This is a genomic window from Ruegeria arenilitoris (assembly GCF_013032445.1).
Taxonomy (GTDB): Bacteria; Pseudomonadota; Alphaproteobacteria; order Rhodobacterales; family Rhodobacteraceae; genus Ruegeria; species Ruegeria arenilitoris_F.
Map to the genome: position 1 here is coordinate 57,672 of NZ_WQCA01000003.1, position 56,464 is coordinate 114,135.

Here is a 56,464-nt window from a genome sequence, read left to right on the forward strand (position 1 = left end):
GATCAGGATACCTGTGAAACCGATCAGCGCAGACAAGACGCGAACTGGGGTCAGGCGTTCCTTCAGCAGCAGCGGAGACAGCAGAATGACCCAGATGGGCTGGGTAAACTCCAGCGCAAAAACCTGAGCTAGAGGGATCACCGAGACCGCGTAGAACCACAGGTTCTGGCCGGTGAAATGCATCAGGTTCCGAATACCATGCAGACCCAGCCTGTGTGTAGAGACCTGATGCCACTTTCCAGCCAGTGTCAGGACCAGCGCGACGACACAGATGCCGACAAGGCTGCGGTAGAACATGATCTCGAAGGTATCATGCGTTACGCTCAGCTCTCGTCCAGCGACGGCCATGGATGAGAATGAGGCAATTGCCCCGGTCATCCAAAGCGCGGCTTTGCCGATCTGCGGTTTACTGCTGTCCATTCACCTGCCTGTGGGAATCGTTGGTTTGTGGCTGAACTTAAACAAAAAAGCCGGGACATTGCCCGGCTTTTTGTCATTCCCATTTGTTATTCCCACTCGATCGTTCCCGGAGGTTTCGAGGTGATGTCGTAAGTGCATCGGTTGATGCCCTTGACCTCATTGATAATCCGCGTGGCGGTTTCGCCAAGGAACTCGTGAGTGAACGGGTAGTAATCGGCAGTCATGCCATCGACCGAGGTCACCGCCCGCATGGCGCAGGCGTAGTCATAGGTCCGGCCGTCGCCCATCACACCCACTGTGCGGACGGGCAGGATAGCGACAAAGGCCTGCCAAATCTCGTCGTACAGCCCGTGTTTGCGAATCTGGTCGATATAGACCGCATCGGCCTCGCGCAGGATTTCCAGCTTCTCGCGGGTGATCTCGCCGGGGCAGCGGATTGCCAGACCCGGGCCGGGGAAGGGGTGGCGGCCAATAAAGCTCTGCGGCAGGCCGAGTTCACGGCCAAGGGCGCGGACCTCGTCCTTGAATAGTTCACGCAGGGGTTCGACCAGCTTCAGGCCCATCTTTTCGGGCAGGCCACCCACATTGTGGTGCGATTTGATGGTGACCGACGGACCGCCCGAGAATGAGACCGATTCGATCACGTCGGGATAGAGCGTGCCTTGCGCCAGGAACTCGGCGCCTTCGATGGTGTCGGCGTGTTTCTGGAACACGTCGATGAAAAGCTTGCCGATGATCTTGCGCTTGGTTTCCGGGTCGGACTGGCCGTCCAGCTCACCCAAGAACAGTTCGCTTTCATCCGCATGGATCAACTGAATGTTGTAGTTGTCGCGGAACATGCCGACGACTTCCTGCGCCTCGTTCTTGCGCAGCAACCCGTGGTCAACGAACACACAGGTCAACTGATCGCCAATCGCCTCGTGAATCAGGATTGCCGCGACCGAGCTGTCGACACCGCCGGACAGGCCGCAAATGACCTTCTTGTCGCCGACCTGCTCGCGGATTTTGCGGATCATCTCGTCGCGGTAGGCGCCCATGGTCCAGTCGCCGCTGAACCCGGCCAGTTTTACGAAGTTCTCATACAGCTTCGCGCCTTTCGGGGTGTGGTGGACCTCGGGGTGGAACTGTACGGCGTAGAAGTGGCGGCTGGTGTCGGCCGTGATCGCGAATGGCGCGTTTGGGGAGGTGCCGAAGACCTCAAACCCCGGGGCGATTTCGCTGACGTGGTCGCCGTGGCTCATCCAGACCTGCTCGTCACCGTCGGCGAACCAGCCGTCCAGAATGTCCAGCTGACCTTTCGGCGTGACAAAGGCACGCCCGAACTCGGCGGTGCCATGGCCACTTTCGACCTTACCGCCCAACTGGTGCATCATTACTTGTTGGCCATAGCAGATGCCAAGGATCGGCACGCCATAGTCAAAAATCTCTTGCGGGGCGCGGGGAGAACCCTCGCGCGTCACGCTGTCCGGCCCGCCCGAGAAGATCACGGCCTTGGGCGCCATTTCGCGCACAAAGTCCATCGTGACATTCTGGTAGGGGTGGATTTCACAATAGACATTCAACTCGCGCAGGCGGCGTGCGATCAGCTGCGTCACCTGGCTGCCGAAGTCGATGATCAGAAGGCGGTCATGGGATGTCTGGCTCATGACTGGCTCTTAGGTCGCGCGGCGGCTATGTGCAAGCGTTATGAAGGTGTTTCCTGACAGATAGAGAGGGAGATCGGATCAATGACCGACATTCGCTTCGTGAACGCGACACAGGAAGATGCAGAGGCGATCACTGATTGTATAGCGGCGGCTTATTCTAGTGCGCGTAAAACTATAGCCGATCTACCAGATGTGACGGCAGGCATTGAGCAGGATATCTCGGATCATCGGGTGGTTTTGGCTATGACAGATGCCGGGTTGGCAGGGGTTGTCATCTTCGACATGCTGGATACCGAGATGAAGATTTTCAATCTGGCTGTTTCGCCAAAGGCACAAGGGCAGGGGATTGCCGGAAAACTGTTGGTAAGGGCCGAATCCGAAGCGCGTGAGGCTGGATGCATGCAAATTGTTTTGCGAACCCACCGTCAGATGCGGGATACACGCGCGATCTATGCGCATCTGGGTTGGTTTGAAACGGAAATCAGCGGCAATTCAGTCGAGATGAAAAAAGCGATCTGAACTTGCTCCTAGCCCATTGATTCAGACTTTTCTCTCCCGCGATGCGAGGCGCGGCTGACGTCCGCACGGTAGCTCCAGATTGCGATCACGGACCAGCACAGGATATAGAAAATACCGGTTACAATGAGAACCTCACCGGGAATTGGTCCTACATCCGCACGGTCGATAGCCTGAGGTAAATTTGCAACCGGAGTAGGGTGAACTGAGATTTTGACGCAGAAAGCAAGACTTTGGATCAGCAGAATCCAAAGATAGTTCCTGCGAATTCGGCGACCGATCGCGATCATCAGACTGACGTGGTAGCGCGGATGCAAATAGTCCTGTGCCAGAACTTTTTGCCAGTTCTCCTCCATGTGCAGGTCGCCATCATAAAGTAACGGTGCATAGAAATGGGTCTCAAGCCAACGGGCCCGCGCGCGCCACACGTTGAAATATCGATAGCGTCGCGCTTCGAGCATGAGGAACAGGATGATAAGAACGCCGACAAGCACCAGTGGCAGGGGGGAAGCTTCGGGTGAAGAAAAGGAAATAGACAGTGCAACACCCAGCGTAACAACTGCCCAGTTCGTCGTTGTATCCAAGCGCGTGCGCCAGATGGTGCTTCGGTAAACCTCGCCTCGGTAAAGGTGCGCAACGGCGCCAATTTCGGCCGCATCAAGGGTTTTTCGCTCAATTTCGGTGGACGGTAAATTTTGCGATTCCGATTTCATGTCTCTATCATGAGCATCAAGGGAGAAGGGTCAAAACAAAACTGAACGGACAATCATGTCGCTTTTACCCCTATTGCGCCGCAATCCACTTCTGATGTGAACTGCTGTTCCGGTAACACAATCTGCAACGTGAACATTACAACGGGGCTATCTCATGGCAGAGGCAAACCGACGCAGAGCCAGAGGCGGTGGCGGAGCCGCCCGGCGGGCCGAGCGCACCGCGGTTCGTATCGAAACCGCGAAATACATCGAACGGAACATTCCGAATTTCGAGGTTCTCAACGAAGAGGCGTTGGAGATCATCGAGGCCAATGCGGAAACCATTCTGGCCGAGGTCGGCGTCAACTTTGTTGACAACCCGGGTGCGCTGCAGCGTTGGAAAGACGCTGGCGCCGATGTCGACGGTGAGCGCGTGCGCATCCCGCGCGGCCTGGCGCGTGAGCTGATCAAGACGGCGCCCAGCCAGTTTACCCAGCACGCCCGCAACCCCGAGAAATCGGTTGTCATTGGCGGCCGCAACCTGGTTCTGGCGCCGGTCTACGGTCCTCCGTTTGTGCGCGATATCCATGGCGGTCGCCGTTATGCGACCATGGACGACTTCAACAAGTTCGTGAAACTGGCCTATATGTCCAAGTGGCTGCACCACTCGGGCGGGACTGTTTGCGAACCGACCGACGTTCCGGTGAATAAGCGTCACCTGGACATGCTGATGGCGCACATGACCCTGTCGGACAAGCCGTTCATGGGCTCGGTTACAGATCCCAGCCGCGCGCAGCATTCGGTTGATATGTGCGGGATCCTGTTCGGCAAAGAGTTCGTGCAGGAAAACACTGTCATGACCTCGCTGACCAACATCAACTCGCCGATGACCTTCGACGACGTGATGATGGGCTCGCTAGAGGTTTATGCGGCAAACAATCAGGCCTGCATCATCTCGCCCTTTATCGTCGGCGGTGCGATGGCACCGGTTTCGGTGGCAGGTACGTTGACACAGGTACTGGCCGAGGTTCTGGCCGGAGTGGCATACAGCCAGATCATCCGTCCGGGTGCGCCTGCGATCTTTGGTGCCTTCGTGTCGTCGATCGACATGAACTCGGGCGCGCCAACCTTTGGCACCCCCGAGGCGTCTCTGGTTACCTATGGCGCAGGTCAGCTGGCGCGGCGTCTGAACCTGCCGTTCCGTTCGGCCGGGTCGTTCTGCGGCTCGAAACTACCGGATGCGCAGGCGGCATATGAAACCGCGAATTCGCTGAACATGGGCCTGATGTCCGGTGTGAACTTCATGCTGCACTCATGCGGCTGGCTGGAAGGCGGTCTGGTTGCGGACTTTGAGAAGTTCGTCATGGATGCTGATCAATTGGGCGTTCTGCACGGTCTGGCCAAAGGCATTACCTATGACGAGAATGCGCAGGCCATGGATGCAATCCGCGAAGTTGGCCCCGGCGGCCACTATCTGGGTTGCGCGCATACTCAGGCCAACTTCAAAGAGGCGTTCTGGAAAAGCGAAGTGCTGGACTACAAGCCGTTCGAGACCTGGGAAGACGAAGGTGGGCGCGATACGCGGACTCTGGCCGCTGCTCGGGTCGAGCATCTGCTGGCCAACTACCAGCAGCCGCAACTCGACCCGGAAATCAACGCCGCGCTGAGCGAATACGTGGCGGAAAAGAAAGCATCCATGCCGGATGCTTTCACCTGATTACTGATATTGCGAGGCGCGGCTGGCCTGATACAGCTGCGCTTCGCCCAACAACGCGATCAACAGATCCAGATGGCGCACCAAGGAATAGGCCGCGTCTTCCTCTAATCTCTGCGCGTTAACCTCTCGTTCCATTTCCATCAGTCGAACCAGTGCTGCGCCGGTGCCTGGCAGCGAGCCGTATCCCAGAATACGTTGCAGATGACGGTCCCGATCATAGTCCTGCGCCCCAAATTTCGCGGCCCGAGCCAACAGGCGGGGACGGCGGAGGGTGCTAATCATCGTCATCAAGTCTTGCATCTCGGGGGGTCCTTATTCGAGTGGAAGTCGCTCCTTTTGTCACACAACCCAAACGGGTGTTGCCTTGATTGGGTTCGCGCCGAACTCTGACTTCATGAGTGTTTATGTTTTTGAATCAAATCTGGTTCTTGTCCCCGTGGGTTAACGAACGAGTAACGAAAGCAACTCTAGTTAGAATTGGTTAACAAACTCATCGGGGGCGATTGAGAACAGATTTTTGTTTCGACGAGGGCAAGGAACTATGGAAAATAACATGGCTTTCACCATTCCGGCTTGGGTACCTGAGGGGGCGCAGAGATATCTTGCCCACACAGAGACCGGCCAGTCGATCCGCGACATCGCGCGATCCGCGGGGTGCCATGCTTCAACCATTCTCAGACAGATCAGACGGATCGAAATGCGCCGGGACGATCCTTTGGTGGACGCTGCGCTGCAATCGTTGGCCGAGACGCATTTTACTGATCCGGATGCGGGTGGGGGTGACACCTTCACGACCACTCAAGAGGAAACCGCAGCTGCCAGGGACGAGGAATTCAACCGTGAAGCCCTGCGGATTCTACGCCGGTTGTGTGAAACGGGGTCGGTCCTTGCGGTGGCCGAGGAAATGGACAAGGCCGTTGTGGTCCGCGACACCGGCGACACCGGGGCCACCAGAACGGCCGTAGTGGAATGCAGGATCGCGCAGGCGCTGGCCTTGAAGGACTGGATTTCCTGTGACAATCCGGGTCGAATTTCACGCTATCGGATTTCGTCGGCGGGTCGGGCCGCGCTGAGCTGTTTGATTGCCGAGGCCGAGAACAAGGCGCGCGAGCGTAGTGAATTTGGCATGGCCGAGGCGCAGGCGACATTTCAGGCGCAATTGGCACCGGGGCAGCGCACGTCTGCAAAAGCGGTTCGGCCAAGACGTATTCGCTACAGTGCGGCTGAAAGCCCTCTGATTGCCTTGGCACGCCGACGGGACCAGGATGGCAAACCGTTTCTGGATGAATCGCTGGTGGCTGCGGGTGAACGTCTGCGTGAGGATTTTGAGTTGGCACAAATCGGCCCACAAGTCGCGCAGAACTGGGACCATTTCCTGACCGCCGGAGGGCGCGGCAGTTTCAAAAGCGAGGCGCATGGCGGGCGGGGCTCGTCCGATGCGCGGGATCGCGTGGAGCGTGCGCTTTCGGATCTCGGGCCGGGACTGAGCGACGTGGCGCTACGCTGCTGCTGTTACCTCGAAGGGTTGGAGCTGGCAGAAAAACGAATGGGCTGGTCGGCGCGGTCGGGTAAGATCGTGCTGCGGATCGCGCTGCAGCGACTCAAGCGGCATTACGAATGCCAGTCAGAGCGTAATCGCATGATCGGGTGATATGTTTTGGTTGCGTTCGTGCGATCAAGTGATAATCACAGGTTATGAATTTCACCCTCAGACAGTTGCAGTATTTCAGCGCCGTCGCCGAACAACGAAATTTCGGCCGGGCGGCGCAGACCTGCCATGTTTCTCAACCCGCTTTGTCCGTACAGATCAAGGCGCTGGAAGAGAGCTTGGGCGGCCCGCTTTTCGAACGTCAGGCCCGCGACATCCTACTGACTCCGTTGGGGCGCGATGTGCTGGACCATGCGCGTCAGGTTTTGGGGGCCGCAGACAGGCTTGACCAATTTGCCAGGGATCGCTCGGGTGGGCACAGATCGCTTGCGATTGGCATCATCCCGACGATTGCGCCGTATTTGCTGCCCGGCGTTCTGGCTGGGTTGCGCGCCTCGGACGTGTCGCTGCGAGTGCAAGTACGCGAGGCCAGGACCGAGCGGCTGCTGAATATGTTGCGTGCCGGGGAAATCGACGCTGGGGTCGTGGCTCTGCCGGTTGGGGGAAATGAGCTGTTCGAACTGCCCCTGTTTCAGGATCGGTTTCTTCTGGCCGGTAGCACGGCGCGCCTGCAGGGAATGGCAACAAACCCCGAGGCCCTTCGGCCATTGGACCTACAAACCGCGCAGTTGATGTTGCTGGATGATGGCCACTGCCTGACCGATCAGGCGCTTGAGGTCTGTGGGCAGGATCGCAGCAGCGGGCTGATCAACATGGGCGCGTCTTCGCTGGCAACCCTGTCGCGACTGGTGGCCGAAGGCTTTGGCCTGACCCTGATGCCCGAGCTTGCGGCGCGCTCGGAATCCGAAGCTGTGCCCGGGTTAAAATTAATGCGTTTCGGCAAGCCTCAACCCGCACGGACGGTTGGTCTGGTGCGGCGTGTGTCATCCGGTCGAGAGGGTTGGTTCGACGGTCTGGCTGAGGTCATTCAGCGGGTCGGCGAAGATATCGTGAACGCGACACGCGCCTGAAAAAGAAAAGACCCGCCGATGGCGGGCCTTTTGTTTTGGATCGTAGAAAAGCTTAGGCCAGAGCCGGTTCCTTGACTTCGTCCAGGTGCTTTTTCAGATTTTCCGGCGAGGACACGCCATAGGGGTCTTCAGGGCAGTTGTCCATCAGGCCGGGCTCTTCGAACCATGCCTCGACGACGCCGTTGTTGACAATGGCGGCATAGCGCCACGAGCGCATGCCAAAGCCCAGGTTGTCCTTGTCGACCAGCATGCCCATCTTGCGGGTGAACTCGCCCGAACCATCCGGGATCACCTTGACGTTTTCCAGGCCCTGATCCCGCGCCCATTTGTTCATGACAAAGCTGTCATTCACCGACATGCAGTAAATCTCGTCGATGCCTTTTTCCTTGAATTCGGCATGACCGTTTTCAAAACCGGGCAGCTGGTAGGTCGAACAGGTGGGGGTGAACGCACCGGGCAGCGAGAACAGGATCACCCGTTTGCCGGCAAAGTAATCTGCAGTGGTCTTGTCTTCCCAACGGAACGGGTTGGGACCTTCGATGGCCTCGTCACGGACGCGGGTGTGAAAGGTTACGTCAGGCAGTTTGGTACCGGATTTCATGCTCAAGTTCCTGTGATTCATGTGTGAACTACTGCAGATTTAAAACAGTTCTAAATTGGCTTCAACGCTATTGTTGCCGCAAACGCGAATTCTGGCGGATACCGCAAAGCGGACTGTTTTCAATAGTATTTTGCCGGGGTTTGTCCGGTGTTTTTCTGCAAATGCATAGTGCGCTGTTATGGCAGCTATGCACGGGTGGCGTAGCTAAGCGCTGCAGTTTATATTATGTCAAAGCAAATTGACCCAAAGTCAGGAAAGCCGACCGTGCGTGATCTGAAGATCCCCGAACAACGTCATCCCGAAAAGGCGCATCGCCAGGACAATGCGCAGCCGAAAAAGCCGAAATGGATTCGCGTGAAGGCTCCGGGTGGAAAAGGGTATGCCGAAACCCACAAGATCATGCGCGAGAACAACCTCGTGACCGTCTGCGAAGAAGCCGGTTGCCCGAATGTCGGCGAGTGTTGGAGCCAGGGCCACGCCACCATGATGATCATGGGCGAGATTTGTACTCGTGGCTGCACCTTCTGCAACATCGCCACTGGTCGCCCGGATGATCTGGATGCGTTCGAACCCGGACGCGTGGCACATGCGGTGCAGAAGCTGGGCCTTAACCACGTGGTCATTACGTCTGTGGACCGGGATGACCTGACTGATGGCGGGGCGGAGCATTTCGCGCAGACCATTCGCGCGGTTCGGCATCGTTCGCCTAAAACGACTATTGAAATTCTGACGCCGGATTTTCTGAAGTGCGATCCATCGGTTCTCGAAGTTGTGGTCGAGGCCAAGCCTGACGTGTTCAACCACAATCTCGAAACTGTACCTGGCCTGTACCCCGAGGTGCGCCCCGGCGCGCGCTATTTCCACTCGCTGCGCGTGTTGCAGCGGGTCAAGGAACAGGACCCGTCGATCTTTACCAAATCCGGTATCATGGTTGGGCTTGGCGAAGATGAACAGCAGGTTCGTCAGGTCATGGATGACATGCGCGCTGCTGACATCGATTTCCTGACCATCGGCCAATACCTGCAGCCCACGCCTAAACACCACGGCGTTGACCGATTTGTCACGCCGGAGGAATTCGCATCCTATGAGAAAGCGGCCTATGGCAAGGGCTTTCTGATGGTATCTGCGACTCCGCTAACCCGGTCGTCCTACCACGCAGGCGACGACTTTGCCCGCCTGCGCGATGCACGCCAAAAGAAGTTGGAGCAAGGGTGACACCTGACAAACTTGCGCGGCTTATGCGCCTGCGTCACGAACTGCACCAGGCCCCGGAACTTTCTGGACAAGAAGAGCAAACGGCAGCTCGGATCGCGGGCGAGTTGCGCGACCGTGGTGCAGATCAGGTGTTGACCGGTATCGGCGGCCACGGAGTTGCAGGTGTGTTCGACAGCGGGCAGGCTGGTCCGACGGTTGCCATTCGATGTGAGCTTGATGGGTTGCCCATTCGGGAACTATCCAATGCGGCCTATGCATCCCGTATGTCGGGCAAAGGTCATCTGTGCGGTCACGACGGGCATATGGTGATGGTTCTGGGTGTGGCCGACCATCTGAACCAAAATCGCCCACAGCACGGCCGAGTGGTTTTGATTTTTCAACCCGCCGAGGAAACCGGGCAGGGCGCCATCGCCTATCGGGCGGATCCTAAGTTTCCCGAAATCGCGCCGGATTATGTGTTTTCACTTCATAATCTGCCCGGGCTGGCCTTGGGGGACGTACAGCTATGTGAAGGCCCGGCGAACTGCGCATCGCGCGGAATGAAGGTTGTTTTGGCGGGCAAAACCTCGCACGCGGCGGCGCCCCAAGATGGGGTCTCACCAGCAGGGGCATTGTCGACACTGATGCCGCAAATGGCCCAGTTGGGCAGGGGTGGCTCTCTGGATGCCGATTTCGCGCTGACGACCGTGACGCATGTCAATCTGGGCGAGCCAATCTTTGGCGTTGCGCCGGGCCAAGCCGAGCTGTGGGTAACCCTGCGCACTGTCGCGGACGCGCGTATGCAAAGCCTGATCGATGAGGCAGAAGCGCTGGTTTCGCAGGCGGCAGCAGATCAAGGGTTGGGTTATGAGATCACCTATGAAGATGTTTTCGAAGCCTGTGTGAACGCGCCTGACGCCGTCGACATCCTAAGCGCGTCTTGCACGAATTCAGGTGTGTCCTGTGAAGTGACGCCAAACCCGCAGAAGTTCTCGGAAGATTTCGGGCAGTTTGGCAAAGGTGCCAAAGCGGCGATGTTCTGGCTGGGGTCGGGTGAAGACCATCCACAACTGCACAATCCGGATTACGATTTCCCGGATGCGCTGATCCCGGTCGGAACCGGAGTTTTCGTAAACGCCATTCAACAGGTGCTGGACCCGATCAATCCTCGGTAAAGCGCACTTTACCGATGAACGGCAAGTTGCGATTGCGCTGTGCGTAGTCGATTCCATAACCCACGACAAATTCATCGGGAATCTCGAATCCGATCCAGTCGGACCGGAAATCAACCTCGCGCCGGCTAGGTTTGTCCAACAAGGCGATGGATTTCAGACGCTTCGGCATACGGCTTTGCAGCAAATGGGTGACGTGGTTCAGCGTGTGGCCCGTATCGACGATATCTTCGACAACCAGCACATCACGCCCTTCAATTGCGCCGCGTAAGTCTTTGAGAATGCGCACCTCTCGACTGCTTTCCATTGAATCACCGTACGAAGATGCCTCCAGGAAATCCACCTCGATTGGCAGGTCCAGCTCGCGCACAAGGTCGGCGATAAAGACGAAACTGCCGCGCAGCAGGCCGACCACGACTAGCTTGTCGGTGTCTTTGTATTCGGTGCTAATTTCGCGGCATAGCTCCTCGATCCGGGCGGCGATGGCCTTAGCCGAGATCATCTCATCTATCACATATGCACGGTCGCTCATCGCTGCCCCCTTGATCTTTGGCGCGCAACATACGAAATCACGCGCCATTGTCACCTGTTAATACCGGACGCCATGCCTACTCATTCGGAAACCCGCCACCTGCCGTATACGGCGCAGCAGATGTACGACCTGATCGCGGATGTGGCGAAGTACCCCGAGTTTCTTCCCTGGTGTGCCGCCGCCCGTATCCGTCGGACCTATGCCGCTGGTGAGGCGCAGGTGATGGAGGCGGATCTGGTCATTTCGTTCAAGGTGTTCCGCGAACGGTTCGGCAGCCGGGTGACGCTGTTCCCCGATCAGATGAAGATCGACACCGAATATCTAGACGGTCCGTTCAAATACATGAAGTCCGACTGGCAGTTCGCGGACGCGCCCGAGGACGGGTGTAATGTGTCTTTCCACGTGGACTTCGAATTCAAGAACGCCATCCTGCAGGGCATCATCGGCGTCGTTTTCAACGAGGCCATGCACCGGATCGTTCAGGCGTTCGAGGCTCGTGCCGCGGATTTGTACGACTAGGTCTTTACCCGCAAATGGCGCACGCTAGACTGCGCCCATGAGCGATTTTTCTACTTCACTGGCCGCATTCGCAGCAGGCTCGGTCGAGACAACCTTGCAGACGCGGGTCGTTACCTCACTTTCCGTGTTGGACTGGATTGCCGTGGGACGCGCCGGAGTTGATGAGCCGGTTTCAAAAGCCGTACGTGATCTTGTGTTGGGCGAAGAGGGTGCGACGCAATCGCATCTATTTGGTGGCGGAGCGGCTCCGATGCGTGGGGCGGCCCTAGTCAACGGCACCGTGTCGCATGCGCTGGACTACGATGACACCCATTTTGCACATATCGGCCATCCTTCCGTTGCTGTATTGCCCGCGGCCTTGGCTCTGAGCGAATGGGATGATCGAATTCTCGTCGATTTCCTCGAGGCCGCGTTGGTGGGGATGGAGGTCTCGATCCGCATGGGTCTGTGGCTGGGCCGAGATCATTATCAGGCGGGGTTTCACCAGACCGCCACGGCCGGTGCATTTGGGGCCGCCGTGGCGGCGGGTCGCGTTCTTGGTTTTGACGTCACACAAATGCGGAAAGTGTTGGGGCTAACGGCGACCCGGGCCGCTGGCCTCAAGGCACAGTTCGGCACTATGGGTAAACCGTATAACGCGGGTCTTGCAGCCTCGACCGGGGTTGAAACCGCTTTGTTGATCGCAAAGGGTTTCGAGCCCAACATGGACGCGTTGGAGGGGCCGTACGGCTTTGGCACGACGCATAAAGGCGAGGGGGACGCGCCAGCCGCTTTGGCTGGGCTGGGTGAGGAGTGGTTGTTCGAAAGCATCAGCCACAAGTTCCACGCCTGCTGCCACGGCCTGCACGCCGCGCTTGAGGCCGCTCGTGATCTGGACATCGCCGAACCCGAGGTGGCCGAGATCAAGATCAAGACCCATCCGCGTTGGATGAGCGTGTGCAACCAGATGTCTCCGACCACCGGTTTGGGGGCCAAGTTCTCGTACAGAACGGTGATTGCGATGCAAGCTCTTGGCTATGACACGGCGCTGCCCGGCAGCTACACCGACAAGGTCTGCGCAGATCCGCGCCTGAAATCCCTGCGGGACCGGGTGTCTGTAGAGGCGGATGAAACGCTTTCAGAAACGCAAGCGCATCTTACCCTATTGCGCCGTGACGGCGCTCGGCTTGAGGTAACTCACGATCTTTTGACACCTATGAGTCTATCGGACCGTGAAGATCGGGTGCGCGGCAAGGCCGCCAAGCTGATCGGAGAAGAAGAGGCGGACGCGATCTGGTCGATGCTGCGCACCGGTGGTCGCGCCCGCGATCTGGCAAAAAGACTGGCGGTTTAAACCACGCGCCAGTGCAGCGGGAAGCCCGGCTCGAAGACAGTCACCGGACCATCTTCGGACTCGATCTTGTCGGGGTATTCAACCGGCGCGCCCTTGGTCAGGGTGATGGTGTCGTCGTTCACCGGCAGGCCGTAGAACGCTGGCCCGTTCAGCGAAACAAACCCTTCCAGCTTGTCCAATGCGCCTTCGCGGTCGAACATTTCGGCCACCAGCGACATGGTGTTTGTGGCCGTAAAGCAACCGGCGCAGCCACAGGCCATTTCCTTGTTTGCATCAGTATGCGGCGCGCTGTCCGTGCCGAGGAAATACCGCTTATCTCCCGAGGTCGCAGCGGCCAGCAACGCCAGCCGGTGTTCCTCCCGCTTGGCGACGGGCAGGCAGTAGTAATGCGGCTTTATGCCGCCCACCAGAATGTGGTTGCGGTTGATGATCAGATGGTGCGCGGTGATGGTCGCGCCCAGATCGGTCTCGTTGGCCTTTACGTAGTCTACGCCGTTGGCGGTAGTGATATGCTCCATCACCACACGCAGGCCCGGAGTGGCCTTGCGGATCGGGTCCAGAACGCGGTCGATAAACACGGCCTCGCGGTCAAAGATGTCGATCTCGGCATCGGTGACTTCGCCGTGGACACACATGGGCAGACCGATCTCGGCCATCTTTTCCAGGACCGGGCGCACCTTGTCGAAATCCCGTACTCCCGAGGCCGAGTTGGTCGTGGCACCCGCCGGGTACAGCTTGACCGCCTTGACCAATCCGCTGGCGTGGGCGGCGGCTACATCATCCGCATCCGTATCCTCTGTCAGGTAGAGGGTCATCAGCGGTTCGAACGTCATGCCCTCGGGCAGCGCGGCCATGATGCGGTCGCGATAAGTGGCGGCCTGATCACCGCGCACCACTGGCGGCACGAGGTTGGGCATGATGATCGCACGGCCAAAATGGCGCGCGGTTTCGGGCAGGACGGCCTGCAACATCGCGCCATCGCGCAGGTGCAGGTGCCAGTCGTCGGGGCGGCGGATCGTGATGCTATCGGTCATGGCGCCTCCGCTATCACACAGGCCGCCGCCGGGAAAGACCTTGTCAACGCGCCGGATCGCCGTAAGTCCCGGAAAGACCATGGTCTTGACGTGCGTGCGCTGCCGTGACCTTTTGTGGCGAGGGAGAGATTTGAATATGACGCAGCCAAATTCCATCGACGCCGTTCAGAACATGCTGGACGCGCAGGGCTATGTCTGCGGCCGTGCGCTGGCCACGGTAGTGTTCCTATCACTGAAACTCGGACGCCCGCTGTTTCTGGAAGGGGAAGCCGGGGTGGGCAAGACCGAAATAGCCAAAGCATTGGCCTCAGGTCTGAACCGTCGCCTGATCCGGCTGCAATGTTACGAAGGGTTGGATGCGTCCTCGGCCGTCTACGAATGGAACTTTCCCGCACAGATGGTAGCGATCCGTACAGCGGAAGCTTCTGGCGGTGCAGACCGCAACGCGTTGCAAACTGAGTTGTTCTCGGATGAATATCTGATCGAACGCCCGTTGCTGCAGGCCATGCGCCCGGATGAAAGCGGTGCCCCCGTTCTGTTGATTGACGAGTTGGACCGTACGGATGAACCGTTTGAAGCCTTTCTGCTGGAGGCCCTCAGTGATTTTCAGGTCACCATTCCAGAACTCGGTACCGTCAAAGCGCCAGAACCGCCCATTGTCATCCTCACCTCGAACAGAACACGCGAAGTGCATGATGCGCTGAAACGCCGCTGCCTGTACCACTGGGTCGACTACCCCGATTTTGAACGCGAAATTCAAATCCTGCACGCCCGCGCACCTGAAGCTGCCGAGGCGCTCAGTCGCGAGGTGGTCGCCTTCGTTCAGCACCTGCGCACCGAAGACCTGTTCAAAAAACCCGGCGTGGCCGAGACCATCGACTGGGCCAAGTGCCTGTTGGCGCTGGACGTTATCAACCTCAGCCCTGAAGTGATCGGCGACACGCTGGGTGCGATCCTTAAATACCAGGACGATATCCAGAAACTACAGGGGTCCGAGGCAAAACGGATTCTGGATGAGGCGAAAGCAACGCTGGAGCCCGCCTGATGCTTTATCTTTTTCCAAATACTTTGGGGGTATGGGGGCAGCGCCCCCATGAACGATAGTGGCCGAACAACTCCCTATCGATATCCCGGATAACCCCAAACTCGCACAGAATATCACGCATTTTGCTCGAGCGTTGCGGAAAGCCGGGTTGCCGATTGGAACGGGTCGGGTGGTTGATGCGATTCGGGCGGTGCAGGCCGCAGGCTTCACCGAAAAGCGGGATTTCTACTGGACCCTGCACGCCTGTTTCGTGAACCGGCCCGAGCATCGGACAGTGTTCGCACAGGTCTTTCGGCTGTACTGGCGCGATCCGCGTTACATGGAACACATGATGGCGATGATGCTGCCCGCCATTCGGGGTGTACAGGAAGAGCGCAAAGCCGATGCCGCCGAAAAACGCGCGGCTGAGGCCTTGCTAGACGGCGTCGAACGTGACCTTTCGGAACCGTCCGAGTCCGAAGAGGAAACCGAGCTTGAGATTGATGCCTCACAAACCGCATCATCCGAGGAACGGTTGCGCAGCCTTGATTTCGAACAGATGAGCACCGCTGAGATTGCTCAGGCCAAACGTATACTGGCGCGGATGACCCTTCCGGTGAAACCCATCGAGTCGCGTCGCGGGCAAGCCAGTCACCTTGGCCACCGTATAGACCGTGCGCGTACTTTGCGCTCCGCCATGCGTCAGGGTGGGGAATTGCACGAAATTGCGCAGCTAAAACCCAAACCCCGTTGGCCCAACCTCGTGGTGCTCTGCGATATCTCGGGGTCAATGAGCCAGTACAGTCGGATCATCCTGCATTTCCTGCACACCGTTTCGAACGCCAAAGGGGCCGGATGGGCCAAGGTCCATGCTTTCACCTTCGGAACTCGTTTAACCAACATCACGCGTCATCTGAATCAACGGGACGTCGACGCGGCTTTGGCTGCGGCTGGGGCCGAAGCGCAGGATTGGGAGGGCGGCACGCGTATCGGAGAATGTCTGCACGCCTTTAATCGCGACTGGTCACGGCGGGTCATGGGGCAGGGTGCGGTGGTGCTGCTGATCTCGGACGGTCTGGACCGAGGCGATCCCGAGGCACTTGGGAAAGAGATTGAGCGGCTACACCTGTCTTCGCGCCGCCTGATCTGGCTCAACCCGTTGCTTCGCTGGGACGGGTTTGCCCCGAAGGCTCAGGGTGTAGCGGCGATGCTGCCGCATGTGGACAGCTTTCGCGCAGGTCACTCGATCGCGTCTTTGGAGGATCTTGCCGCCGTAATCTCGCAACCCGACGACGTGGGAGAGAAAGCGCGGCTGATGACCGCGCTTTCGGGGTGATTAGCCACCCACCTGTTCTTCGTTGCACTTACGCGCCATTTCCATGGCCTTGTAGGTGCCAGTCAGATCGACAGTGAAGGCAAACTCTTTCTCAGGAAACACGACCATGACCTTCTGCTTGGCGATGTCATCCGCGAACTGAGGGTCGTCGGACAGAACATATCCGCCAGAATACCCTTTGGTGATGTTGCCTTTCATGCCGGTGGCTTCACCCAGATAGATGTTGTCGCCCAGCAGGATGGCTACGGCTTCTTTCTCGCCGCGTTTAATGTCGGTCTTGGCCTTGGTGAATACACCCACATAGCCAACACTGCGGTCTTCGGTCAGACCCATCTGAACCACGTTCTCAGCGTCGTCCACCGCCTCGATCAGGCAGGACTTCTTGTCTTGATCGATGAAGACTTTCCATCCTTCAACCTCACCGTAACGCAGGAAAGTATCCGCGCTGACTGCGGTTGAAGCCAGCAGTCCGATTGCTGTTCCGAGTGTAAAAATGCGTTTCAACTCTCTGTCTCCCTTGTGAAAAATAAATATGCGCATACCGGAATGCACCGTATGCGCGTGTAGGCTAGAATCAGGTTGATTGACAATCAATCCCTTGCGGAAATACCAGAAATCCAGGCTGGTTTGCACCAAAGGTTCAGCTATTTAGCGTGTTTGCAGAAATCCGGAAGTATCGGTTCCTTTTCATCCGGCCAAACCTGCCTATGTTGGGTCAGTACACTCCGGGAGGGTGCAATGGACAGATTCGACAACAGCTCAGAAACGGCCTTGCGCTGGTACAGTGAAGGAAGACCTGTTGCCTTGGCCACGGTGGTAGAGACCTGGGGCAGCGCGCCTCGGCGTGTCGGGGCTCAGCTCGTCATCGGTGGTGACGGTCGCATCGAAGGGTCAGTCTCAGGTGGATGTGTCGAAGGCGCGGTTGTGGTCGAGGCCCTAGAGGCGATCGACGAAGGCGAAGCGCGGCTGTTGGAGTTTGGCGTCAGCGATGAGGACGCCTTTGCCGTAGGGCTGGCTTGTGGCGGTACTATTCGGGTTCTGGTCGAACCTGTTGGAAGGGTGCTGCCCGAAACCATGTTGCGCGAACTGGTCGAGGCTCGTGCCCGGCGTGAGCCCGTGGCCTATGAGGTGAATATCGAAACCGGACACCGCGCGCTGCGGCGCAAGGCCTATGCCGACCGATTGCGTATGGATCGGTCAGGGTTCGAGGAAAACGGACAGACGTTCGTCGCGGTGCACAACCCGCCGCTGCGGCTGATTATAGTCGGCGCGGTGCATATCGCGCAGGCCTTGGTGCCGATGGCGCGGATCGCCGGATACGACCCGGCCATCATCGACCCGCGCGATGCCTTCGCGTCCAACGCGCGTTTCCCTGGTGAGACAATCCTGACAGACTGGCCGGACGAAGCGGTTGCCAAACTTGGGATGGACGCGCGGACTGCGGTGGTGTTGTTGACCCATGACCCCAAGCTGGACGATCCGGCGCTGCAATCTGCACTGAAGGCAAATGTCTTCTATATTGGTGCTCTGGGCTCGACCCGGACCCATGCCAAACGTGTGGCGAGGATGAAAGAGGCCGGTTTCACCGACGAACAGATTGCGCGCATTCACGGGCCGATTGGTTTGGACATCGGCGCTGCGGACCCATCGGAAATCGCGGTATCCATTCTGGCTCAGATGACCGCCGTTTTGCGGGGCAAAGCGTGAAATTCGGCTCAGTTCCCGTTGATCAGGCTACCGGAGCGATCTTGGCGCACTCTGTAAAGGCCGGAGACACCAAACTGCGCAAGGGTCTGTTGTTGACAGCCGAGCATCAGAAGGCATTGGCGGATGCTGGGCACAGTTCCGTCACGGTTGCCCGACTTGATCCCGGTGATTGCCACGAAGACAAAGCGGCCGGGATGCTGGCCGACGCTCTGGTCCCTGATCCCAAAGCAGCAGCCTTGCGCTTGACGCAACCCTTCACCGGAAGGGTGAACCTGTTGGCGGATGGTCCGGGTGTCGCGGTGCTGGATGTCGCGGCGCTTGAGGCGTTCAATCAAGTCAACCCGATGATAACTGTAGCCACCGTGCCGCAATACCAACAGATGAACGCAGGCGGCATGGTTGCGACGATCAAGGTGATTTCCTACGCAGTACCGGGGGGCGACGTACTTGAGGTGTCGCGACTGGCACAGCGCGCTATCCATCTGGACACACCCGTCTACCGAAACGCCGGTCTTGTGGTCACCGACATCCCCGGTGGACCGCCAAACGAGAAAGGCATCGCCGCCATTCAGGGGCGGGTAGAGGCGCTTGGGTTGGAGTTGGCCGATGTGCGTGTTGTACCACACCGGACCGAAGCACTTGCGACCGCAATCGGGGAAACGCGGGGCGAGGTGTTGATGATCCTGACCGGCTCGGCCACCTCGGATGTTTCTGACGTCGCGCCTGAGGCGGTGCGCGCTGCGGGTGGGCAGGTAGACCGTTTTGGCATGCCGGTTGATCCGGGGAACCTGCTGTTTTTGGGGGCACTTGGCGAACGCCCGGTGATCGGGTTGCCGGGATGTGCACGATCTCCAGCATTGAACGGGGCGGATTGGGTCCTGTCGCGCGTGGCCTGCGGCATCAAAACGACTGGCGCGGATATTGCTGCAATGGGGGTCGGCGGACTGCTCAAGGAAATCCCGACGCGACCGCAACCAAGGGCAGGGCGAAAAGGGTAAAGCTGCGGTTATTTGCCTTTCCGGTTCAACGAAATAGATATTGGCGATCGTCCGGATGACCGACCAAAACAGTCGCTAAATATTTTTGTTCTCAAACAAATTTTCCCGTGTTTAACTCGGCGCAGGGAGAGTTTCATTTTGGGAGGAACATATGACACAGGTCTCAATGACCGTGAACGGAAAATCCGTGAGCGGTGATGTCGAGGGCCGGACGCTTCTGTCCAGCTTTCTGCGTGATCACCTGTCGCTGACCGGAACCCATGTGGGCTGCGATACCGCGCAATGTGGCGCGTGTGTGGTTCACGTGAATGGCGAGGCGGTCAAATCCTGTAACATGCTGGCGCTTGAGGCTGATGGGGCCGATGTCGGCACGATCGAAGGTCAGGCAAACGAAGATGGCTCACTGAACGTGATCCAGCAGGCGTTTCAGGATCATCATGGTCTTCAGTGCGGCTTCTGTACACCGGGCATGGTGATGAGCGCCGCAGCGCTGCTGAAGGATAACCCGCGCCCGACCGAAGCAGAGATCCGCAAGTATCTGGAAGGCAATCTGTGCCGCTGCACCGGCTACCACAATATCGTCAAGGCGATCATGGCCGCATCCGGTCAGGACGCGGGCAGCATCGCTGCAGAATGATGCCACTGCGGGCGTAAGAGGAGACGCCCGTGGGATGACATAGGGTGCATCAGCATCCGTTTATGGGAGGAGAACAAGCAATGCCCAAAGACAGTGGCATCGGAGCCAGTTCCAAGCGGCGCGAGGACGTACGCTTTCTGACCGGAGCGGGCAATTATACCGACGACATTAACGTGGCCGGACAGGCTTATGTGTATTTTCTACGCTCGGATATCGCGCATGGTCGTTTGAACAACGTGGATACATCGGCGGCTGAGGCCATGCCCGGCGTGGTCAAGGTGTTCACCGGCAAAGATTTCGAAGGCGTGGGCGGGATGCCCTGCGGCTGGGAAGTGACCGACAAACACGGCGCGCCGATGCAAGAGCCGCCGCACCCGATTCTGGCGCAAGGCAAGGTACGCCATGTGGGCGACCCAATTGCAGCCGTTGTGGCCGACAGCCTGGAACAGGCCCGTGACGCGGCCGAGGCAATCGATGTAGATATCGAAGAACTGCCCGCCGTGATCGACATGAAAGCCGCCGCGCAAGATGGCGCGACGCTGGTCCATGACGATCTGAAGAATAACATCTGCTATGACTGGCAGCTGGGTGAGACCGATGACGCCAAGGTGAATGAGGTCTTTGCTAACGCGGCGCACGTGACCACTCTGGATCTGGTGAACAACCGCCTGGTCGCCAACCCGATGGAACCGCGCGTGGCGGTGGGTGAGTACAAGCGTGGGACGGATGAGTACACGCTTTATACCACCTCGCAAAATCCGCATGTGATCCGCCTGCTGATGTGCGCCTTTGTGCTGGGCTTGCCTGAGCACAAAGTGCGTGTGGTGGCCCCGGATGTAGGTGGCGGGTTCGGCACCAAAATTTTCCACTATGCGGAAGAGGCGTTCTGTACCTTTGCCGCCAAGGCCTGCAACCGACCCGTCAAATGGACATCAAGCCGGTCCGAAGCGTTCATGTCAGATGCCCATGGTCGCGACCATGTCAGCAAGATCGAACTGGCGCTGGATGCCGACAATAACTTTATCGGCCTGCGCACCAACACTTTTGCCAATCTGGGCGCATATCTGTCGACCTTCTCCAGTTCGGTTCCGACCTGGCTGCATGGCACGTTGATGGCGGGTAACTACAAGACGCCGGTCATTCAGGTGAATGTGAAGGCGATGTTCACCAACACGGTGCCGGTGGATGCCTATCGTGGCGCTGGCCGCCCCGAGGCGACCTATCAGTTGGAGCGTGTCGTGGACAAAGCTGCGCGTGAACTGGGCGTCGATCCGATTGCGCTGCGCCGCCAGAACTTCGTCACCCAGTTCCCTTATGACACGCCGGTAGCACTGACCTACGACACTGGGGATTACAACGGGACGATGGACAAGCTTGAGGCCGCCGCCGATTTGGCAGGCTTTGCCGCGCGTCGTGCGGAGAGCGAGGCCAAGGGCAAGCTGCGTGGTTTGGGCGTCAACTGCTATATTGAGGCTTGCGGCATCGCACCTTCAAACATCGTCGGTATGCTGGGGGCCCGCGCAGGTCTCTATGATGCGGCGACCGTTCGGGTAAACGCCACCGGCTCGATCAGCGTCATGGTCGGGGCCCACAGTCACGGGCAGGGGCACGAGACAGCCTTTCCGCAGGTTGTCGCCGACATGATCGGTATCGACGAGTCGATGGTTGAGATCGTGCATGGCGATACTTCAAAGATCCCGTTTGGCATGGGCACCTATGGTTCCCGGTCATTGGCGGTTTGTGGTTCGGCCATGGTCAAGGCAACCGAGAAGGTGATCGAGAAGGCCAAAAGGATCGCGGCGCATCTGTTGGAGGCGTCTGAGGCGGATATTGAGCTGAAAGACGGTCAGTTCAGCGTCGCGGGCACCGACAAGTCGGTCGCTTGGGGCGATGTGACTCTGACTGCCTATGTGCCGCATAACTATCCTCTGGAGGTCGAGCCTGGGCTGGAGGAAACCGCGTTCTACGACCCGGCCAACTTCACCTTCCCGGCCGGCGCATATGCTTGTGAGGTCGAAGTGGACCCCGAGACTGGTCAGGTTACCATCGAGGCCTTCACCGCCGCCGATGACTTTGGGAACATCGTCAACCCGATGATCGTCGATGGTCAGGTGCATGGCGGTATTGGTCAGGGCATAGGTCAGGCGTTGCTTGAGAACTGCGCCTATGACGAGAACGGCCAGCTGTTGAGCGCATCCTATATGGATTACGCCATGCCGCGTGCGGATGACGTGCCGTTCTATGGCGTCGATCATTCCAGCCAGACGCCCTGTACGCATAACCCGCTGGGTGTGAAGGGCTGTGGTGAGGCTGGTGCGATCGGCTCGCCGCCAGCGGTGGTCAACGCGGTTCTGGATGCGATGAATTCGGGCGGTAAGGCGATCGACCACATCGACATGCCGGTAAGCCCGTCGCGCGTCTGGGCGGCGATGAACAGCTGAGTTGAGAGGTTGGGGTGCGAGGGGCCGGCCCCTCGCGCTCCCCGGAGTATTTCCAAAAAGATGAAGGGCAAAGGAGTGCCTTTCGGAAAGGAAGACGAAATGTACAATTTCGAATTTGAGAAGCCCTCGACTATTGCTGATGCGGTTGCCGCATTGGGGAGCGAGGATGCTCAGGCGTTGGGGGGCGGGCAGACCCTGATCCCAACGTTGAAACAGCGACTGGCGGCACCGTCCAAGCTGGTGTCAGTAAGCGGGATTGCAGAGATGCAGGGCGTTTGCGTCGAAGATGACGGCTCGGTAGCCGTTGGCGGGGCGACCACTCATGCCTCGGTCGCGTCCGAAGCCGCGGGCAGCTATCCCGCCCTTGCGGCGTTGGCGGGTCAGATCGGTGATCCGGCGGTGCGCAATCGCGGCACCATTGGCGGGTCGATTGCCAATAACGATCCGGCGGCCTGTTATCCGGCTGCAGTGTTGGGATCGGGTGCGACCGTCGTCACCAATGCGCGGCAGATCGCGGCGGACGATTTCTTTGACGGGATGTTCTCGACCGCTTTGGACGAGGGTGAGATCGTCACCTCGGTTCGGTTTCCGGTACCACAGGCGGCAAGCTACCAGAAGTTTCTGCAACCGGCCTCGCGGTTTGCTTTGGTAGGCGTCTACGTGGCCCGTTTTGCCGACGGTGTGCGAGTTGCTGTCACCGGGGCAAGCGAGGATGGCGTGTTCCGTTGGTCCGAGGCGGAAGAGGCGCTCAACAAAGAATTCCGTGCTGATGCACTGATGGATTTGCGTATCAACCCGGCCAACATGATCGCCGATCTGCATGGTAGCAAGGAATACCGTTCGCATCTGGTCGGCGTCATGACCAAACGAGCCGTCGAAGCCTGCATGTAAGACGCAGTGAATGAGCAAAGCCCCGGTGAAAGGCCGGGGCTTTTTATGTGCGGCGCAGTCTTGGGGGTTTGGCGGGTTGCCAGTAGGCCCCAGTGTCCTCGCGCGCTTTTTCATAGGCCTCGATCCGCTGCCGCGCCGCGTCTCCTCCGGCATCGAAGAGGTGACCCAGCAGGCATTCCAGAACAGCCATCGCTCCGGTGAAGCAGGAAAACGGGTACAGAGCGCGGGTGCTGACGGTGAAGGCGATGTCGGGCTCGACCCCAGGGGCGATCACGTTGCTGTCCGAGATCAGGATCAGGCGCAGACCTTGTTGTTTTGCAAACCGCATCGACTGAATGGTGTCCGCCGAATAGGGGTGGACGGTGATAGCGACGAGACAATCGTTTTGGTCAGCATCCAACAGGTCGTCGGCGGCGGACCCGATATGGCGTGGCACCAGTTGTATGCCCGGGTGCGCCATTCGACCCGTATAGGAAAAGTAATAAGCCAGCGCGTAGCTTGCGCGCGTCGCTGTAACGAAACACCTGCGGGATGTCGTGATGTGCCGGACGGCCTCGCGCGTCTTTTCGGGCTTCATCAGACGCAAGGATCGAGCGACTACGTTTTGTTCGTTCTGGGCAAGTTTGGCCTGGGCGTTGCTGAAGGCGTCCTCGGTTTGCATGGTGGTCAGCCAGTCCTGCCCCAGTTCGCCTTCGCGGTCAGTGACCAAGGCGTTGCGGAAAGGGGTGCGGAAAGCTTCGAAACTGTCAAAACCCATGCGATGCGCCAAGCGGACCAGAACATTCGAACTGACGCCGATTCTGGTCGCCGTAGTGCGGATCGGGTCCAGCCCGAAATCTCCGGGATGGTCGATGACGTACTTGGCAGCGGCTTGCAGGGCCGATGGCATCCGCTCGATGTCCTGACGTAGCCGATCGGTGATCTGGTTTGGTGTGTTTTCCATCCGAAAAGAAAAACAAATGTTATGAAATTAACAAGTAAAAAACGACACGCACTGGATTAGATGGCAAATGTTACCCGAGGTATGAGCATGTCAGACACGCGAATAAAAACTGAAACTTCCCGTCGCCCCTATGTGCTGGTCGCGCCGAATGGTGCGCGGCGAGGGCGGTCGGATCACCCGGAATTGCCAGTCTCGATTGATCAAATCGTGGACACTGCGCGCGCCTGTTTTGAGGCTGGGGCGCAAGGGCTGCATTTGCATATTCGCGACAAGCAGGGGCAGCATTCTCTGGACGCCGGTCAATACCTAGAAACGATGACCGAACTGCGCCGGTCCGTTCCGGGGATGGATGTTCAGATCACGACCGAGGCGGCGGGCCTGTTCGATGTGCCTGCCCAATTGACATGTCTGGAACAAGTGCGGCCGAGTTGGGCCTCGGTGTCAGTACGAGAAATCGCACGGGCGCCCGAACTTGCGCCGCGTGTGTATGAGCTGTGCGCCGAGCAGGAAACGCGGGTGCAGCATATCTTGTACGACGCTGATGACGCCGCGCTGTTGGCGCAGTGGCAAAAGGTCGGCATAGTGCGGGATGGTCAAGTGGATCGCATTCTGGTTCTGGGGCGGTATTCGTCCGGTCAGCAATCCTCGCCGAAGGATTTGGATCAGTTTCCGACAGGTACATCGCCCTGGATGGTTTGCGCCTTTGGTGCGCAAGAACATGCCTGTTTGGTGCACGCAGCCCGGCGGGGCGGAGACGTTCGGGTGGGCTTTGAAAACAGCCTGACCGATCAGAACGGAAACCTTTGGAAAGACAATGCCGCGTCGGTGACGGCGCTTATTGCCATGTTGGAAGGGGCAGTCGAATGAGTCACGTATTCCCACGCCACACGAAATCGGATCTACCCATCGCCGCAGGAGGCGACGGGTGCTATCTGATTGATACGCAGGGTTGCCGGTATCTGGATTGCGGTGACGCTGCGGTGTCCTGTCTGGGCCACTCCGATCCGGCGGTGATCCGGGCCGTGCAGGAGCAGGTAGAGAAGATCGCCTTCGCACATACCGGTTTCATGACCTCTGAACCGGCTGAAGCTCTGGCGGATTTGTTGGTTGAACAGGCGCCGGGCGATCTGGATCGGGTGTATTTCGTCTCGGGCGGGTCCGAGGCGACCGAGGCGGCGATCAAACTGGCGCGGCAGTATTATCTGGAGATCGGTCAGCCCGAGCGGCGGCATGTGATTGCCCGACGGCAAAGCTATCACGGCAACACTTTGGGCGCCTTGTCAGCCGGAGGGAACGCATGGCGACGGGCGCAATTCGCGCCGATGCTGATTGATATGACCCATATCGCGCCTTGCTATGAATACGCGGAAAAGCCGGAGAACGAGAGCAGCCATGACTACGGTCAGCGCGTCGCCAACGAGTTGGAGGCCGAAATCCTGCGGTTGGGGCCCGAGACCGTGATGGCTTTCATGGCCGAACCGGTCGTCGGGGCGACTCTGGGCGCGGTACCTGCCGTCGAGGGGTATTTCAAACGCATCCGAGAAATCTGTGACCAGTATGGCGTGCTGCTAATTCTGGATGAGGTGATGTGCGGTATGGGCCGGACGGGGCACCTGTTCGCCTGTGATCACGATGGAGTGGCGCCGGATATCCTGTGCATCGCCAAAGGGTTGGGGGCCGGTTACCAACCGATTGGTGCGATGATTTGCACGGGCAGAATATACGAGGCCATCCGCGACGGGTCCGGGTTCTTTCAGCACGGTCATACTTACATTGGTCATCCGGTCGCAACGGCTGCGGCACTGGCCGTTGTGCGTGAGTTGACCGAGCGTGATTTGCCCGCAAGGGCGGGTGTCATGGGTGAGGAGCTGCAATCGGCGCTTGAGGCTGCATTGGGACAACACCCCAATGTCGGGGATATTCGGGGTCGCGGCTTGTTCCGGGGCATTGAATTGGTCGCAGATCGCGACACCAAAACGCCGTTCGACCCGGCGCTCGGTGTGGCGGGGAAGATCAAGAAAGCCGCCCTGGCCGAAGGGTTGATCTGTTACCCGATGTCCGGCACCCGCGACGGTCGATTGGGCGATCACATCCTGCTGGCGCCGCCGTTCATTGTCGAAGAGGCGCAGATTGACGAGTTGGTTGGCAAGCTGAGCAAGGCAATGTGCGCGGTGATCTGATAGCCTATAAAAAAGCCCCCTCAAATGAGGGGGCTTTGAATTTCTGGTCGATTAAGACCTTATTTTTGCGGCAGAGGGCCGATCATCATAATCATCTGGCGGCCTTCCATCTTAGGCATGTTTTCGACCTTGCCCAGCTCCTTGATGTCCTCGGCCACGCGTTCCAGCAGCTCACGGCCCAGATTCTGGTGCGCCATTTCACGACCACGGAATCGCAGAGTGACTTTGACCTTGTCGCCCTTTTCCAGAAACTTGAAGACGTTCTTCATCTTGACGTCATAGTCATGGGTGTCAGTGTTGGGCCGGAACTTGACCTCTTTCACCTCGATGACTTTTTGTTTCTTGCGGGCTTCGCTTTCGCGTTTCTGCTGTTCGTACTTGAACTTGCCGAAGTCCATGATCTTGCAGACCGGCGGGTTCGCGTTGGGCGAAATCTCAACCAGGTCAAGGCCGGCATCGGCTGCAAGTTGCATAGCTTTGGCGGGATGAACCACCCCGACGTTGTCACCATCAGCGCCAATCAGGCGAATTTCGGGGGCACGGATCTTTTCATTGACGCGCGGGCCAGTATCTCGTTGCGGCGGCGCGTTGTGAGGTCTGCGGGCTATGGGTTCATTCCTTTGATAATTGCAGAATTTCGAGCCCGGAATTTAGACTGCTGCGCGTCTTGATTCAAGCGCCAACCTTGCCGAAAGGGCTCAATAAATCAGGTTTAACAGCAGGTTTATGCGCGGGCCACGGTTATTCCAGAGGCCCGCGCGATTGGATCAGCCGACAAAGGCCTTTTCGATCACGAATTCCTTGGGCTCGGAATTGGCGCCTTCGCGCAGGCCGAACTCTTCCAGGATGGCCTTGATGTCCAGGTTGAAGGCCAGCGAACCACACACCATGGCACGGTCGGTGTCCGGCTGGATGCCGCCCTCGATGCCCAGATCGGCAAACACGGTACCGTCTTTCAGCAGGTTGGTGATGCGGCCCATCTTGGGGCTCTCTTCCCGTGTTGTCGTGGGGTAGTAGCGAATCTTGTCGGCAAATCCTTCACCGATCAGTTCGGCGAGCATTTCGTCCTGACGAATGCTTTCGATCAGCTGACGGCCATATTCCAGTTCCGCCACTTCGCGGCAGGTGTGGGTGATGATGACCTCGTCATAGTCCTCATAGGTCTGCGGCTCGCGCAGTAGTGAGGCGAAAGGTGCAAAGCCGGTGCCGGTTGCAAAGAACCAAAGACGCTTACCGGGCAGCAGGGCGTCATGGACCAGTGTGCCGACGGGTTTGGGCCGCAGGATGATTTGATCACCCGGTTTGATATGCTGAAGTTTCGAAGTCAGTGGGCCGTCCTGCACCTTGATCGAGTAGAACTCTAGCTCTTCGTCCCACGACGGCGAGGCAATCGAATAGGCGCGCAGCAGCGGTTTGCCGTTGTCGCCCAACAGGCCGATCATCACGAACTCGCCCGAGCGGAAGCGTAGCGAGGCAGGGCGCGACACCTTGAACGAGAACAGGCTGTCGGTCCAATGTTTCACTTCTTGAACGGTCTGCGCGTCCGGCAGAACGGGGGCCTTCACGGCGGTAGCTTCGGTCACGGGCTTCATCTCTGTCATCGTTTCACAGTCGGTGAGGTAAACCGACATCTCCGTTTAATCTTTGATCCAAGTCAGGAAAAGGGGGCAGTTGCCCCCACGTCCTTTTTTCAGGCTGGCAATGGCGGTCTTAACCGCGCAGGCGGGCCTGATAGCTGTGGTCTTTCCAGTTGGCGCGGGCCAGCCACTGATCTTCGGGCTGACGGGCGGCCAAGGCGTCGTCGATCTCGACCTCGTCAAAGCCGCTGCGGCGGGCCATGGCGTATTGGTCGGCCAGCACGTGCCCTTTGGCGCGCAGGCGGCCGGTAAAGCCTTTCAGGCGCAGAACGCGGGCGATGGTAAAGCCGCGACCGTCCGCCGAAGACGGGAAGTCCACGCGCACCATCTGCGCGCTGCCCAACCGCTCAATCAGTTCATCCGGGTCAGCGTCCGAGGCCACATCCAGCGCGACCACATCATTGGCCGCGTCTTCCAGCGTGACAAAGCCGTCGGTCCAGTCATCGGGGGCAAACCCCGTATCCGATACGATTACGTTCATGTTTTCTCTCCGGCGCGCACCATCTTGCCATCGACAAAATGGATGCCGCATTCTTCTTTGTTCTGATCGCGCCAGCGTCCGGCGCGAGGGTCTTCACCCTCTTTGACCGGCGAGGTGCAGGGCGCACAGCCGATCGAGGGGTATCCTTTGGCCACCAGCGGATGCCGGGGCAGGTTATTTTCATCCATATAGGCGCGCACGTCCTCGGGCGCCCAATGAGCCAGCGGGTTGACCTTGATCCGGCCTGTGCCGTCCTCGACCTCAAAGAAATCGAGCGCAGCGCGACTGCCCGACTGGAACCGTTTGCGTCCGGTGATCCAGCCATCGTACCCCGCCAAAGCTTTTTGCAGCGGGAAGGTCTTGCGCAGGTTACAGCACGCATCCATATCCCGCAGGCGCAATGCGCCATAAGGGTCGTCGCGCTGCACGTCCTCATCCTCGGCGCGGATGACGTGGACGTTTTTCAGGCCCAGACGCTCGCTCACCTCCTGCTGGTACTCCAGCGTTTCGGTGAACAGCATCTGCGTGTCTACAAACAGCACCGGGGTCATCTTATCGACCACCGCTGCCATATGCAGCAATACCACTGATTCCGCACCAAAGCTTGAGACCAGAGCAAGCTCGTCGATCTCTTCAATGGCGCCGTGCATCACATCATGCGCAGAGTGGTGGCGGAACCGGGCGTTCAGCGCGTTGACCGTTTCGGTCAATTCAGCGCGATCCTTACCCAGTTCCGTCTGGATCAGGTCAAGCGGCATTGGCCTGCGCCTCGGGGTAGAGGGCCGCCTTGAACGGCGCCATGCCCACCCGACGATAGGTCTGCAGGAATGTTTCCTCGCTGCTTTCGCGTTGTTCCAGATACGTGTCGACGATGCGTTCCACGGCGGGCACGATTTCGTCATAGGCAAAGCCCGGACCGGTGCGGTCGCCAATGGCCGCGTTCTCGGTACCGTCACCACCCAAAGTGATCTGGTAGTTCTCAACGCCTGCACGATCCAGACCCAGGATGCCGATATGACCCACGTGGTGGTGACCACATGCGTTGATGCAACCCGAGATCTTGATCTTCAGGTGACCGATATCATGCTCGAGCTTCAGGTCTTCGAACCGGGTCGCGATTTCCTGAGCAACCGGGATCGAACGGGCCGTGGCCAGCGCGCAGTAATCCATGCCGGGACAAGCGATGATATCGCTGATCAGGCCGATATTAGCGGTAGCCAGTTCGTATTCCTTCAGCTTCGCGTGGATCGCAGGCAGGTCCGACTTGTGGACATGCGGCAGGATCACGTTCTGCTCATGGCTAATGCGAAGCTCGTCATAGGCGAACTCTTCTGCCAGATCGGCCATCACGCGCATCTGCTCGGCAGTCGCATCACCTGGCGTTGCGCCGTGTTTCTTGATCGAAATCGTGACGATCGCGTGGTCCGCATTCTTGTGCGGTGCGATGTTGGTGTCGACCCACGACCGGAAAACCGGATCGTTGGTGTAGGCGCTTTCGAACGACGCAACCGAACCTTCGCGGAAGACTGGGGCAGCAAAGTGGCCCTTGATCTCTTCCAGCAGGTTCATGTCGGCGCCCTTGAACTGCGGGCGAACCTGCAGGAAGCGCTCGTTGACCTTGGCGCGGATGGTGTCGATGCCGTTCTCGTGGACGGTGATCTTGATACGCGCTTTGTATTTGTTGTCGCGACGACCGATCTGGTTCCACACGGAAACGGTGGCTTCCAGATAAGCCAGCAAGTCGTCAAAGGCGACGAATTCGGACAGCTCTTTGCCGATCATCGGGGTACGACCCAGACCGCCGCCCACGATGACGCGGGCGCCCAGAACGCCGTCACGTTCGACCAGTTGGAGGCCGATGTCATGCGCCTTGATCACGGCACGGTCGTTCTCGGACCCCGTGATGGCGATCTTGAATTTACGCGGCATGAACTGGAATTCGGGGTGGTCTGTGGACCACTGGCGCAGCAGTTCGGCATAGGGGCGCGGATCGGCGACCTCATCTGCGGCGGCACCGGCGAAATGGTCGGCGGTCACGTTGCGGATGGTATTGCCCGAAGTCTGAATGGCGTGCATCCCAACCTCGGCCAGCGCGTCCAGCATATCCGGCACGTCGTTCAGTTTCGGCCAGTTGTATTGGATGTTCTGACGGGTGGTGAAGTGGCCATAACCCTTGTCCCACTTTTCAGCCAGCAGTGCCAACTGGCGCATCTGCGCGCTGTTCAGCGTGCCATAGGGGATGGCGACACGCAGCATGTATGCGTGCAACTGCAGATACAGGCCGTTCATCAGGCGCAGGGGTTTGAATTCGTCTTCGGTCAGCGAGCCGTCAATACGGCGCTCTACCTGCGCGCGGAACTGCGCGTTACGTTCTGCCAAAAATGCTGTGTCGAACTCGGAGTAGCGATACATGATTAGCTGTCCTTGATTGCAGCCCCGAACCTTGGGGCCATGAAGGGGAGAGAGAGGGCCGAGGGTCAGGCCCGGGGCTGCGTTGCTGTTTCCTGCTTGCCATGGGCATAGTTCGAGGGTCCGGTGCGGCGGAACTCCTCGCGGAAATGGGTGGGTTCGGGGCCGTTGTCGCCTGCGACGGCATCGGCTAGATAAGCACCGACGATCTTGCTGGCCTGGCGTGAAGCGTCCAGCAGGCGAACCTGCGCGTGCGCTTCGTCTGTGATCAATTCGGCGTCGGCCAGTTCGCGCGACCAGCGGTCGTCTTCGGTTTGGTAGATAACGTCGCCTTCCAACAGGTCGTTGGCGGTGACCACTTTAGGGGTAAAAGCGCGGGCCATCAGGCGTGCTCCTTCTTGAATTCGGTCAGGGCCTTAGCCGCTTGGCGCGGGGCGAGGCCGTAAAAGGTCAGTGTGGGGCCGTCCATTTCGGCGGCGTTCAAATCGGTGGGCAATTGGTCCAGATTGGTGGCCAGAACGCGTTGATCGGGGCGCGAAGCGTTTTCTACCAGCGTCACCGGTGTTTCGCGGTCGGCACCGTGCATGATCAGGCGGCCCTGAATGAAACGGGCGGATTTCTTGCCCATATAGATCGCTGCGACAGAACCGGGGCGTGCTAGCGCAGTCCAGTCGTGATCTGCAAACCCTTTCATGTCGTGGCCGGTCAGGAACCGAACCGAGGAATTCCGACCCCGGCGGGTCAGGCTTTGACCGATCCCTGCAACCGCAGCCGATGCCGCGGTGATGCCCGGAACGATCTGCCAGGAGATGCCTGCGGCCTCGACCGCTTCGATCTCTTCGTCCAGACGACCAAACACGGTCGGGTCGCCGGATTTCAAGCGCACGACGTGGTGGCCTTTCACAGCGTAGTCGACCAGCAGCGCGTCAATGTCTTCTTGCTTCCACGAGGGACCAAAGCCTGCCTTGCCAACATCGACCAGAACGGCGGACTTGCCCGCCAGCTCCAGCACATCGGCGCTGATCAGGCGATCATGCAGCACAACATCAGCACGCTCAAAGGCATTCAGCGCCTTGAGCGTCAGCAATTCCGGATCGCCCGGACCCGCGCCGACAAAGTCGACGTGCCCTGTGCCATCATGTGATTGCGTTGCTTGCATGTTCCGTTCCGCTTGGTTTGACTTGACCTGCAATATAGGAAATATTCCCGGTATTGCGCCATATGGGTGCTTAAATAAGAACAAACGTTCCGTAGATGACCCTAAACGGGACGTGAGTTTTGAAACGAAGGGAAAAATGGAATGTCGGTGCGGATTGATGACACGGATCGGAAAATTCTGGTCGAGCTACAGCGCGACGCCAGCCAATCGCTGGACGAAATAGCAGCCCGTGTTGGCAGTTCCAAGACCCCGGTCTGGAATCGCATTCGCAAGCTGAAAGGGGCCGGAGTCATCGGCCAGCAGACCGTTTTACTGGACGCCGAAGCGCTGGGATTCGAGGCGACCTTCTTTGTTCTGATCCGCACCTCTGAGCATGAGGCCGACTGGCAGCGCAGGTTCCTCAAAGCTCTGCGCGATCGCCCTGAAGTGCAAGAGGCACACCGATTGGCGGGCGACATCGACTATATCCTCAAGGTGCGGGTAAAAAACGCGCGGGCCTATGACGAATTTTATCAGACCCTGATTTCCGAGGTGCGTGTCCACAACGTGACAGCGCTGCTGTCGATGGAGGAGATCAAGTCCACCACCATGCTGCCCCTGAACGCGCTGATCGAAAGCTGAGGCCAGTCAGGCCTGAACCATCAGCCGGGTCAGCCCGTGGAAGTGATAGGTGTTTGAGTATTCCGGGTCCGCCGTCAGACGCAGATCCGGGCAGCGGTCGAGCAGGATCCTCAGCGCAATCCGCATCTCCAGCCGCGCCAATGGGGCGCCGACGCAGAAATGCAGCCCGCCGCCGAAACTGGCGTTGGTTACGATCGGGCGGGTCGGATCAAAACGGTCTGGTTCGGCCCAGACCGAGGGGTCTCGGTTTGCAGCCCCCAACAACAGCGCAACCTCATCACCACGTTTGAAGGTGTGGCCGAACAGCTCGGCCTGTTCATAGGCGTAGCGCATGAACATGTGCAGTGGTGGATCGTAGCGTAGGATTTCTTCCACCAGTTTGTCCGGTGCATATCCTGTCGGATCAAGCCCCAGTTGCAGCACTGTTTTAACCCCATTGCCAAGGGAGTGAACCGTTGCCTCGTGCCCTGCGTTCAGCACTAGAATGCAGGTGGCGATTAGCTCGTCATGCGTCAGTTTCTCGCCGTCTTCTTCTGCGGCGATCAGGCGGGTGATCAGATCGTCGCGCGGATCAGAGCGGCGTTGCCGGATGTAGTCGTCGAGAAAGGCAGTGAAGTCCTTCGCAGCGGCCTCTGCCGCGTCTTCGGTCTGGCGTGTGCGACCGGCTTGATACATTGCGACCATCGCGTGCGACCAGTGCAACAGATCGGGCGACATGTCCTCGAGCACGCCCAGAAGGCGGCAGATAGTTTTGACCGGAACCTGCGTGCAATAGGCGTTAAGCAGATCAAACGGTGCGTCGGGGAAACTGTCGATCAGCCTGTGGCTGAGGTCATGAATGAACGGTTCCAGAGCGGTGATTGCCCGCGATGTGAAAGCCCGTACGACAAGGGACCGAATGCGTGTGTGCCGCGGCGGTTCGACTTCAAGCAATGAGTTTTCTTCGGTGACCAGCCATGCCTTCAGGTGCGCAGGGCCGAGGCTTTTCAGTTCGGCGGGTGCTTCGCGGCCAAAACGACGGTCTTTCAAAAGTGTCTGGACGGCCCTGTGCGAAACCGCTGCGACCTTGTCGTACTCGTCCCAGAAAACAAAATCTCCTTCGGCTCTTGCCCTGTCATAAAACGGATAGGGGTTTTGCACGAAATCCTGATCGAGCGGGGATTGGGTCAGTGTCTTCATGCGCGGCAGACTTGCCATGTGGCGCGCTGAATGCAAGACCCTATACCATGCAACGGGTTTGGGTGATCCTTGGATTTCTGTGTGCCGTCGGGCTGTTGTCCGCCGGGGTGTGGTCTTATGGCTATCGACAGGCGCTGTCTCAGCTAGGTGAAAAGGCAGAAGCCGATCTTGAACTGGCCGCTGACCGGCTAAGCACGCAGATGCAGGTCTATCAGGAACTGGCCGTACTGATGGCAAATCATCCGACACTGCAAGAGCTTGAAACCCCGGTGCAGAAACAGACCGCCCGCGCGATATTGCTGGACGTGGCTGACAAGACCGCAGCCGTGAACATGATGTATCTGGACCAGAACGGTCAGGTACTGGTCTCGGCACAACCCGTTGAGCAGGATAACATGGCCGAGCACCTTGCCTTTCAGCGTGCTCTGCAGGGAGCTTTGGGCAGCGCGCATGGCGTCCTGCCGATCAGCGGTGACAGGATTTATTCCTACGCGGCCCCAGCCTTTGATGCCTCGGGCCAGGTTGAAGGCGCGCTGATGGTTATTGCTGACGTGCAGGACGTCGAACAAACCTGGCGAGGCAGCACCGAGGCGGTGTTCTTTATCGATGGCGACGGCGTGGTCTTTATCTCGAACAGGTCTGATTTGTTGTTTTGGCGCCGTGCCGAAGGACAACAAGGGTTGACGCCTCCTGAGGGCGGTGAGGTGGATTTCGCCGCAACCCGGGTTGGGCCGCACGAACTTTGGAGCCTTAACTGGGGCCGCTACCTGCCCAGCCGTGCGTTGCACTTAATGCTGGAGTTGCCGGTAATCGACATGACGGCTGAGGTGCTGGTTGATGTCGCTCCTGCTCGGCGTCTGGCCGGTTTGCAGGCGGCAACTGTTGCGGCGATCTGTCTGGCCTTTGGTGCATTGCTGTTTCTGGCGACAGAACGCAGGCGTACTCTGGCCGAAGCCAACGCGGTGCTGGAAAGTCGCGTTGCGCAACGTACCCGCGCTTTGACCGCCGCCAACACCGCCCTGCGCCGCGAGGTTCATGAGCGGCAAGAGGCGGAGACGGCATTGAAGCACGCGCAGGAGGAGCTTATTCAGGCCGGTAAACTCAGCGCTCTGGGGCAGATGTCGGCGGGCATCAGTCATGAGCTTAATCAACCCCTGATGGCGATCCGGCAATTTGCCGATAACGGGGCGGCCTTCCTGTCGCGGGGGCGTGAGGAAAAGGCCTCTGAGAATCTCACGCGCATTTCTGACATGGCCGCCCGGATGGCGCGGATCATCAAGAACCTGCGCGCATTTGCCCGCAATGAAAATGAGCCGATGGGCAAGGTTGATCTGGTGCAAGTGATCGACACGGCTGTCGAACTGACCGAGGCGCGGCTGCGTGCCGAAGGGGTGACGATGGACTGGCAGCCGCCCGATGGGCCGGTCTATGCGTGGGGCGGCGAGGTGCGGCTGGTACAGGTCTTTGTTAACCTGATCAACAACGCCGCCGACGCGATGAGCCAGCAGGACGAACGACTTATCCGCATTGCGATTGAGGCCGCAGACAGGCTGACCGTGACAGTGCGCGATATCGGTCCCGGCATTGAAAACACCGAGAAACTGTTCGAACCCTTCTACTCGACCAAGGCGGTTGGATCGTCCGAGGGAATGGGGCTGGGTCTTTCGATTTCGTATGGTCTGGTTCAGAGTTTTGGGGGGAATATTCGCGGTACGAACGCGCAGACCGGTGCGATGTTCACTGTAGAACTTGAGTATTATCGGGAAGACGAGGTGGCATGACTCGCAAGGTTTTATTGGTCGACGATGACGCCGCCGTGCGCGAGGCCTTGGCGCAGACATTGGAACTGGCCGATTACGCACCAGTCACAGCGGGGTCGTTTGTAGCGGCCAAGGATCATATCCGCGCTGATTTTCCTGGTGTTGTCATCTCGGATATTCGGATGCCGGGGCGGGACGGGTTTCATCTGCTGACCTACGCGCATGAGATCGACCCGGACCTTCCGGTCATCCTTCTGACCGGTGAGGGCGACATTCCGATGGCTGTGCGCGCCATGGGACAGGGGGCGTTCGACTTTCTGGAAAAGCCCTGTGCTGCCGCCGACCTGCTGGAGGTGTTGGGCAAGGCCTTTGCCGCGCGCACGCAGATTTTGGAACAACGCGCGTTGAAACACGAGCTGGAGCGCGGCGACCCCGCTGCTCGGCTGTTGTTCGGCCTGTCCGCTCAAGCCGAAGCTTTGAGGGAGCGCGTGAGGAGCGTTGCACCCACCGGGGCCGAAGTTCTGGTTAACGGCCCTGCGGGCAGTGGGATTTCCAAAGTGGCCGAGGTAGTGCATCTGATGTCGCCGCAGGGGCAGGGACCATTTGTGAAACGACCCTCGGCCGGTTTGACGCCCGATGCGCTGGTTCAGGTCTGCGAGGATGCGGCTGGAGGGTCACTATTCCTTGACGAGATTTCGGCAATGCCCGAGGCGACGCAATACGCCGCACTAGAAGCAGTCGAGCAAGGTATCGGCGCGCGTATTCTGGCTGGCACGACGGCCGATCTGGCTGCGCTGTCGGCAGAGGGGCGGTTTCACGCGGACCTGTTCTATCGAATGGATGTGATGCGGGTGCGCATTCCATCGCTGGCCGAGCGCCCCGAGGATATTCCGGTGATCTTTCGCCACTATGTGGCGCAGGCTGCCGAACAGGCAGGTATCGCGGAGCCAGAGATTTCTTCGGAACATCTGGCCTCGCTGATGGCCAGCGACTGGCCGGGTAACGCGCGGTCGTTGATGTCGGCTGCGATGCGGTTTGTGCTGGGAATGCCGGAAGAGGTCGCACAGGCCACTGATCTGGGGTTGAGTGAACAGATGGCGCGGGTGGAGCGATCATTGCTGATCGCGGCTTTGGGTCGGCACAATGGCAAGGCCTCGGATGCGGCAAAAGCGCTGAAACTTCCGCGCAAGACGTTCTATGACAAGCTGGCACGGTACCAGATTCGTCCCGAAGATTTTCGCAGGTGATCAGAACGGCTGCCGCCCCCTTTGACCGCATTTTCATGCGGTTAAAAGCGTTGGGCCGGGCAGTCCGCTGATGCGGGCTGCGGGTGGTACGACCCATCAACGAAGTGATTCTGCGGAACTGATTCGAGAAGAGTGCGGATTTCCGCACAACGAGCACGGGGGTTGTGCGGAATTTCGCACAGCGGGTGCCGGGGTTTAAAAGAGGAGTTTAACCTAATCCTTTTAATCTTTTGTTTTAAAGCAAAAAAATCTGCAAATGCGCGACAGGAAACAAAACGTTGAGCCGTAACCTCCGATTCGGTTCACTTCGCCTCATACGGTGCCAAGCAGGTGCCAATTGGACGACCAAGTAAGTCTGGGAGGAAAAGACTGATGAAATTCCTGACAACGGCTGCAACAGCAGTTGCACTGACCGTAACCGCAACCGCAGGCATGGCGGCCTGCGAGGATGGCGAGATCGTCGTGAAGTTCGCGCATGTGACGAACTCTGACAAGCACCCCAAGGGTATTGCCGCATCGCTGCTGGAGCAGCGCGTGAATGACGAGATGAACGGCGTGATGTGTATGGAGGTCTATCCGAACTCCACGCTGTACAACGACGACAAGGTGCTTGAAGCGATGCTGCAGGGTGACGTGCAACTGGCCGCGCCCTCGCTGTCGAAATTCGAAAAATTCACCAAACAGTTCCGCCTTTTCGACCTGCCGTTCATGTTCAAGAACATCGACGCTGTGGATGCTTTCCAGGCGTCAGATGACGGTCAGGCGATGAAGGACAGCATGCAGCGCCGTGGTCTGCAGGGTCTGGCCTTCTGGCACAATGGCATGAAGCAGATGTCAGCGAACAAGCCACTGGAAAGCCCGTCTGATGCGGACGGTCTGAAGTTCCGCGTTCAGTCCTCTGACGTGCTGGTTGCGCAGATGGAAGCCATTGGCGGCAGCCCGCAGAAAATGGCCTTCTCGGAAGTCTATGGCGCACTGCAACAGGGCGTTGTTGACGGGCAGGAAAACACCTGGTCGAACATCTACGGGAAGAAATTCTTTGAGGTTCAGGACGGCATCACCGAGACCAACCACGGGATCATTGACTATCTCGTCGTGACCTCGGTGGACTGGCTGGACAGCCTTGACCCGGAGGTTCGCGATCAGTTCATGACCATTCTGGCCGAAGTGACCGAGACCCGGAACAAGGAAGCCTTTGCGGTGAACGAAGCAGCCAAAGCCTCGATCACCGACGCAGGCGGCATCATCCGTGAGCTGAACCCAGAACAGCGTCAGGCCTGGGTCGATGCGATGAAACCGGTTTGGGACAAATTCGCCGACGACGTAGGTCAGGACAAGATCGACGCCGCTCAGGCCATCAACGCCGGGTTCTAAACTCGAAACAGGCCGCGCGTCCGGGACTGGGGAGTTATCGACGCGCAGGCCGGGCGGGCCGTTAAAGGCCCGCCCCAATCACTCTCATCTCAAAAAATGCGGGGACAGAAAGATGTCTGGTGCGAAACCCGGCCAAGGCGGGCTGGTCGACCATATCGAAGAAACCCTGATTGCGTTGTTGCTGGGCCTTATGACGGCCGTGACATTTGCCAACGTGATCGCGCGGTTCGTATTTAATTCCAACATCCTGTGGGCGCTTGAGCTGACAGTTTTCACCTTTGGCTGGCTGGTGCTGCTGGGCGCGTCTTACGCGGTGAAAAAGCACGCGCATCTGGGTGTGGATGCCATTTTGAACATGCTGTCCCCGGCGCCGCGCCGGATTTTGGCGTTGATCGCTGTGGCTTGCTGTTTGGTGTTCTCGCTTTTGATGCTGAAGGGCGCCTATGACTATTGGGCCGTGTTCGCCGACCTGCCGCCCACCTCGGGCCGCTGGTTCCCGACAGGGTTAAACTTCGACGCCCGTAGTCAGAGCTTCTACGAGGTTGACGACATCCCCATGGTCGCGCCGCTGCGGTTCCTGGAAGACATGATCAACTACGGCGAGTATTACGAGAAACTGCCAAAGGTCGTTCCCTATTTCATTCTACCGCTGTCGATGTTGCTGCTGGTAATACGCTTTGCACAGGTCGCGGTGCAGATTTGGCGCGGCGAGACCGATCGAATCGTCGCCAGCCACGAGGTTGAGGACGAAATTGAAGAAGTGCGCGCTCAGCAGGGGGAGCATGAATAATGGACGTAGTACTTCTTTTCTCGATGGTCATTGGCTTGCTGTTGATCGGGGTTCCGATTGCGGTGGCTCTGGGCCTCAGCTCTACCCTGTTCCTGCTGATCTATTCCGACAGTTCGCTGGCCTCGGTCGCGGGTACTCTGTTCGAGGCGTTCGAGGGGCACTTTACCCTGCTGGCGATCCCCTTCTTTATTCTGGCCTCGTCCTTCATGACGACGGGCGGCGTGGCGCGGCGGATCATCCGGTTCTCGATTGCTTGTGTAGGGCACTTGCCGGGCGGTCTGGCGATTGCGGGTGTGTTCGCCTGTATGTTGTTCGCAGCGCTGTCGGGCTCATCTCCCGCGACCGTGGTGGCCATCGGTTCGATCGTCATCGCCGGGATGCGTCAGGTTGGATACTCCAAGGAGTTCGCCGCTGGTGTTATCTGTAACGCGGGTACGCTGGGTATCCTAATCCCGCCGTCGATTGTGATGGTTGTCTATGCCGCAGCCGTTGAGGTTTCGGTTGGACGTATGTTCCTGGCGGGCGTCATTCCGGGTCTGATGGCCGGTCTGATGCTGATGGTCACCATCTATGTTATGGCCAAGGTCAAGAACCTGCCGAAAGGAGATTGGAAGGGCTGGGGCGAAGTATTTACCTCGGCGCGCGAAGCCGGTTGGGGTCTTTTCCTGATCGTGATCATTCTGGGCGGTATCTATGGCGGTATCTTTACCCCGACTGAGGCCGCTGCGGTGGCTGCTGTCTACGCGTTCTTCATCGCCAGCTTTGTCTACAAGGACATGGGGCCGCTCAGCACCGAGGAAGGCACGCAGAATCTTTCGCTGCTGAAAAAGCCCTATGCTCTGGTCACAGCGTTCTTCCACCCTGATACAAAGCACACTCTGTTTGAGGCCGGTAAACTGACCGTCACGCTGCTTTTCGTGATCGCCAACGCGCTGATCCTCAAGCACGTGCTGACGGACGAGCAGGTGCCGCAACATATCGCGAACGCCATGCTGTCGGCGGGGCTGGGGCCGGTGACCTTCCTGATTGTTGTCAACGTGATCCTGCTGATCGGCGGTCAGTTTATGGAGCCCTCGGGCCTGTTGGTGATCGTCGCGCCGCTGGTGTTCCCGATTGCCATCGAACTGGGCATCGACCCGATTCATCTGGGTATCATCATGGTGGTGAACATGGAGATCGGGATGATTACGCCTCCGGTTGGTCTGAACCTGTTCGTGACCTCGGGCGTGGCTGGGATGCCGATGATGAGCGTCGTAAAGGCGGCGCTGCCGTTCCTGGCGGTGTTGTTCGTCTTCCTGATCATGGTGACGTATATCCCGTGGATATCGACCTTCCTGCCCAACACCTTCATGGGGCCAGAAATTGTAACGAACTAGCAGGGGTATCCTGCGTTCAGGCCGGGCAGCGTGATCTGCCCGGCCTTTTTCTTTGTAGGCCACTTGAAGATGCGCCTCGCATTCCCACGTTAAAGGCTGAGGACGACCTCCCCATACTGGGTGATCATTCGGGACGACCCGAACGTCAATGAGGTGTCCTTATGTCCTGGATATTTCTGTTACTCGCTGGCCTGCTGGAAATCGTTTGGGCCGTTGCAATGAAGCAATCCGCCGGTTTCACCCGGCTTTGGCCGACCGTTATCATGGGTGTGTCTATGATCGGATCATTCGGCTTGTTAGCCATGGCAATGCGGACGCTGCCGCTGGGCACGGCCTATGTCATTTGGACTGGAATCGGCGCGGTGGGCGCGTTTCTGGTCGGCATCATGCTGTTGGGCGAAACAGTAAACGCCGCGCGTATTATCGCGGCGGTTCTGATCGTGACCGGTCTAGTGACAATGAAATTGGCCTGAGCGTGCGCTCAGGCCTTTTGCAGGGCGTCGATTATGCCCGAGAAATCCTGCGCCTTCAGGCTGGCACCGCCGACCAGCGCACCGTCGACGTTCGAAACGCCAAATATATCTTCTGCGTTCGACGGTTTGACCGAACCGCCATAGAGCAAACGCACGGACCGACCGACGCCTTCACCAAAACGCCGTTCCAGGCGGGTGCGGATAAAGTCGTGAACCTCTCCGATTTCGTTCAGCGTGGGTACCTTGCCGGTGCCAATGGCCCAGATCGGTTCATATGCGACGATTAGGTTCTCACCGGTCGACTGGTCGGGGATCGAGCCCGACATCTGCCCACCGATGATGTCCAGAGTATTGGCGGCCTCGCGCTGTTCCAGGCTTTCTCCGACGCAGATGATAGCCTTCAGACCGGCATCCATTGCGGCGCGGGCCTTGGCGCGTACATCCTCGTTCTGTTCTCCGTGATCTTCACGGCGCTCGGAATGGCCAAGAATGACTGCGTTTGCACCGGCGTCCAACAGCATGTCCGCACTGATATCGCCGGTGTGTGCGCCGGACGTTGCCGCATGGCAATCCTGACCGCCGACCGTGATTCCCGTTTCACGCACAGACTCAGCCGCTTGGTGCAGAAGGGTGGCAGGTGGGCAGATCAGCACGTCTACAGTTGGATTGGGGAATGCGCGGGCCAGAGCCTCCAATTCGCTCAGCGCCGCCGTGGTTCCGTTCATTTTCCAATTGCCAGCCGCCAGCTTAAGCCGCATGTCCCAATCTCCCTGAAGTATAGTTGTTCTTCAAACCCGATAGCACCGCCAGTCCGGGCTGACAATTCCGGTTGCAGAGCGGGCTGCAAAACGGCAGTGTCCGCGCGCGGAAAGGAACGGGCGTATGATCGACAACCTTGATCTGACAAAGCTGGACCAACGTGATCCAGTCGAACTTGCCAAGCTGCTGCGCGCGTTGGGTGAGGTGGGCTTTCTGACCGTCTCGAATACCGGGCTGGATAGTGACCGTGTGCGTCAGGTTTTGGACGCATATCGAAAGTTCTTCCATCTACCCGAGGCCGAAAAGAAACGGGTTGATATGGCGCTGACCGGATCCAATCGCGGCTGGGGCGCGTCTCGATCTGAGCAAGTCGATCCAGAAGCGAATCCAGATTTCAAAGAGGTGTTCGATTGCGGTTTTGAATTGCCTGCGAACAGTCCGTATGCCGCTGCGGATCTGGGTGTTTATGCCCCGAACCTGTGGCCGGATCGCCCGCCCACATTCAAGGGCACGATCCAGACCTACTACACCGATGCCTGCGCGGTTGCGATGCGGGTTCTGCGCGCGATTGCGGTTGCGCTGGGGCGTGCAGAAAACAGTTTTGACACCGCATTTGATACGCCGATGGCACTGCTGCGGGGCAATTTCTATCCACAACGCCCGGAATGGGCCGGAGAGCGCGACTTTGGCATCGGCGCCCATACGGATTACGGCTGTCTGACATTGCTGGCCACCGACGGCACCTCGGGGCTTGAGGTTCGGATGCCCGACCACAGCTGGGCAAAGGTCGAGGCCGCGCCGGGGACCTTCATCATCAATTTTGGTGAAATGCTGGAGTACTGGACGACGGGACAAGTCAAAGCCACTCTGCATCGCGTAGTGGGTGGTTCGCAGGAACGTTTGTCCGTGCCGCTGTTTTTCAACCCGTCCTACGATACCAACGTGGCACCGCCGAACTCAGATCAGACTATTCGCGCCGGCGATCATCTGACCCGTCGGTTCAATGAAACCTACGTTCACCTTCAGGCATCTTAGGATTGGGGCGTCAGCCCTTCGTCGAACTTGATCGACTCGCCGCAACCGCAGGCATCGACAACGTTCGGGTTGCGGAACTTGAAACCCGATTCCAGCAGAGAAACTTCATAATCGATCTCAGTCCCGAACAGGAACATCTGCGCCATCGGCGCAATTATGACCCGTGCGCCGTCCTGTTCGACGACCTCGTCATTCGGGTCAGCCTGATCGACATAGTCCATGGTGTATTCCATGCCGGCGCAACCGCCTTTCTTAACGCCAATGCGCAAGCCAGCGTGACCACCTGATTTCATCAGGCGGACAATCTGCTCTGCCGCTTTGGGCGTCATGGTCACGGCCTGTTTGCCGGGAATGCCGAACATTGTGATCTCCGTTGTCGCGCGTAGCATTCAATTTAGTGCCGACAGGGCGATGGCTCAAGGCATAGCAGTGCTGCTTACCTAACTTTTCTGCCCTCCAAGGAATGGTGCTTGCCTTTTGAAAGCAGGTGACCTTAGCTGAGCGTATGGGTTTTCAGATGGTTTGAAATAAGGTGAGGTGGGATGGTTAAAGGCAAAGTTATGCGCAAAAACATAGTATTGGCGTCTATTCTTGCGCTAGCTGCAGGTGCGGCGTTGGCCGAAACTGCGCAAAAAACGCATCCGGTCAATTGCGCCACCGCCGAAGGTGATTTACGCGCGATTGCGGCCGAGAAAAAACACGCGCAGGATCAACAGCTTGAAAGTGTGGCTGCCCTTACTCCCGCCGGGGCACTTTTGGGATTGGTGACCGGCACTGAAAACAAGAGGCTGTCCATGTTAGCCGGCGATTATGTAAATGCGTTGGATGAGCGTGCCGCTAAAATCAAGTCTGAATGCGGCGTTCAGTAACCCTTTCAATACAATAAGAAAAGACCGCTCCCGGGCAAGAGCGGTCTCTTATTCATGTCGTCCGGCCGGGGACCATGGGGGACGTGCAATTCCTCCCGGCCTGTGCTGTGGCGCAATGGGATGCAAATAACAGCACGCCGGAACTATTCCCAGAGTTGGTAACGGTTTTCCGACGGGTTAGTGACAGAAAGATAAATCTTTTGCGACAGGGGGTTGTTCCGTCCGGCTTACATAAAGCCAAGTTCCAGTCGCGCCTCGTCTGACATCATCTCCATGCCCCAAGGCGGTTCCCATGTCAGTTCTACGTCAACTTCCTTGATGCCCGCGACGGGTTCAATCGCTTCGACGATCCAACCGGGCATGTCCCCGGCAACCGGACAACCAGGGGCAGTCAACGTCATGATGACCTTCACCGCGTTTTCCTGCGTGATGTCTATCGTGTAGATCAAACCCAGATCGTAAATATTGACCGGTATTTCAGGGTCAAAGACCGTACGGCAGGCTTCTACCACTGCGTCGTACAGGGGATGCTCGATGGACGAAGGCGCAATCAGCGGTGTGCCTTCCAGATGTTCACTCGGATGAGTCATTCGTGCCTCGGGTCTGGTTCCTGAGCAATTATATAGGGAAAGCCTGAGGCAGCGTCCAGAGGTGCAATGACGCCCCTGAGGGGCGCCTGCAGTTCTTAGTCGTTGATGTCGTGCCGGAAGGTTTTCACCTGACCATGGGGTAGGGAGTAAACACGCCGCAGCACCAACCACGCGATCAAGGACAATGCTGCGAAAATCAGCAACAAAACCGGCAGCGAGGGTACCATTCCCGGAATAACCAGCAGCAACCCGGTGATGGCTGCCCCGATTGCAAAGCCCAAAAAGATAAATCCGGGCAGGACAATCTCGAGAATCCCAAGCGCTAGCGCTGCGGCCAGCCAGATCCACCAGGTCAGCCAGAAGGGATCGGCCATTATTTTCCTCCTCTCAGCATCTTGAAGGCATCGCCAAAGGCCTCAAGCGCGTTGGCGGGTACGACGATGGTTTGCGATCCGGTGCCATTGCCCAAGGCATTCAGCGCCTCGACCTGTTTCAGGGCGACCTGATACTGCGCGGCCTCAATGCCGTTGTCCTGAATGGCCTTGGCAACGACGCCGGTTGCGTAAGCCTCAGCCTCGGCCTGAATGCGGCGGGCCTTGGCGGTTTGCTCGGCGGCGTACAACTCGGCATCGGCGCTGAGTTCAACTGCACGTTTTTGGCCTTCCGCTTCGGTCACCTGTGCGCGGCGGGCGCGTTCGGCGTTCAGCTGTTGCAACATCGCGTCACGGGTTGCCTGATCCAGGTTCACGTCCAGAATCTCGGCGCGGGTCACTTCAATGCCCCAGTCATCAACGGCGGTTTCAACGCTTTCCTGAATGCGGGTGATCAGCTGCGCACGGTTCGATTGGACCTCATCCAGATCCATTTTACCGATTTCCGCCCGAACGATACCAGCCACGGTTGTCGCAATCGCACCATCTACGTCACGAATACGATACACCGTCTTTTCAGGTTCGAGAATGCGGTAAAACACCGAGGTGTCGATCTGTACCAAAACGTTGTCTTTGGTGATCGCATCCTGCGTTGCATTGGGTAACTGACGCTCAAGGATGGATATCTTGTGGCGGGCAACATCAAGAAAAGGAACGATAAAGTTTATGCCCGGACCAAGCACCGAGTGCAGGCGTCCGAACCGTTCGACCACGTATTTCTCGGATTGCGGAACGATCTTGATGCCCTTGAAAATGACAACGATGATCAAAACCGCTGCCAGCAAATAAATGATGTTTGACGTCAACAATCCAATAATCTGGTCTTCGTTAATGCCTATCATATCTGTCCTCTTTTATTGTGTACTATAGTATACATGTGGGGATTGAGTCGCCCGATTTCAATTCTGGTATGGGGTGAAAGATCATAGAAGCAAATCTATGAAGTTACGGATGCAAGTTGGATGTTACGGAATGTGACCGCTTTGCATCCTATCGTGTTTGCGGTATCGGGCAGAGATGAAACTGATCATAGATACAGACCCCGGCATCGACGATGCCATGGCGATTGCCTATGCCGCTGCTGCACCCGAAATTGAACTGATTGGGCTGACCACGGTGTTTGGCAATACCCATGTGCACCAATCCAGCCGCAATGCACGGTTTTTGTTGGATAAACTGGGCTTGGACGCGCCGGTGGCCGAGGGTGCCTCATACGCGCTAAGTCAGAGTCACCACGCCCCGTCCGAACACGTGCACGGCCCAGAGGGCTTTGGCGACATTACTGAAATTCTTGAAATCGGCGCAAACCACGATATGTCTGCGGCCGAGTTTCTGGTTGATACGGCGCGTCGCTATATGGGCGAGTTGGTCGTCTGTGCGGTTGGCCCGTTGACTAATGTCGCGCTGGCGATGCAGTTAGACCCTGAGTTTGCTCGCAATATCAGTCGGTTGGTTGTCATGGGTGGCGCGATTTTTTGTCCCGGCAATGTGAATCCACACGCTGAGGCCAATATCTACCACGACGCCCGGGCCGCCGATATTGTCTTTGCCGCGCCGCCGGAAACCATTCTGGTGGGGTTAGATGTGACGTTGAAAACCCTCTATGAAACCGCCGATTTCGAGGCGCTGGCCAAAAGGTCCCAAGATATGGGTGGGTTTCTGCGCGATATCTCCAAGTTCTATCTGAATTTCTACAAAGAGGTCGGCGGGCTGGAAGGCTGCGGCCTGCACGATTCAACTGCGGTGATTGCCTGCACACACGAGCAGATGTTCGAGATGGTTGAAACCGGCCTGAGCGTGGTGACTGAGGGGCCAGAGATGGGCGCGACCCGTCCCGATCTGTCCCGGCCCGCGATCCGCGTGTGCCGGGATGTGGACGGGGCAGGGGTCGTGCATCTGTTTACAGAGCGCGTCGCGTCACTGCCCTGACGGGTTGCAATGGTCCGACAGATCAGGCACATCCCACCCGTTTCAGCGACCCCGAGGCAACCCCATGACCGAGCGTTTTTCTTTTGACCTGAAAGCCACCGACGGCAAGGCCAGAACCGGCGTGATTAACACACCGCGCGGCGAGGTGCGGACGCCTGCCTTTATGCCTGTGGGCACCGCGGCGACGGTCAAGGCGATGATGCCAGAAAGCGTGCGCGCCACCGGGGCGGATATTCTGCTGGGCAACACCTATCATCTGATGCTGCGGCCCACGGCGGAACGCATCGACCGATTGGGTGGTTTGCACAAGTTCATGAATTGGGAACGTCCGATCCTGACAGACTCGGGTGGATTTCAGGTCATGTCGCTGGCCGGGCTTCGGAAGCTGACCGAAAAGGGCGTGACGTTCAAATCCCATGTGGACGGGTCCAAGCATGAACTGACGCCCGAGCGTTCGATGGAGATCCAGCGTCTGCTGGGCTCGGACATCGTCATGTGTTTCGATGAATGCCCGGCCTTGCCTGCGGATCGGGAACGCATCGCCGAGTCGATGCGCCTGTCGATGCGGTGGGCCAAGCGGTCTCGTGAGGCGTTCGGAGATCGCCCGGGCCACGCGCTGTTCGGCATCATGCAAGGCGGTTTGGAACAGGACCTGCGCGAGGAAAGCGCCGAGGCGCTCAAGCAGATCGGGTTCGAAGGCTATGCTGTCGGTGGTCTGGCCGTGGGCGAGGGGCAGGAGGCCATGTTCGATTGCCTTGACTACGCCCCCGATTTCCTGCCGGTCGACAGGCCGCGCTACCTGATGGGTGTTGGCAAACCCGACGATATCGTCGGCGCGGTCGCGCGCGGTATCGACATGATGGATTGCGTGCTGCCTTCACGTTCGGGCCGCACAGGGCAGGTGTTCACTCGGCGCGGCGTCGTGAACATCAAAAACGCCCGCCACGCCGATGACCCGCGCCCGCTGGACGAGCAGTGCACATGCCCGGCCTGCTCGAACTATTCACGCGCGTATCTGCACCATGTGTTCCGCTCGAACGAGATGATCTCGGGCATGCTGCTGACCTGGCACAACCTGCATTACTTTCAGGAAATCATGCAGGGCATGCGTGATGCCATCGCGGCGGGTACGTTCGAAGCATGGCAGGCCGAGTTCCACGCGCAGCGGGCGCAGGGAGATATCGAGCCGCTCTGACAAGCGGACCGTTGGTGACAAAACGCTGTTGTCTTGCTAGTTTAGGCTCGGATTAATCAAGTCAGTTTCAGGTTTTGTATTGGTGGTTCTGATGCCTCGATTTGTGCTTTTTTCGGCCTTTTCGCATTGTTAACGTCAGTCTCTCATGCGGATGTCTGGACGTTTGAAACACCGTCCGAAAACATCCAATGCTCGGTTGGGCAAGAACTGAATGGATCGGACATTTACTGCACCATTATTGAACGCCGGGGCACCCCCGCCATGCCGCGTCCTGCGGATTGCCAGTCGGATTGGGGGCATGATTTCTTCATCTTGAATACCGGACCGGTTCAGATGATGTGCCAACCACTCAACCGAAATCGCGACGGGTTCAGCAGGGCCGAATATGGCGCAACCGGAGAGTTTGGTGGGTTCACCTGCCATTCCTCGAAAAAGGGGTTGGAGTGTAGGAATCAAGACGGTCACGGCTTTTTCCTGTCCCGCGCGGTCCAAAGGGTGTTCTAGCGCGCGCTTTTTCAACTCGGTTGGTATGTTTTTTTAAAATCGGTGGATATGTCCACCGGACGCCTTGCAGTCCGGAAAACCTCGGGTCATTCTGAAACGCGATAAACGACGGTAAGGTTGAAAAAGGGCGATGAGGCCCCACCTTTATCGTCCAAGACAGGAGATGGCCAAGCGTTGCCTTATTCAGGGACCGGAGCCATCTTGCCAACGATAAGGATAGAGCATGCAAGAGCCTCTGAATTCCTCATACCCCGTACTTCCGCTGCGCGATATCGTGGTATTCCCACATATGATCGTGCCGCTGTTCGTGGGTCGGGAAAAATCCGTCCGCGCACTGGAAGAAGTGATGCAGGACGACAAGCAGATTCTGCTGTCCAGCCAGATTGACCCCGGTGATGATGATCCGGCCATTGACGGTATTTACCGTTCCGGCGTTCTGGCCAATGTTCTGCAATTGCTGAAGCTGCCCGATGGCACCGTAAAGGTGCTGGTCGAAGGGCAGGCGCGCGTGCAGATCACCGAATTTCTTGAAAACGAAGAGTTTTTCGAAGCCCGCGCCGAGTATCTGACCGAAATTCCGGGCGATGTCACGACGACCGAAGCGCTGCTTCGCACCGTCGCGGATGAGTTCGAGCGTTATGCCAAAGTCCGCAAGAACATCCCCGAAGAAGCTCTGACAGCTGTCGGTGAAACCACCGAGCCTGCTAAGCTGGCCGACCTTGTGTCAGGCCATCTGGGCATTGAGGTAGAGCAAAAGCAGGAACTGCTGGAAACGCTCTCAGTCAGCGAGCGGCTTGAGAAGGTCTATGGCCTGATGCAGGGCGAAATGTCGGTCCTGCAGGTCGAGAAAAAGATCAAGACCCGCGTCAAATCCCAGATGGAGAAGACACAGCGCGAGTATTATCTGAATGAGCAAATGAAGGCCATTCAGAAGGAACTTGGCGATGGTGAGGACGGCAGCAACGAAGTCGCCGAGCTGGAAGCCAAGATCAATGAGACCAAGCTGTCGAAAGAGGCGCGCGAAAAGGCTGAAGGCGAGCTGAAAAAGTTGCGCAACATGAGCCCGATGTCGGCTGAGGCCACCGTCGTGCGCAACTATCTGGACTGGATCCTGTCGCTGCCGTGGGGCACCAAGTCCCGCGTCAAAAAGGATCTGGGTCGCGCTCAGGACATTCTGGACGCCGATCACTATGGGCTTGAGAAGGTCAAAGAACGGATCGTCGAATACCTCGCGGTACAGCAGCGTTCGAAAAAGCTGAAAGGCCCAATCCTGTGCCTTGTTGGCCCTCCGGGTGTGGGTAAGACATCGCTGGGGAAATCGGTTGCCAAGGCCACGGGGCGCGAGTTCATCCGCATCTCGCTGGGTGGTGTGCGTGATGAATCCGAGATCAGGGGTCACCGTCGGACCTACATCGGCTCGATGCCCGGTAAGATCATCCAGGCACTGAAAAAGGCGAAAACCACGAACCCGCTCATCCTGCTCGACGAGATCGACAAGATGGGGCAGGACTTCCGTGGCGACCCGGCCTCAGCCATGCTTGAGGTGTTGGACCCGGAACAAAACAGCACGTTCATGGATCACTACTTGGAAGTCGAATATGACCTGTCCAACGTGATGTTCCTGACCACGTCGAACAGCTACAACATGCCTGGGCCTCTGCTGGACCGGATGGAGATCATCCCTCTGGCCGGTTACACCGAAGAGGAAAAGAGCGAGATCGCCAAGCAGCACCTGATCGACAAGCAGGTCAAAAACCATGGCCTGAAGGCCAAGGAATTTGAACTCACCGATGAGGCATTGCAGAAGATCATCCGCACTTACACCCGCGAGGCGGGCGTGCGGAACCTCGAACGTGAAATCGCCAAGGTGGCGCGGAAATCGCTGACCAAGATCATCAAGAAGCAGGCGGAAGAGGTCACTGTGACGCCCGACAATCTTGATGAGTTCCTGGGCGTGCCCAAGTTCCGTTACGGTCTGGCCGAACAGGACGATCAGGTCGGTGTCGTCACCGGGTTGGCGTGGACGTCGGTCGGTGGCGATCTGTTGCATATCGAGGCGCTGAAACTGCCTGGCAAGGGGCGGATGAAGACCACCGGTAAGCTGGGCGATGTGATGAAGGAATCCATCGATGCGGCTTCGTCTTATGTCAGGTCAATCTCTCCCCGGATCGGGGTGAAGCCGCCGAAATTCGACACGTTGGATATCCACGTCCACGTACCAGATGGGGCGACGCCCAAGGACGGCCCGAGTGCCGGTCTGGCAATGGTGACTTCGATCGTGTCGGTGCTGACCGGGATTCCGGTACGCAAGGATATCGCCATGACCGGTGAAGTTTCGCTGCGCGGTAATGCAATGCCGATTGGAGGGCTGAAAGAGAAGCTGCTGGCAGCGCTGCGCGGTGGAATCAAAACGGTTCTGATCCCCGAAGAAAACGAGAAAGATCTGGCAGAAATTCCGGATAACGTGAAAGAGGGACTGGAAATCATTCCGGTCAAACACGTTTCGGAGGTTCTGGAACATTCTCTCGTGCGCAAGCCTGAGCCGATTGAGTGGGACGAGGCTGCGGAAGAAGCTGCGGCGGCGACTGCTAATGCGTCTGAGGACTCTTTGCCTTCGGCAACAGCGCATTGATCTTAAATGGGAAGACGGGGCGACAGCCCCGTCCTTCATCTATAACAATTGCTGTCATGCGTTTTTCAGCTGCAAAAGGTGTAATCTTAGATTTTGAATAGGCTTGTTCCTGCTGCCGTGTATCACGGTTGCTGAAGAAATGATCGGCCTATTTGCGCGACGTTCTAAAACTGGCTAAAGCGGATTAAGCCGTTTTACCAAAAGGTAAGGATCGCAACCATATTCTCAGGGTGGGATTTAGACTGAGATAGGTCCGCAAAAGGCGGCTTACCATCTGCTCCAGTTGTTCATCGCTTACTTGTACAACGTCCTGAACGTCACCTCCGACCTGAGGCTTTTTAGCGAACTCACCTCTCTCAAGGCGGCTATAGTCTAGATTCGGGAAAACGATGCCATAGCGATCACGCAGTTCTAATGGCCCAGTGCCTGAATAATCTGTATATTCGGCGACCTCAGGTCGAAGCATGGGACGAGGCAGATTTAACCTCTTCTCTACACGGCGTAACTGATTAATGAACCTTAGTGTTTGCTTGTTAATTCGGTCATCTTGGTCCGCGTAGAAATGCCTTCGAAACTGCTGCATCAACACCATTCCTTCAGCAGACAGCGATTCATTGGTCGAGATTTTTTTTGCGGCCTTCGACACGATTCCCTGCAGGTCTGGCCTATGCAGCGACATAAAGTCAGAAATAATGTCGCCGCCGACCAAAGCTTCGCGGTTGAACAAGCGAACGGAAAATTTCGAATTCGAGAAAAACTCTGAATATGCGTCAAGATTGGCAGTTATGTTGTAATTTCCGGGCTGTCGAAACGTAGATGATGCTCTTAAACGCTGCTGAGTAGCTGACAAATAGTAACTGGATGGCCCCCTGACATACGCGACGAATTCCGGATTTTCGATTCCGACCTGTTTCAGCAAAAACTGGAGCTTTTCCAGCCCGGCATGGTATTGCCCCACAGGCCATAGGTATTCGGAAGAGAGAATTAACAGATCAGAATCGTGCCCTGAAATCTGACTTTTCAAGTTTTCAAGAAAAACCTCAACGCGTGAGTTGAGTTCCTGTTCTGAAAATCTTCGAAAACGTCTCGGAGCAACCTCATAAGGGCGAACTGCACCAGCAAGCAGCCCGTGGTTCACTTGTTTGCCTTGAATTGGATACAACACACCATTTTTGGCCAACTCTTTGCGCGCACCGCAAAGGGCCTTTTGGAGCGCCGTACTGCCTGTCTTAGGCATTCCAATGTGAATGATCGTCTTCAATAAACCTGCTCGTTTGGCTCACAGAGTATTGGGCATAGCCGTAGCTCGGTCTCTGAGTAAACGCAAGTTGCCCAACGTAGTGATCAAAATGGCCGAGACAGCGAGGTTCTTTTTCGAGCGTCAGGTCAATTGCCGTCTTTTCAGACCTGCGTACCAAATAAGTGGCGCTCAACAATTGCGAAAGTGATGGTGGGTGATAACGGATTTGAACCGCTGACATCTTCGATGTGAACGAAGCGCTCTACCACTGAGCTAATCACCCGTAAGGCGGCGTATTACAGAGAGTCCTCAGCCTGCGCAAGAGGCCGGTCGACAGATTTGTCGACCGGAAAAACGCGGCACTTGCAGTTGCCGCAAATGCAGTTTGCGTTGGGAGCTAACCCATGACAGCAGGTTAGAGACCCGGAAGCTTGTCTACAACGCCACGTCGGTTAAAGGTCGTGCCGCGTTTGTTGCCGAGGTTCATGCGAACTCCCACAGCGACATAAGCTTCGTTTGTGCTACCAGACGCGATAGGGGTCGAAATATGAGCAACCCCAAGATTACCATAGATGATAGTGTTATCCAGAACGTAGTAGTCTGCGCCAAGCGTGTAGAGGTCATAGTCGAGCAGGCCGTAGAGGTCGTCTATCAAGTCATAGCTGAGAGTGAACTGCCATTGGTCGCTAACGTCCGTCGAAACGGCGATACCAAAGAGCGTTCCATCAACATCAGAAAAATCGACCACTTGCTGACGACCGAGATATGCCTCGACTTCCGCTGGCCCGGCGTCAAAACAGGCTTCGATACCATAGAATTCAAGGTCTGGTCCATCTACGTAGTCACGCCCATAGTAGGCACCAAGAGAAGCGCTAACGCTTGTGTGCAAATTGGCATGCAGTGTCCAGCTGGACACGTTTTCGTCGGCGTCCTGAAAACGATACCCGCCAAGATCCAATTGCGTGCTGAATGAACGTGAGAAGGCCAGTTCGCCAGACCCGTTCAGGTTGAACGCATTTCCAAAGTCACTGTCTGTAAAAGTCGAGTACCCCAAATCCAGATAACCACCGGTTACCTCTACTGCATGGGCCGCCGTGGTTGAAATAGATGCGGTCAACACGCAGTAAATAAACACGTTTTTCACGTTTCTTCTCCGTTTGTTTTATTGTCTTGTAAAGTGTCTAAATGAGAGCACTTTGCGGGTGCAGCACTACATTCCCGTATTGGGGAATTGTATTGCGCTGCAGCAATTTCACTGTGCTGTTGCGTCGGTGACACATTCGACGGTTGAAAAGGGGACTAGGTATTAAATCGTCGCCGGAAATTCACGGCGCCTGAGGATTTTGGTGCAACCCAGACCGGTACGTAGTTGCTTCTCGTCAGGGAAAATTCGCGAATTCAGAAAAAACTTCAAAACGCCGCTTGACGCTGCCCGAGCGTAGCCATAATACACCCCAACGTTCAGCAACGAACGGGCAGCGGGCGGTTGTAGCTCAGTTGGTTAGAGTACCGGCCTGTCACGCCGGGGGTCGCGGGTTCGAGCCCCGTCAACCGCGCCATCGCTGCCATCCTTGGTCCAGGATAAAGGCCATGAAATAGATGCGCGGTTGTAGCTCAGTTGGTTAGAGTACCGGCCTGTCACGCCGGGGGTCGCGGGTTCGAGCCCCGTCAACCGCGCCATTTCCTTCCGAAAGCGATGAAATTTCCACCCCTGTTGGGGGCCATGTTTTGTTTCAGGGTTTTGATGTCAGGAGATGTCGGCAATAATCCGATAGTTCACACTTTGTTCTAACTTTTCTGTTGGAGACTCGGTGTGGCTCGCCTATTTCTAGGACACTTGTGTGTTGGGGGCCAAAATGGCTGAGCTTAAGAATATCGAGGTGCGCGGCGCGCGCGAGCATAACCTCAAGGGAATCGACGTGGATATCCCGCGCGATCAGTTGGTTGTGATCACCGGGCTGTCAGGCTCGGGCAAGTCTTCGTTGGCCTTCGATACTATCTATGCCGAAGGCCAGCGCCGGTATGTCGAAAGCCTGTCGGCCTATGCGCGTCAGTTCCTAGACATGATGGAAAAGCCGGATGTGGATCACATCAGCGGCCTGTCCCCGGCGATTTCTATCGAACAGAAAACCACTTCGAAGAACCCACGCTCGACCGTAGGTACGGTCACCGAGATTTACGACTATCTTCGTCTGCTGTTTGCCCGTGCGGGCACGCCCTACAGCCCCGCCACCGGTCAGCCGATTGAGGCTCAGCAGGTGCAGGACATGGTCGACCGCATCATGGGCGAAGAGGAGGGAACGCGCGGCTACCTTCTGGCGCCCATCGTGCGGGACCGGAAGGGGGAGTACAAAAAAGAGTTCCTTGAACTCCGCAAGCAGGGTTTTCAGCGCGTAAAAGTGGATGGAGAGTTCTATGAACTCGACGAGCCGCCCACGCTGGACAAGAAATTCCGCCACGATATCGACGTCGTGGTCGACCGTCTGGTCGTGCGTGAGGGGATGGAGACACGTCTGGCCGATAGCCTGCGGACCGCTCTGGATTTGGCGGATGGCATTGCGATTCTCGAAACCGCACCGCGTGAGGGCGCCCCCGAGCGCATTACATTCAGCGAGAATTTTGCCTGCCCGGTCAGCGGCTTCACTATCCCCGAGATCGAACCGCGCCTTTTTTCGTTCAACGCGCCGTTCGGGGCCTGTCCGGATTGCGACGGGCTGGGCGTCGAGTTGTTCTTTGACGAACGGCTTGTGGTGCCGGACCAGACGTTGAAACTCTATGACGGTGCATTGGCGCCTTGGCGCAAAGGCAAGTCGCCCTATTTCCTTCAAACCATCGAGGCCATCGCGCGCCACTACGAGTTTGACAAGAACACGCCGTGGAAAGACTTGCCCGCGAAAGTGCAGCAGGTTTTCTTGCGTGGGTCGGGCGACGAGGAAATCCAGTTCCGCTATGACGAAGGCGGACGGGTCTATCAGGTCACCCGCAGCTTTGAGGGCGTGATTCCCAATATGGAACGACGCTATCGCGAGACGGACAGCGCCTGGATTCGGGAAGAGTTCGAACGCTACCAGAACAACCGGCCGTGTGGCTCGTGCGAAGGGTATCGCCTGCGTCCTGAGGCTCTGGCGGTCAAGATCGCAGGTCTGCATGTCGGGCAGGTGGTGCAGATGTCGATCAAAGAGGCTTTGGCCTGGATTGAGGATGCGCCGAACCATCTGAGCGCTCAGAAGAACGAGATTGCACGGGCGATTCTGAAAGAAATTCGCGAACGTCTGGGGTTCCTGAACAATGTCGGTTTGGAATACCTTACGCTGTCCCGTTCAAGTGGCACTCTTTCTGGCGGTGAAAGCCAGCGTATCCGTCTGGCCAGCCAGATCGGGTCCGGCCTGACCGGGGTTCTATATGTGTTGGATGAACCTTCGATTGGCCTGCACCAGCGAGACAATGATCGCCTTCTGGGCACGCTCAAGAACCTACGCGATCAGGGCAATACCGTGATCGTCGTCGAACATGACGAAGAGGCCATTCGCGAAGCGGACTACGTCTTCGACATCGGTCCCGGAGCCGGTGTACATGGCGGCCAGGTGGTCAGCGAAGGCACGCCCGAACAGATCGCATCTGACGCGGCCTCAATGACTGGCCAGTATCTTGCCGGTACGCGCGAGATCTCCGTTCCGTCGAAACGGCGCAAAGGGAACAAGAAAAAGGTCTCAGTGGTCAAGGCGGCCGGGAACAACCTGAAGAACGTCACCGCAGATTTCCCGCTGGGCAAATTCGTCTGTGTGACCGGCGTGTCCGGCGGCGGTAAGTCGACCCTGACGATTGAAACGCTGTTCAAAACCGCCTCGATGCGCCTGAACGGTGCGCGGCAGACGCCGGCGCCCTGTGAAACGATCAAAGGGCTGGAGCATCTGGACAAGGTCATCGACATTGACCAACGCCCAATCGGGCGAACGCCGCGTTCCAACCCGGCAACTTACACCGGGGCCTTCACCCCAATCCGCGACTGGTTCGCAGGCCTGCCCGAGGCCAAGGCGCGCGGCTACAAGCCCGGGCGGTTCAGCTTCAACGTCAAAGGTGGTCGGTGCGAAGCCTGTCAGGGCGATGGTGTCATCAAGATCGAGATGCACTTTCTACCCGACGTCTACGTGACCTGCGAAACCTGCAAAGGCGCGCGCTATAACCGGGAAACGCTGGAGATCAAGTTTAAGGGCAAGTCCATCGCCGATGTCCTTGATATGACAGTGGAAGACGCGCAGGAGTTCTTTAAGGCCGTGCCGTCGATCCGTGACAAGATGGACGCATTGGCACGAGTTGGTCTGGGCTATATCAAGGTCGGCCAGCAGGCGACCACTCTGTCTGGTGGTGAAGCGCAGCGGGTGAAGCTGTCCAAGGAGTTGTCGAAACGGTCAACCGGACGGACGCTGTATATTCTGGACGAGCCAACCACCGGCCTGCATTTCGAAGATGTGCGTAAGCTGTTGGAAGTGCTTCACGAATTGGTCGATCAGGGAAACACAGTCGTTGTGATCGAACATAATCTGGACGTCGTGAAAACCGCCGACCATATCATCGATATCGGCCCTGAAGGCGGCGATGGCGGGGGCGAGATCGTGGCAACC

55 protein-coding genes and 3 tRNA genes (2 of these 58 only partly in view) are annotated in these 56,464 nt (G+C 57.8%); 33 read left to right on the forward strand and 25 right to left on the reverse strand.

The features are described 5' to 3' along the window. Positions 1–420: the 5' portion of a DMT family transporter gene (locus GOW98_RS04685; RefSeq protein WP_170329917.1), read on the reverse strand. Its footprint begins 483 nt before the window's first position; 420 of the gene's 903 nt are visible here — the first part of the coding sequence; its start codon is at positions 418–420; its stop codon lies beyond the left edge, outside the window. A gap of 86 nt (positions 421–506) precedes the next feature. Continuing rightward, positions 507–2,066 carry a glutamine-hydrolyzing GMP synthase gene (gene guaA, locus GOW98_RS04690; RefSeq protein WP_170329918.1) on the reverse strand — a complete coding sequence of 520 codons (1,560 nt, stop codon included), beginning with the start codon at positions 2,064–2,066 and terminating at the stop codon, positions 507–509. An 81-nt stretch (positions 2,067–2,147) separates the two neighbouring features. Here guaA and GOW98_RS04695 point away from each other — a divergent pair, with 81 nt between their 5' ends. Next, positions 2,148–2,585, forward strand: a complete 438-nt coding sequence (locus GOW98_RS04695) for a GNAT family N-acetyltransferase (RefSeq protein ID WP_170329919.1) — start codon at positions 2,148–2,150, stop codon at positions 2,583–2,585. Positions 2,586–2,593: 8 nt separating this feature from the next. On the opposite strand, the gene GOW98_RS04700 is transcribed toward GOW98_RS04695, so the two are convergent. After that, positions 2,594–3,295 carry a DUF2270 domain-containing protein gene (locus GOW98_RS04700; RefSeq protein WP_170329920.1) on the reverse strand — a complete coding sequence of 234 codons (702 nt, stop codon included), beginning with the start codon at positions 3,293–3,295 and terminating at the stop codon, positions 2,594–2,596. A gap of 154 nt (positions 3,296–3,449) precedes the next feature. Between GOW98_RS04700 and GOW98_RS04705 the strand changes: the two genes are divergently transcribed. After that, positions 3,450–4,991, forward strand: coding sequence for a trimethylamine methyltransferase family protein (locus GOW98_RS04705; RefSeq protein ID WP_170329921.1), 1,542 nt, complete (start codon positions 3,450–3,452; stop codon positions 4,989–4,991). Here GOW98_RS04705 and GOW98_RS04710 read toward each other — a convergent pair whose 3' ends face one another. After that, complete coding sequence (locus GOW98_RS04710; protein ID WP_170329922.1) at positions 4,992–5,291, reverse strand: DUF6477 family protein; 300 nt, start codon at positions 5,289–5,291, stop codon at positions 4,992–4,994. It abuts the gene before it with no gap. Between the two features lie 241 nt (positions 5,292–5,532). On the opposite strand from GOW98_RS04710, the gene GOW98_RS04715 reads away from it, so the two are divergent. Next, positions 5,533–6,642: a DUF6456 domain-containing protein gene (locus tag GOW98_RS04715; RefSeq protein WP_170329923.1), complete on the forward strand. Its 1,110-nt coding sequence runs from the start codon at positions 5,533–5,535 to the stop codon at positions 6,640–6,642. Between the two features lie 44 nt (positions 6,643–6,686). Then, positions 6,687–7,610: a hydrogen peroxide-inducible genes activator gene (locus GOW98_RS04720; protein WP_170329924.1), complete on the forward strand. Its 924-nt coding sequence runs from the start codon at positions 6,687–6,689 to the stop codon at positions 7,608–7,610. A 52-nt stretch (positions 7,611–7,662) separates the two neighbouring features. Here GOW98_RS04720 and GOW98_RS04725 read toward each other — a convergent pair whose 3' ends face one another. Then, positions 7,663–8,211 carry a peroxiredoxin gene (locus tag GOW98_RS04725; RefSeq protein WP_170329925.1) on the reverse strand — a complete coding sequence of 183 codons (549 nt, stop codon included), beginning with the start codon at positions 8,209–8,211 and terminating at the stop codon, positions 7,663–7,665. Between the two features lie 264 nt (positions 8,212–8,475). Between GOW98_RS04725 and lipA the strand changes: the two genes are divergently transcribed. Then, positions 8,476–9,426, forward strand: a complete 951-nt coding sequence (gene lipA, locus GOW98_RS04730) for a lipoyl synthase (RefSeq protein WP_170329926.1) — start codon at positions 8,476–8,478, stop codon at positions 9,424–9,426. Next, positions 9,423–10,580 (forward strand): amidohydrolase, encoded by a 1,158-nt coding sequence (locus GOW98_RS04735; RefSeq protein ID WP_170329927.1) that lies wholly within the window; start codon positions 9,423–9,425, stop codon positions 10,578–10,580. The genes lipA and GOW98_RS04735 overlap by 4 nt, the downstream gene beginning before the upstream one ends. Here the strand turns inward: GOW98_RS04735 and hpt are convergent. Beyond that, on the reverse strand, positions 10,567–11,109 hold the full coding sequence (gene hpt, locus GOW98_RS04740) for a hypoxanthine phosphoribosyltransferase (RefSeq protein ID WP_058281442.1): 543 nt from the start codon (positions 11,107–11,109) through the stop codon (positions 10,567–10,569). The two genes, GOW98_RS04735 and hpt, sit on opposite strands and share 14 nt — an antisense overlap. 72 nt (positions 11,110–11,181) lie before the next feature. Here hpt and GOW98_RS04745 point away from each other — a divergent pair, with 72 nt between their 5' ends. Then, entirely contained in the window at positions 11,182–11,628 is a 447-nt protein-coding gene (locus GOW98_RS04745; protein ID WP_170329928.1) for a type II toxin-antitoxin system RatA family toxin, read from the forward strand. Between the two features lie 37 nt (positions 11,629–11,665). Then, positions 11,666–12,961: an MmgE/PrpD family protein gene (locus tag GOW98_RS04750; RefSeq protein WP_170329929.1), complete on the forward strand. Its 1,296-nt coding sequence runs from the start codon at positions 11,666–11,668 to the stop codon at positions 12,959–12,961. Here the strand turns inward: GOW98_RS04750 and pyrC are convergent. Further along, positions 12,958–13,995: a dihydroorotase gene (gene pyrC, locus GOW98_RS04755; protein ID WP_170329930.1), complete on the reverse strand. Its 1,038-nt coding sequence runs from the start codon at positions 13,993–13,995 to the stop codon at positions 12,958–12,960. The genes GOW98_RS04750 and pyrC overlap by 4 nt on opposite strands. A gap of 136 nt (positions 13,996–14,131) precedes the next feature. On the opposite strand from pyrC, the gene GOW98_RS04760 reads away from it, so the two are divergent. Further along, a complete protein-coding gene (locus tag GOW98_RS04760) occupies positions 14,132–15,040 on the forward strand; it encodes an AAA family ATPase (RefSeq protein ID WP_170329931.1) in 909 nt (302 codons plus the stop codon). A gap of 58 nt (positions 15,041–15,098) precedes the next feature. Further along, a complete protein-coding gene (locus GOW98_RS04765; RefSeq protein WP_170329932.1) occupies positions 15,099–16,355 on the forward strand; it encodes a vWA domain-containing protein in 1,257 nt (418 codons plus the stop codon). On the opposite strand, the gene GOW98_RS04770 is transcribed toward GOW98_RS04765, so the two are convergent. Continuing rightward, a complete protein-coding gene (locus GOW98_RS04770) occupies positions 16,356–16,859 on the reverse strand; it encodes a hypothetical protein (RefSeq protein WP_170329933.1) in 504 nt (167 codons plus the stop codon). Positions 16,860–17,093: 234 nt separating this feature from the next. On the opposite strand from GOW98_RS04770, the gene GOW98_RS04775 reads away from it, so the two are divergent. The 5 genes from GOW98_RS04775 (at position 17,094) to GOW98_RS04795 (ending at position 23,029) form a co-directional block, all read left to right on the forward strand. Further along, positions 17,094–18,062, forward strand: a complete 969-nt coding sequence (locus GOW98_RS04775) for an XdhC family protein (RefSeq protein WP_170329934.1) — start codon at positions 17,094–17,096, stop codon at positions 18,060–18,062. Beyond that, a complete protein-coding gene (locus GOW98_RS04780) occupies positions 18,059–19,060 on the forward strand; it encodes a molybdopterin-binding protein (protein ID WP_170329935.1) in 1,002 nt (333 codons plus the stop codon). Before GOW98_RS04775 ends, GOW98_RS04780 begins: the two co-directional genes overlap by 4 nt. Before the next feature lie 151 nt (positions 19,061–19,211). Beyond that, positions 19,212–19,697 carry a (2Fe-2S)-binding protein gene (locus GOW98_RS04785; protein WP_170329936.1) on the forward strand — a complete coding sequence of 162 codons (486 nt, stop codon included), beginning with the start codon at positions 19,212–19,214 and terminating at the stop codon, positions 19,695–19,697. Between the two features lie 80 nt (positions 19,698–19,777). Beyond that, positions 19,778–22,138, forward strand: coding sequence for a xanthine dehydrogenase family protein molybdopterin-binding subunit (locus GOW98_RS04790; RefSeq protein WP_170329937.1), 2,361 nt, complete (start codon positions 19,778–19,780; stop codon positions 22,136–22,138). A 99-nt stretch (positions 22,139–22,237) separates the two neighbouring features. Further along, a complete protein-coding gene (locus GOW98_RS04795) occupies positions 22,238–23,029 on the forward strand; it encodes an FAD binding domain-containing protein (RefSeq protein WP_170329938.1) in 792 nt (263 codons plus the stop codon). A 43-nt stretch (positions 23,030–23,072) separates the two neighbouring features. On the opposite strand, the gene GOW98_RS04800 is transcribed toward GOW98_RS04795, so the two are convergent. Then, on the reverse strand, positions 23,073–23,972 hold the full coding sequence (locus GOW98_RS04800) for a MurR/RpiR family transcriptional regulator (RefSeq protein ID WP_170329939.1): 900 nt from the start codon (positions 23,970–23,972) through the stop codon (positions 23,073–23,075). Between the two features lie 87 nt (positions 23,973–24,059). On the opposite strand from GOW98_RS04800, the gene GOW98_RS04805 reads away from it, so the two are divergent. Together GOW98_RS04805 and GOW98_RS04810 are read left to right on the forward strand one after the other, a co-directional pair. Beyond that, complete coding sequence (locus GOW98_RS04805; RefSeq protein WP_254437904.1) at positions 24,060–24,839, forward strand: 3-keto-5-aminohexanoate cleavage protein; 780 nt, start codon at positions 24,060–24,062, stop codon at positions 24,837–24,839. Next, positions 24,836–26,152, forward strand: a complete 1,317-nt coding sequence (locus GOW98_RS04810; protein WP_170329941.1) for an aspartate aminotransferase family protein — start codon at positions 24,836–24,838, stop codon at positions 26,150–26,152. Before GOW98_RS04805 ends, GOW98_RS04810 begins: the two co-directional genes overlap by 4 nt. Before the next feature lie 59 nt (positions 26,153–26,211). On the opposite strand, the gene infC is transcribed toward GOW98_RS04810, so the two are convergent. The 7 genes from infC to cobA form a co-directional block, all read right to left on the reverse strand. Beyond that, on the reverse strand, positions 26,212–26,802 hold the full coding sequence (gene infC, locus GOW98_RS04815; protein WP_437436849.1) for a translation initiation factor IF-3: 591 nt from the start codon (positions 26,800–26,802) through the stop codon (positions 26,212–26,214). Between the two features lie 117 nt (positions 26,803–26,919). Beyond that, positions 26,920–27,753 carry a ferredoxin--NADP reductase gene (locus GOW98_RS04820; RefSeq protein WP_170330217.1) on the reverse strand — a complete coding sequence of 278 codons (834 nt, stop codon included), beginning with the start codon at positions 27,751–27,753 and terminating at the stop codon, positions 26,920–26,922. A gap of 109 nt (positions 27,754–27,862) precedes the next feature. After that, a complete protein-coding gene (locus tag GOW98_RS04825; protein ID WP_170329942.1) occupies positions 27,863–28,270 on the reverse strand; it encodes a DUF934 domain-containing protein in 408 nt (135 codons plus the stop codon). Beyond that, positions 28,267–29,028, reverse strand: a complete 762-nt coding sequence (locus tag GOW98_RS04830; RefSeq protein ID WP_170329943.1) for a phosphoadenylyl-sulfate reductase — start codon at positions 29,026–29,028, stop codon at positions 28,267–28,269. The genes GOW98_RS04825 and GOW98_RS04830 overlap by 4 nt, the downstream gene beginning before the upstream one ends. Continuing rightward, entirely contained in the window at positions 29,018–30,682 is a 1,665-nt protein-coding gene (locus tag GOW98_RS04835) for a nitrite/sulfite reductase (protein WP_170329944.1), read from the reverse strand. Before GOW98_RS04835 ends, GOW98_RS04830 begins: the two co-directional genes overlap by 11 nt. Before the next feature lie 65 nt (positions 30,683–30,747). Continuing rightward, a complete protein-coding gene (locus GOW98_RS04840) occupies positions 30,748–31,062 on the reverse strand; it encodes a DUF2849 domain-containing protein (protein WP_170329945.1) in 315 nt (104 codons plus the stop codon). Next, complete coding sequence (cobA, locus tag GOW98_RS04845) at positions 31,062–31,838, reverse strand: uroporphyrinogen-III C-methyltransferase (protein ID WP_170329946.1); 777 nt, start codon at positions 31,836–31,838, stop codon at positions 31,062–31,064. Before cobA ends, GOW98_RS04840 begins: the two co-directional genes overlap by 1 nt. A gap of 141 nt (positions 31,839–31,979) precedes the next feature. Here cobA and GOW98_RS04850 point away from each other — a divergent pair, with 141 nt between their 5' ends. After that, positions 31,980–32,459, forward strand: a complete 480-nt coding sequence (locus tag GOW98_RS04850; RefSeq protein ID WP_170329947.1) for an Lrp/AsnC family transcriptional regulator — start codon at positions 31,980–31,982, stop codon at positions 32,457–32,459. A gap of 6 nt (positions 32,460–32,465) precedes the next feature. On the opposite strand, the gene GOW98_RS04855 is transcribed toward GOW98_RS04850, so the two are convergent. Further along, entirely contained in the window at positions 32,466–33,638 is a 1,173-nt protein-coding gene (locus GOW98_RS04855) for a cytochrome P450 (RefSeq protein ID WP_170330218.1), read from the reverse strand. Between the two features lie 47 nt (positions 33,639–33,685). Here GOW98_RS04855 and GOW98_RS04860 point away from each other — a divergent pair, with 47 nt between their 5' ends. The 6 genes from GOW98_RS04860 to GOW98_RS04885 all read left to right on the forward strand — a co-directional run bounded on the left by GOW98_RS04860 (position 33,686) and on the right by GOW98_RS04885 (position 40,658). Next, positions 33,686–35,419, forward strand: a complete 1,734-nt coding sequence (locus tag GOW98_RS04860; protein ID WP_170329948.1) for a sensor histidine kinase — start codon at positions 33,686–33,688, stop codon at positions 35,417–35,419. Beyond that, positions 35,416–36,645, forward strand: a complete 1,230-nt coding sequence (locus tag GOW98_RS04865; RefSeq protein WP_170329949.1) for a sigma-54-dependent transcriptional regulator — start codon at positions 35,416–35,418, stop codon at positions 36,643–36,645. The genes GOW98_RS04860 and GOW98_RS04865 overlap by 4 nt, the downstream gene beginning before the upstream one ends. Before the next feature lie 372 nt (positions 36,646–37,017). After that, complete coding sequence (locus tag GOW98_RS04870; protein WP_217359377.1) at positions 37,018–38,019, forward strand: DctP family TRAP transporter solute-binding subunit; 1,002 nt, start codon at positions 37,018–37,020, stop codon at positions 38,017–38,019. A 112-nt stretch (positions 38,020–38,131) separates the two neighbouring features. Beyond that, complete coding sequence (locus GOW98_RS04875) at positions 38,132–38,809, forward strand: TRAP transporter small permease (RefSeq protein ID WP_170329950.1); 678 nt, start codon at positions 38,132–38,134, stop codon at positions 38,807–38,809. Continuing rightward, positions 38,809–40,185 carry a TRAP transporter large permease gene (locus tag GOW98_RS04880; protein ID WP_170329951.1) on the forward strand — a complete coding sequence of 459 codons (1,377 nt, stop codon included), beginning with the start codon at positions 38,809–38,811 and terminating at the stop codon, positions 40,183–40,185. Before GOW98_RS04875 ends, GOW98_RS04880 begins: the two co-directional genes overlap by 1 nt. 161 nt (positions 40,186–40,346) lie before the next feature. Then, a complete protein-coding gene (locus GOW98_RS04885) occupies positions 40,347–40,658 on the forward strand; it encodes a DMT family transporter (protein WP_170329952.1) in 312 nt (103 codons plus the stop codon). Between the two features lie 8 nt (positions 40,659–40,666). On the opposite strand, the gene tpiA is transcribed toward GOW98_RS04885, so the two are convergent. Continuing rightward, positions 40,667–41,416 (reverse strand): triose-phosphate isomerase, encoded by a 750-nt coding sequence (tpiA, locus tag GOW98_RS04890; protein ID WP_170329953.1) that lies wholly within the window; start codon positions 41,414–41,416, stop codon positions 40,667–40,669. A 124-nt stretch (positions 41,417–41,540) separates the two neighbouring features. Between tpiA and GOW98_RS04895 the strand changes: the two genes are divergently transcribed. Continuing rightward, on the forward strand, positions 41,541–42,452 hold the full coding sequence (locus tag GOW98_RS04895) for an isopenicillin N synthase family dioxygenase (protein WP_170329954.1): 912 nt from the start codon (positions 41,541–41,543) through the stop codon (positions 42,450–42,452). Here GOW98_RS04895 and GOW98_RS04900 read toward each other — a convergent pair. Continuing rightward, on the reverse strand, positions 42,449–42,814 hold the full coding sequence (locus GOW98_RS04900) for a HesB/IscA family protein (protein ID WP_170329955.1): 366 nt from the start codon (positions 42,812–42,814) through the stop codon (positions 42,449–42,451). The genes GOW98_RS04895 and GOW98_RS04900 overlap by 4 nt on opposite strands. Before the next feature lie 180 nt (positions 42,815–42,994). On the opposite strand from GOW98_RS04900, the gene GOW98_RS04905 reads away from it, so the two are divergent. Continuing rightward, positions 42,995–43,321 (forward strand): hypothetical protein, encoded by a 327-nt coding sequence (locus tag GOW98_RS04905; protein ID WP_254437905.1) that lies wholly within the window; start codon positions 42,995–42,997, stop codon positions 43,319–43,321. A gap of 227 nt (positions 43,322–43,548) precedes the next feature. Here GOW98_RS04905 and GOW98_RS04910 read toward each other — a convergent pair whose 3' ends face one another. The 3 genes from GOW98_RS04910 to GOW98_RS04920 form a co-directional block, all read right to left on the reverse strand. After that, positions 43,549–43,911, reverse strand: coding sequence for an SUF system Fe-S cluster assembly protein (locus GOW98_RS04910; protein WP_170329956.1), 363 nt, complete (start codon positions 43,909–43,911; stop codon positions 43,549–43,551). A 95-nt stretch (positions 43,912–44,006) separates the two neighbouring features. Beyond that, positions 44,007–44,285 (reverse strand): NfeD family protein, encoded by a 279-nt coding sequence (locus GOW98_RS04915; RefSeq protein WP_170329957.1) that lies wholly within the window; start codon positions 44,283–44,285, stop codon positions 44,007–44,009. Further along, positions 44,285–45,175, reverse strand: a complete 891-nt coding sequence (locus GOW98_RS04920) for an SPFH domain-containing protein (RefSeq protein ID WP_170330220.1) — start codon at positions 45,173–45,175, stop codon at positions 44,285–44,287. The genes GOW98_RS04915 and GOW98_RS04920 overlap by 1 nt, the downstream gene beginning before the upstream one ends. Before the next feature lie 184 nt (positions 45,176–45,359). Here GOW98_RS04920 and GOW98_RS04925 point away from each other — a divergent pair, with 184 nt between their 5' ends. From GOW98_RS04925 to lon, 4 genes are all read left to right on the forward strand, one after another. After that, positions 45,360–46,271, forward strand: a complete 912-nt coding sequence (locus GOW98_RS04925; RefSeq protein WP_170329958.1) for a nucleoside hydrolase — start codon at positions 45,360–45,362, stop codon at positions 46,269–46,271. 64 nt (positions 46,272–46,335) lie between these two features. Then, a complete protein-coding gene (gene tgt / locus GOW98_RS04930; RefSeq protein ID WP_170329959.1) occupies positions 46,336–47,466 on the forward strand; it encodes a tRNA guanosine(34) transglycosylase Tgt in 1,131 nt (376 codons plus the stop codon). Positions 47,467–47,592: 126 nt separating this feature from the next. Next, the gene (locus tag GOW98_RS04935) at positions 47,593–47,970 is read left to right on the forward strand and encodes a DUF6636 domain-containing protein (protein ID WP_217359381.1); all 378 of its coding nucleotides are present in this window, start codon (positions 47,593–47,595) and stop codon (positions 47,968–47,970) included. Positions 47,971–48,193: 223 nt separating this feature from the next. Beyond that, positions 48,194–50,602, forward strand: a complete 2,409-nt coding sequence (gene lon, locus GOW98_RS04940) for an endopeptidase La (RefSeq protein ID WP_170329960.1) — start codon at positions 48,194–48,196, stop codon at positions 50,600–50,602. A 184-nt stretch (positions 50,603–50,786) separates the two neighbouring features. Here lon and GOW98_RS04945 read toward each other — a convergent pair whose 3' ends face one another. The 3 genes from GOW98_RS04945 to GOW98_RS04955 form a co-directional block, all read right to left on the reverse strand. Next, complete coding sequence (locus GOW98_RS04945) at positions 50,787–51,863, reverse strand: hypothetical protein (RefSeq protein WP_170329961.1); 1,077 nt, start codon at positions 51,861–51,863, stop codon at positions 50,787–50,789. Between the two features lie 187 nt (positions 51,864–52,050). Next, positions 52,051–52,125, reverse strand: a tRNA-Val gene (locus GOW98_RS04950). A gap of 132 nt (positions 52,126–52,257) precedes the next feature. Then, the gene (locus GOW98_RS04955) at positions 52,258–52,986 is read right to left on the reverse strand and encodes a porin (RefSeq protein WP_170329962.1); all 729 of its coding nucleotides are present in this window, start codon (positions 52,984–52,986) and stop codon (positions 52,258–52,260) included. Positions 52,987–53,324: 338 nt separating this feature from the next. Between GOW98_RS04955 and GOW98_RS04960 the strand changes: the two genes are divergently transcribed. The 3 genes from GOW98_RS04960 to uvrA form a co-directional block, all read left to right on the forward strand. Next, positions 53,325–53,401: transfer RNA gene (locus tag GOW98_RS04960), tRNA-Asp, on the forward strand. A 44-nt stretch (positions 53,402–53,445) separates the two neighbouring features. Further along, positions 53,446–53,522 (forward strand) — tRNA-Asp (locus GOW98_RS04965). Between the two features lie 176 nt (positions 53,523–53,698). Further along, positions 53,699–56,464 carry the 5' portion of an excinuclease ABC subunit UvrA gene (uvrA, locus tag GOW98_RS04970; protein ID WP_170329963.1) on the forward strand. 93 nt of this gene lie beyond the right edge of the window, so the window shows 2,766 of its 2,859 coding nt (coding positions 1–2,766); its start codon is at positions 53,699–53,701; the stop codon falls past the right edge of the window.

Excerpts from the sequence above, each read along its gene's own strand:
- guaA (WP_170329918.1), bottom strand. The coding sequence starts at position 2,066 with ATGAGCCAGACATCCCATGACCGCCTTCTGATCATCGACTTCGGCAGC.
- GOW98_RS04695 (WP_170329919.1), top strand. The coding sequence starts at position 2,148 with ATGACCGACATTCGCTTCGTGAACGCGACACAGGAAGATGCAGAGGCG.
- GOW98_RS04700 (WP_170329920.1), bottom strand. The coding sequence starts at position 3,295 with ATGAAATCGGAATCGCAAAATTTACCGTCCACCGAAATTGAGCGAAAA.
- GOW98_RS04705 (WP_170329921.1), top strand. The coding sequence starts at position 3,450 with ATGGCAGAGGCAAACCGACGCAGAGCCAGAGGCGGTGGCGGAGCCGCC.
- GOW98_RS04710 (WP_170329922.1), bottom strand. The coding sequence starts at position 5,291 with ATGCAAGACTTGATGACGATGATTAGCACCCTCCGCCGTCCCCGCCTG.
- GOW98_RS04715 (WP_170329923.1), top strand. The coding sequence starts at position 5,533 with ATGGAAAATAACATGGCTTTCACCATTCCGGCTTGGGTACCTGAGGGG.
- GOW98_RS04720 (WP_170329924.1), top strand. The coding sequence starts at position 6,687 with ATGAATTTCACCCTCAGACAGTTGCAGTATTTCAGCGCCGTCGCCGAA.
- GOW98_RS04725 (WP_170329925.1), bottom strand. The coding sequence starts at position 8,211 with ATGAAATCCGGTACCAAACTGCCTGACGTAACCTTTCACACCCGCGTC.
- hpt (WP_058281442.1), bottom strand. The coding sequence starts at position 11,109 with ATGAGCGACCGTGCATATGTGATAGATGAGATGATCTCGGCTAAGGCC.
- GOW98_RS04745 (WP_170329928.1), top strand. The coding sequence starts at position 11,182 with ATGCCTACTCATTCGGAAACCCGCCACCTGCCGTATACGGCGCAGCAG.
- GOW98_RS04750 (WP_170329929.1), top strand. The coding sequence starts at position 11,666 with ATGAGCGATTTTTCTACTTCACTGGCCGCATTCGCAGCAGGCTCGGTC.
- pyrC (WP_170329930.1), bottom strand. The coding sequence starts at position 13,995 with ATGACCGATAGCATCACGATCCGCCGCCCCGACGACTGGCACCTGCAC.
- GOW98_RS04760 (WP_170329931.1), top strand. The coding sequence starts at position 14,132 with ATGACGCAGCCAAATTCCATCGACGCCGTTCAGAACATGCTGGACGCG.
- GOW98_RS04775 (WP_170329934.1), top strand. The coding sequence starts at position 17,094 with ATGGACAGATTCGACAACAGCTCAGAAACGGCCTTGCGCTGGTACAGT.
- GOW98_RS04785 (WP_170329936.1), top strand. The coding sequence starts at position 19,212 with ATGACACAGGTCTCAATGACCGTGAACGGAAAATCCGTGAGCGGTGAT.
- GOW98_RS04790 (WP_170329937.1), top strand. The coding sequence starts at position 19,778 with ATGCCCAAAGACAGTGGCATCGGAGCCAGTTCCAAGCGGCGCGAGGAC.
- GOW98_RS04795 (WP_170329938.1), top strand. The coding sequence starts at position 22,238 with ATGTACAATTTCGAATTTGAGAAGCCCTCGACTATTGCTGATGCGGTT.
- GOW98_RS04800 (WP_170329939.1), bottom strand. The coding sequence starts at position 23,972 with ATGGAAAACACACCAAACCAGATCACCGATCGGCTACGTCAGGACATC.
- GOW98_RS04805 (WP_254437904.1), top strand. The coding sequence starts at position 24,060 with ATGTCAGACACGCGAATAAAAACTGAAACTTCCCGTCGCCCCTATGTG.
- GOW98_RS04810 (WP_170329941.1), top strand. The coding sequence starts at position 24,836 with ATGAGTCACGTATTCCCACGCCACACGAAATCGGATCTACCCATCGCC.
- GOW98_RS04820 (WP_170330217.1), bottom strand. The coding sequence starts at position 27,753 with ATGACAGAGATGAAGCCCGTGACCGAAGCTACCGCCGTGAAGGCCCCC.
- GOW98_RS04825 (WP_170329942.1), bottom strand. The coding sequence starts at position 28,270 with ATGAACGTAATCGTATCGGATACGGGGTTTGCCCCCGATGACTGGACC.
- GOW98_RS04830 (WP_170329943.1), bottom strand. The coding sequence starts at position 29,028 with ATGCCGCTTGACCTGATCCAGACGGAACTGGGTAAGGATCGCGCTGAA.
- GOW98_RS04835 (WP_170329944.1), bottom strand. The coding sequence starts at position 30,682 with ATGTATCGCTACTCCGAGTTCGACACAGCATTTTTGGCAGAACGTAAC.
- GOW98_RS04840 (WP_170329945.1), bottom strand. The coding sequence starts at position 31,062 with ATGGCCCGCGCTTTTACCCCTAAAGTGGTCACCGCCAACGACCTGTTG.
- cobA (WP_170329946.1), bottom strand. The coding sequence starts at position 31,838 with ATGCAAGCAACGCAATCACATGATGGCACAGGGCACGTCGACTTTGTC.
- GOW98_RS04850 (WP_170329947.1), top strand. The coding sequence starts at position 31,980 with ATGTCGGTGCGGATTGATGACACGGATCGGAAAATTCTGGTCGAGCTA.
- GOW98_RS04855 (WP_170330218.1), bottom strand. The coding sequence starts at position 33,638 with ATGAAGACACTGACCCAATCCCCGCTCGATCAGGATTTCGTGCAAAAC.
- GOW98_RS04860 (WP_170329948.1), top strand. The coding sequence starts at position 33,686 with ATGCAACGGGTTTGGGTGATCCTTGGATTTCTGTGTGCCGTCGGGCTG.
- GOW98_RS04865 (WP_170329949.1), top strand. The coding sequence starts at position 35,416 with ATGACTCGCAAGGTTTTATTGGTCGACGATGACGCCGCCGTGCGCGAG.
- GOW98_RS04870 (WP_217359377.1), top strand. The coding sequence starts at position 37,018 with ATGAAATTCCTGACAACGGCTGCAACAGCAGTTGCACTGACCGTAACC.
- GOW98_RS04875 (WP_170329950.1), top strand. The coding sequence starts at position 38,132 with ATGTCTGGTGCGAAACCCGGCCAAGGCGGGCTGGTCGACCATATCGAA.
- GOW98_RS04880 (WP_170329951.1), top strand. The coding sequence starts at position 38,809 with ATGGACGTAGTACTTCTTTTCTCGATGGTCATTGGCTTGCTGTTGATC.
- GOW98_RS04885 (WP_170329952.1), top strand. The coding sequence starts at position 40,347 with ATGTCCTGGATATTTCTGTTACTCGCTGGCCTGCTGGAAATCGTTTGG.
- tpiA (WP_170329953.1), bottom strand. The coding sequence starts at position 41,416 with ATGCGGCTTAAGCTGGCGGCTGGCAATTGGAAAATGAACGGAACCACG.
- GOW98_RS04895 (WP_170329954.1), top strand. The coding sequence starts at position 41,541 with ATGATCGACAACCTTGATCTGACAAAGCTGGACCAACGTGATCCAGTC.
- GOW98_RS04900 (WP_170329955.1), bottom strand. The coding sequence starts at position 42,814 with ATGTTCGGCATTCCCGGCAAACAGGCCGTGACCATGACGCCCAAAGCG.
- GOW98_RS04905 (WP_254437905.1), top strand. The coding sequence starts at position 42,995 with ATGGTTAAAGGCAAAGTTATGCGCAAAAACATAGTATTGGCGTCTATT.
- GOW98_RS04910 (WP_170329956.1), bottom strand. The coding sequence starts at position 43,911 with ATGACTCATCCGAGTGAACATCTGGAAGGCACACCGCTGATTGCGCCT.
- GOW98_RS04915 (WP_170329957.1), bottom strand. The coding sequence starts at position 44,285 with ATGGCCGATCCCTTCTGGCTGACCTGGTGGATCTGGCTGGCCGCAGCG.
- GOW98_RS04925 (WP_170329958.1), top strand. The coding sequence starts at position 45,360 with ATGAAACTGATCATAGATACAGACCCCGGCATCGACGATGCCATGGCG.
- tgt (WP_170329959.1), top strand. The coding sequence starts at position 46,336 with ATGACCGAGCGTTTTTCTTTTGACCTGAAAGCCACCGACGGCAAGGCC.
- lon (WP_170329960.1), top strand. The coding sequence starts at position 48,194 with ATGCAAGAGCCTCTGAATTCCTCATACCCCGTACTTCCGCTGCGCGAT.